This is a genomic window from Sulfitobacter sp. M368 (assembly GCF_025141875.1).
GTDB classification, from domain to species: Bacteria; Pseudomonadota; Alphaproteobacteria; order Rhodobacterales; family Rhodobacteraceae; genus Sulfitobacter; species Sulfitobacter mediterraneus_A.
In genome coordinates this window covers 3,198,530-3,255,253 of sequence record NZ_CP081113.1, presented here as the reverse complement: position 1 = coordinate 3,255,253, position 56,724 = coordinate 3,198,530, and the positions used below count along the sequence as shown (strand labels likewise).

Genomic DNA, 56,724 nt, shown 5'->3' with positions numbered 1-56,724 from the left:
GATAGATCCCGCAGACACCAGATGCCATGCCGCAACCCATTGCCCGTTGAGCGAATATAGACCCGCGGTGATCGGTTGTGTGTCCGCCCCTTGGGTCAGAACGGTTGCCCAGAAATAATCATTCCAGATGAACGTAAAGATCAGCACTGAAAGCGCGGCAATCGCGGGCTTCATCAGGGGCATGACAACATACCAGAAAATCTTGATCTCGCTCACGCCTTCAACCCGCGCGGCCTCAATCAGTGCAAAAGGCATCGCCTTGATGAAGTTGCGCATGAACAATGTGCAAAAGCCGGTTTGAAAGGCGATATGAAACAGCGCCAGCCCCATCGTTGTGTTGTAGATCCCAAGGTTCAGCGACAGATCGCGCACCGGCACCATCAGGATTTGAAAGGGTACAAAATTGCCTGCGACAAACATGAAAAACAAAGGCAGGTTGGATTTGAACCGGTACACGCCAAGGGCAAAACCGGTCATGCACGACAGGGCCACCGCGCCGATCACGGTCGGGATCGTCACCTTGAAACTGTTCAGGATGTATTTGCCAATCGGCGTGTTTTCAAAGATCGCCGTGTAATTCTCAAGCAGGTTAAAGGAGGTCGGCCAGCCCCAGTAATTGCCCGCCGTGATGTCCCCAGCGGATCGGATCGAGGTCAGCGCCACCGCCAGAAGCGGCAGCAGCCAAACGATCAGGGCAATCGGCAAGGCGATCTTGTACAGTGTCTGACTGGCGGTTGAGGTCTTTTCAATGGGTGTCGGAAACATCTCAAAGCCCCCTTTCGTCGCGGTACATTTTTACAAGGAAGGCGGTGATATAAACCATCATGATCAGGAACAGCACCACGGCAATCGCCGCGCCGTACCCCATGCGGAACCCATATTCCGAGAAGGCTTGCTCATACATGTAAAAGGCAAGCACCCGCGACGATCCCCACGGCCCGCCATCGGTCATGATCGAGATCAGATCAAAGGATCGTAGCGCCCCGATCACGGTGACAACCATGGCAATAAAGGTCGCAGGTTTCAGCTGCGGCAAGACGACATACCACAGCATCTTGAACCCCTTTGCATTGTCCAAACGCGCAGCTTCGATCTGCTCGGGATCAACAGCGTTAAGGCCCGTGAGATACAGGATCATGCAATAGGCCGTCTGCGGCCAGAGACCGGCAGCGATAATGCCGTAGGTGACCCAGTCCTCATCTGCCAGCACCGCGATGGGGTCAAACCCAACCGCCTGAAGCGCGATGTTCAATAGGCCAAAGTTGGGGTCGTAAAACCATGAGAAGACAAGGCCAACAACAACCTGCGAAATCACGAATGGAAAAAAGAACAAAGACTTGTAGATCCGGATGCCGCGGACCGTCTGGTTCAGGAACAAGGCCACAAACAGACCCGCCGGGATCGCCAGCATATAAAGCACCAGCCAGATCACGTTGTTCTTGAGAGAGGTATAGAACGCGTCGTCGTCCATCAGCTCTACATAGTTGGAGAGGCCGACGTATTCTTTCTCGCCCAGCCCGTCCCATGCATAAAGCGAGATGCTCATCGACTGAAAAATCGGGATGATGACGTAGATCGCGAACATCGCAATGCCCGGCGCGAGAAACAGCCAGGGTGCCAAACGCTGCTGGTTCTTTTTCCAGTAGGTTTTCATGTCATCCTCCCCCAGTGCCGCAGATGGTGCCTGCGCTGCCGCCCGTTCAGGCGGCAGCACGTTGTTTAGGCGGTGGTCTTACTTGTAGACTCGGCCCCGGACTTTTTCGAGCCGCTCAAGGATCGCGTCCAGACGCTCAGGCTTGACCATGAACTCCTGAAAACCTTCCATGCCCGCTTTGGCCATTTCGGCTGGCGCGTCGCGGTCAAAGAACTGTGCGATGCCGCCCGTGGTAGAGCTGAGCATCTTGTAACCGGCCTGCAGGAACTTGTCGTCGCCCACAGAGGAGTCCGCGTTGATCGGCAGCTGGCCCAGCGTGTCGTTGATCTGGGTCTGCACATCGGCGCGGGCCAGATACGCGAGGAATTTCTTGGCGTCCTCTTTGTTCTTGGCATTGGCTGGAATGTGGATCGTGTCGGTTGGCGCCTCTTCGGCCAGCGGCACATCGGGGTTGATCACGGGGAACTGGAAGAACCCGATTTGGTCATCCGTCAGGCCCGCTTCGCGCAGGGGCGCAACGGCAAAGTTACCCATGATATACATCGCGGCATCGCCCTGAACCATTGGCGCCAAGGCTTCCTGCCAGGAATAGGCCGCGTGGTTTTCAAGGAAGAAGTCAGCGTCGATCAGCTCTTTCCAGTTGGCCATTGTGGCGCGGACGCGGTCATCGGTCCAAGCGACTTCACCCTTGGTCAGTGCCATGTGGAAGTCATAGCCGTTGGTGCGCAGGTTCAGATAGTCGAAGACGCCGCCAGCGGTCCAAAGGTACTTGGTGCCGATGGTGATCGGTGTGATGCCCGCCGCGTTCAGGGTTGCGCCTGCCGCCTTGAATTCATCCCAGTTGGTGGGCACGGCGATGTTGTTCGCCTCAAACAGGTCTTTGCGATAGTAAACGCCCCACTGGTAATAGGTGTAAGGCACGCCCCAGATCTTGCCATCGATTGTCATCGACCCTTTGGCGGAGGCAAGGCTTTCGTTCAAACCGTGTTCGGCCCAAACGTCATCAACAGGCTCAAACAGACCCGCGTTGACGTATGGCAGCATTCGGTTGCCCGCATACCAGTTCGCCAGATCGGGCGCGTCGGCGGTCAGGAAGTTGCGGATCGAGGTCTTGTAGCCCTCGTGATCAAACAAATTCCACGTCACTTTGACGTCCGGATTTTCTGCTTCAAAGCCTGCGATCAACGCCTCAAACGCGGCCTTTGGCGCGGGGTCTGATGTGTCGGTGTTGATCACCAGCTCACCGGCAAAAAGCGATGAGGCAAGCAATGTCGAAGTTGCCACAGCGGCGGCAAGAGTTTTGGTGCGATGGAACATGGTTTCCTCCCTAAGGTCCCAGGTCTTTCCCTGTTGACGGTCGGTTCCAAATATTGAAACCTTAATCTCAACTATTGAAAACACTGCGCTGATCAGCTATCCATGTCAACAGTTTCATGGGGTCGCGCCCTTTGAAGCGGGAGGGGAATTTGACGTGAACAAGCCGGTTCAAAACGACGGAACAGTCGGAAAAGCTTTGGAAATACTGGATATGGTGGCAGAGATTGGCCGCCCTGTTCGGTTCTCTGAACTGCTGGCGCAAAGCGTTCATCCCAAGGCGACGCTCTATCGGTTCCTGCAAACGCTGACGAATCAACACATGCTGTCATATGACCCCGAAGACGGGACATATTCACTTGGCCTGCGTCTGATGCGGCTGGCCCATACGGCATGGAAGAACGCCTCGCTTGCCCCCATCGCGCGGCCTTTTGTCGAAGAGCTGGCGGCGCTGGCGGGTGAAACAGTTCACCTTGCGCAGATCGACAACGGTCAGGTTTTGTTCGTTGATAAGCTGGAGGCGACAGACCGTTTCGAAACCCTCGCCGAAGCGGGTAAGGTTGCGCCCGCCTATTGCACGGGTGTGGGCAAGGCGATGCTTGCCTTTATGGCTCCAAAAAGGTTGCAACTGGCGCTGCTGCAACAGGCCTATTTCCAATATACCCCCGCCACCCATTGCACCGCCGAAAGCCTCGCGATCGAGCTTGAAGCGATCCGCGAGGCGGGCATTGCCTTTGACCGACAGGAACACGAACAGGGCATCATCTCAATCGCCGCGCCGATATTGACCACGAATGGCCGTGTCATTGGGGCGCTGTCGATTGCCACATCCACCACACGTCATACGCTTGAAGGGTTGGACGCATTCCGTGCGCCACTTTTGCAAGCTGCTGAAAACATCGGGGCCGAGGCAACGTCCTGGCAATTCCCGTCCTAACAACCGCGAAGGAATACTGAAATGTCCGGTGTTACACTTTCCAAGACCGTCAAAAAATACGGTGATGTTCAGGTGATCCATGGCGTCGATCTTGAGATCAACGAAGGCGAGTTCTGCGTCTTTGTCGGCCCCTCGGGCTGCGGCAAATCCACCTTGCTGCGGATGATCGCAGGGCTGGAGGAAACCACGGGCGGCCAGATCCATATCGGCGGGCGCGACGTGACCCATGATGATCCCTCGGACAGGGGCATCGCGATGGTGTTCCAGACCTATGCTCTTTACCCGCATATGACGGTGAAAGAGAATATGGGCTTTGGCCTCAAAATGAACAACGTGCCCAAAGCCGAGATTGAAAAGAAAGTCGCCGAGGCGAGCCGCATTTTGCAACTGGACGATTATCTGGACCGCAAGCCGAAGGCTCTGTCCGGTGGACAACGCCAGCGCGTTGCCATCGGCCGCGCCATTGTGCGCGGGCCGGAGGTGTTTTTGTTCGACGAACCCCTGTCCAATCTTGATGCCGAGTTGCGCGTTGATATGCGCGTGGAGATCAGCCGCCTGCACAACAAGATCGGCGCGACGATGATTTATGTCACCCATGATCAGGTCGAAGCCATGACCCTTGCCGACAAGATCGTCGTGCTCAGGGCCGGGCGCATCGAACAGGTCGGCAGCCCGATGGAGCTGTATCAGAACCCGGACAATAAATTTGTCGCGGGGTTCATCGGATCGCCCAGTATGAATTTTGTGACCGGTGTGGTGGAGGGCGGCAAGGTGCGCATTCCGGCGCTGAATGATGCCGTGATCGCCGCATCGGTGGCCTTGCCAGCAGAGGGCAGCGACATCACCGTGGGCCTGCGCCCGCAGGACTTGACGATCAAGCCGGCGAGTTCCCCGATCACGGTGGATATTTCAGAACAATTGGGCGGGGTGGCCTATGACTATCTCAACACCCCAACATCAGAGCGGATCGTGGTCGAGACCAAGGGCGATGAATTGATCCGGTCAGGCACTGCAGTTGAAGTGGTCCTTGCGCCCGGCACCGCATATTTCTTTGACGCCAAAACCAATGCGCGGCTGCGTTAAGATCAGATTGCCGGATCCACCCGATCCATAAAGGCACGGAAGCTGTCCAGATGGTCGGGATGTTCCAGCTGGCTGGGCAATTGCGCAAAGATCACCCGCATATGACGAGCGCAAAGCGGGTCGGCATGGATATATTTCCACGGCACTCCAAAACTTGCCTCCAGAAGATCGCCAAATTCCAGTGCTTTGGTTTTCACGGGACCATCTTGCGCAGGGCGCAAGCCACCCTCGTGGTTGGCCGCGACCACACAGGCCGAATGCAACCAGTTGAGGCAATTGATAGCGGTGAACGGATCATTGACCCCCGGTGACATGGCGCGGGCAATCATCTCGACCAGTTGATCAACAATGAACATCAGGTTTTGACTTTCCGTCGGACTATGGCCAAGCGCGAAACAGGAGGTCAGTTCCTCCTTCCTTTCGTCTGGTACGTCTGGCCCCCAGATCCGCAGAACCACGGTGTCTTCCGTGACAAATTCGCCCACGGGCAGGGGAACATCGATGAACAGGTCATGATCCTGCGCCAGATCACGCAGTTGGTCCTTGTTCATGGTTTGAATGTAGCCGGATTGCCCCAGGGTGACGGTCATGGCGGGATCACCGGTGGGTTGCTGCGAGGCCCCGGCGGGATCACGATCTGACTGGGCATCAATCAGCGCCTTGATATCCCTGACCAGGCGTTTGCCCAGTCCGGCGGTGATATTGGACACATTGATTGTCTCAGGGATGTGGTGGACAAAATAGACAACCGTGAAGACCGACACGAAGGTCAGCCCAAGCGCGATGAGAATCGACAGATAAGGGACAAAAAGAGCGGTGGACAGATCTGCATCGGCGCCTGTCGGGCTTTGGATCGCGCGGGTGATAAGCAAGGCGTAAACGAAGGTGGCAACCAGAATGCCAAGGCTCCATTGGTTGCCCCGATCGCGCATGAAATTGCCAATCAGCCGTGGCCCGAAATTGCCTGAGGCAAAGGATACAGCCACAATCGTCATGGAGAACATCACCCCGGCAACCCCGAACACAGATTGCGAGATGATCGACATCAAAGACCGCGCCCCGTCCACTTGGGTGTCGCGCAAACCTTTGGGCAAATCGAATGGCAATAGATCGGGATGCTGATCCAGATACAGGGTGCCTTGCGCGAGAACGGCGGCAAGGCAAACCAATGAGCCCGGCAAGAACCAATAGCTGGCGCGGACATCCTGGATCAGCTTGGCGACAAGGGCGCGTTTGCTCATGTGAGGCCGCTACGGTGAATATATTCGGGCGCTATCATGGGGTCTTTCATATCTCAGCCTGAGCGAATTAACGCACGACTTGCCTTCGGGGTTCCATGGAATGTCACAAAATCGGCCGCGCGGGCAGTTTTTCGGTGTCAGTTTCGGCAATGCGTGCCAGCTCTTCGAGGTTGTTGATCTGCAACTCGCCGTCTGACCATGATGACAATTGCCGGTCACGCAGGACCGCCAGCGTCTTATTGGTGTGCACAAGCGAAAGCCCCAGTGCATCGGCCAGATCCTGTTGCCGGAAGGGCAAGGGCATCACACCGTTGCGTACCAATCCCAATGCCTGTCCCCGTTGGAACACCCGCACCTTTGCCCAAGCGATGGCTTGAATGGCGCTGCGCTGCCCGACGGAAGACAGCGCCTCGCCCAGGAAATGTTCCTCGCTGGCCGCAAGCCACGTCAGATCAAACGCGCGTTCGGGGTGAGATTTAAAAAGGTTCCAAATGCCTGATCGGTCAAACACACAAAGGGTCATTTGCGTTGTCGCCTCAACGGAATGACCCATTTCGCCCATGATGCCCGCCTGCATCCCGATAAAATCACCCGGAAACACAAAGCTCAGCACTTGCCGGCGGCCATTTGGCAATGTGTTGTACCGAAGTCCCATGCCGCTGAGCGCCGTGAAAAGCTGTGGACTGTTGGACCCCTCCATCAAGATTGGCGTGCCGGGATCTACGACGAGCTCGCCCACCTTGAATTTCTGCATAAAGCGAACTTCTTCTGCCGAGAGGTCTTGAAATAGGGGTTTTTGACGTAGTGGGCAATTTTCGCATTTTTGGGCCATTTAATGTCTGCTCCTATGTCATAGTTTAATGCGGTTTGTTTCCGTGGCGCTATATTGGTGTTTCACTTTGGGGAAACGCACATGCGAAGAAAAGTAGTCATCGTCTTGGATGACGTCGTCGTGGCGTTGGACCTTGCACAAACGTTGCAGGATTTGGACCCCGCGGCGCATATTGTCACCTATCGGTCTGCGGAGGACGCAAAAGAGGCGGCGAAAGGTCAGGACAAGGCGTCCTTGATCATTTGGCAACCCTTGTCAGAAACGCCTGAGGAAAACAGCGCCATCCTGGTCCAATGTGACCTCGCGGAGCGCAGTATTCTGCTGAGCGATTCAGCCGAAACAGTGTATGACGCCGCGGCCAATGTCGTGGTCCTGCCGCGACCTTTTTCAGCGGATATGGTTAAGAACGCAGTTTCTCGGGTCAGCGCCGATCACTAGAGGCGCCTGCCTGAAGACCAAATAAGAATGCCTGCAGTAACGGCGGCGCGTCGGAGGAGGCTGGCGCTGGCGTCGCCTCCGGCTCTGGCGCGGTGTCCTGATGTGGTTCATCCGATCCGGCCAATCCGACCAAGAGCAACCCGATGCCCGCGTAGGCCGCGCCGATGACCGACGCCGCAATCAACGTGTCGTAGGCGGTCGCCAGAAAAATCCAGCTGGCACAGGTCAGAAAACCAGCGCCTACAAGGACGCACAGGGCGCCCGCACTGACCATGCCGGCCTTGCGAGCGGCCCGTGCCGCGGAATGTTTGACCTTGCTCAGCATCTTAGCGGCGTGTGCTCATCAAGCCGACAAGAAATCCAACGCCAGCCGCGATACCAAGTGCGGTGGCAGGTTGCGATTTCACAAAATCATTGGCCTGACCTTGCACGTCGCGGGCGTGGCTGCCCAGCAGATCTGCGGTCTCAATGCCTTTTTGGCGGGCCGCTTCGACTTGTTGCGCGGCTGCGTCGGCAAGCTGCGCTTTCTTGGCTTTGCCCATGTCGGACATTGTGCTGGTCAGATCGCTCAAATCCTTGCGCAGGATTTCGATCTGATTGGTCAGGTCTTCAACAGAAACGTCTTTTGCGGAACCGTTGGTGCTGGCACGTGCCATGATATCACTCCTTTATTTTTGTTCGTGTGTCTCTGTCCACACAACAGATGGCTGCGCGAAAGGTTCCATAAAACATTGGCCAAGATTCTTTGGAACTTGTCCAAGGGGTAGTCCGTTGTTGTCTCAGATCAGCGTCACATCGAGACGCACCAACATTAACGAAAGGACCATGACATGCTTTCTTGGGCAGTTATCTTTTTTGTGGTCGCCATCATCGCGGCCATCTTTGGGTTTGGCGGCATCGCAAGCGCATCGGCAGGTATCGCACAGATCCTCTTCCTGATCTTTTTGGCACTTTTTGCCGCCACGTTGATCGCGCGCGCTGTCAAAGGACGGTCCGGATAAATCCGGCACCTGCTGCGACAGCCACCACCCAACGAAAAACCCCGCCTGAAGTGCAGGCGGGGTTTTCTTTTTGGATGCGCGTTCAAATCAACGTTTGAGTGTTTCGGTTGAGGCAAAGAACATCGCCTGGCTCACCGCAGATTGCACCTGATCTTCCTTGTACGGTTTGGCGATCAAGAACGCAGGTTCGGGGCGGTCCCCTGTCAGAAGCCGCTCTGGGAAGGCCGTGATGAAGATCACCGGAGTGTCCCCCAATTCCGTCAGCAGATCATTGACCGCATCAATGCCGGACGAGTTATCGGCCAGCTGAATATCAGCAAGGATGAGATCAGGCTTATCGCCTTTGCCCTTGGCAACGGCATCTGCGCGGGTCCGGCCCACGCCAGTGACGGTATGGCCAAGATCACTGACAATCGCACTGAGATCGGCGGCGATGATCGGTTCGTCCTCAATGATCAGGATGCGGCCAGAGACGCTGTTTTCCATGTCCGAACGCGCGGTCGAGATCAGATGCTGCGCCTCGTCCTCGCTGACAGACATGATTGCGGCGACTTGACCTATGGTGAATTCCTCAACGGTGGACAGCAACAATGCCTCGCGTGTGTTTGGCGCAAGGGACGCCAGATGTGCCTGGGCCTTGCCAAGCGCACCGGCACTGTCTTCGACCACCGGCGCGCCGGAACTGGACCAAATTGCGTGAAAACATTTGAACAGGCCAACCTTGGTTGTCATGTCGCCTTGAATAATGGAACGATCTTCCAGAATCGCCTCCAACGTGGCGATTGCGTAATTGTCCCCACTGGTCTGAGACCCGGTCAGTGCCCGCGCATAGCGGCGGAGGTACGGAAGTTCCCGTGCGATCTGATCAGAAAGGTCCACAGTGTCTTGTGTATCCGACATTCTTTTTTGCCTTTTTTTCAATTTGTTTCGGAACCAAACGCGGTGATCATGCGTTTGGTTCCGTTGGGTGATGAGTTTTTTCGAAAAAAAGAGACCGAGAAGCAATGACAGATAACAAATCAAAAGACGATGAGCGCATAGCAGACCTGATCGATCAGAACCTCAAGATGGTCTATTCCGACCTTGTGCAGGAGCAGCTCCCTGATCGGTTCAAGGATCTTCTTGATGTACTCAAAGCGCAGGATGCTGAGCAGAAGGGCAACAGTTAATGTCCGAAGATCCAAGAAATGAATTGGTCGAGCATTTGCCGGCCCTGCGTGCCTTTGCGCTGAGTTTGACACGCAACGGGGCGACCGCCGATGACATGGTGCAAGACACCGTTGTCAAAGCCTGGACCAACATTGATAAGTTCAAGCCCGGCACCAAGATGCGGGCTTGGTTGTTCACCATTCTGCGCAACACCTATTATTCCAGCCGCCGCAAACTGAACCGCGAGGTCGCTGATGTGGATGGCGTGTTCACGGCGACACTCTCGGTCAAGCCGGATCATGATGGGCGAATGCAGTTGAGCGACTTTAAGCAGGCGTTTGAGTTGCTGCCAGACGAACAGCGCGAGGCGCTGATCCTTGTTGGGGCATCCGGGTTTTCCTATGAGGAAGCTGCGGATATGTGCGGCGTGGCGGTTGGCACTGTCAAAAGCCGCGCAAACCGTGGCCGCGCCAAGCTTACGGAACTTTTGCATCTGGACGATGAAGGGCCGATGGAATTAACAGATTCGGCCACAATGGCAGTTATTTCGGGTGCAGGTACGGTTCCGCAGTGAAGCTGAGTGAAGATCAAACACCGCGCTGGTACAAAAGCCTGCGGTTTCGGATGGCGGTGATGATGTCATTGGCGATGCTGCCAATCGGCATGATTGCTGTCAGCCAGACGCGCAGCGTGACAGAACAGGCGCAGCAGAATTCGGAACTGGCCCTGCTGGGTTTGACCGAACAGGCTGCAGCAGAAGAGCGCATCGTCATCCAGCGGGCATTCGGTCTCGCCTCTGGTGTCGGTGCGTTTCTTCCGCAAATGCTGGAGAATCCGGCAGCATGTTCCAAACGACTGGCGAAGGTTCTGGAGAACGCCGGGATCTTCAATTTCATCGGTTATGTACCGGTTTCCGGACGGATGAACTGTTCTTCATCCGGGGTCGAGCTGGACTATTCCAACACCCCCGGCTTTGCCGAAGCCATCGAAACGGGGAGGCCGCGCATTGAGGTCAGTATAGACGGGCCCAACGGCGAAGGGTCGGTGATAAATATTTCCCATCCGGTGTTTGACGAGGATGATCTGACTGGATTTGTCACTGTGTCCGTTCCCCATTCCATCCTGGACGCTCTGGGCGATGACAGCGGCAATGAGGCGCTGCTGGATCTGCTGACCTTTAACGGAAACGGCGAAATCCTGAGTTCCCGCAACGGCGCAGAGGCTGCCGTTGCGAATTTGCCTTTGGGCATCAACCTTGCAGAGTTTTCCACCGTGAGTGCGCAAACCTTTTCCCGCCAGAGTGTCTATGGTGAGGATCGCATCTATGCAGTTGTGCCTATCGAGGCAGGAAAAATATTTGCCTTGGGCGTTTGGGACAAAGACAATGGTGTTTCTGGTCAGATCAGCAAGATCCTCCCCACCAGCCTGTTCCCAGCCCTGATGTGGATGATCAGCCTTGCCGTGGCGCTGTTTGCGGTGCACCGGTTGGTGTCTCGCCACATTCGAAGCGTTGGCGCACAGATGATGCGCTTTGCCGACAACCGTACCTTGCTGACGGACGAACGCACCCGCGAAATGCCAAGCGAACTGCAAAACATACAAAATTCCTTCCTCGCCATGGCCCATTCCATCCTGCGCGACGAGGCGGAGCTGGAAGATTCTGTGCGGCAGAAAAACGTCCTGCTCAAAGAGGTGCATCATCGGGTCAAGAACAACCTGCAACTGATCTCCTCGATCCTGAACATGCAAATCCGAGAAGCGCAGCATGACGATACAAAACGCATTCTGCGCCGGATGCAGGATCGCGTTCTCAGCCTCGCGACCATTCACCGCGACCTTTACCAGACCAGCAGCGGCGGGTTGGTCAATGTGGGCGAACTGGTTCGGGAAATCATCGAAAGGTCGGTTGAAATCGGGACAGACGCCGCCAAGGACATCGACGTCGAGCTACAGGTCGAAGATGTCATGCTCTATCCTGATCAGGCTGTGCCGATGTCCCTGCTGGCCTCGGAGGCGGCAACCAACGCGATGAAATATGTGGGCGCTGCAGGCGCTGGGCGCAGCAAAATATCTGTGAGTTTCACACGCGACGCGAATGACAAATGCCGTTTTGTTCTGGCCAACAGCCTCGGTGATAGACCTGCCCCCAAAAGCAGTGGCATGGGGTCAAAGCTGATCACCGCTTTCGCCATCCAATTGGGGGCAGAGATAGACGTTACGCACGATGACGACCAATATCAGATGACGGTGCGTTTTGACGCGGCAACCTTTGAGTTGGAGCCGGGCGACTTCTAGGTTCAGGATCCATTCATCCTGTGTCTCTGGCGCCAAAACCGTGCGAGTTTAGTGGCTTGAGACATGTAGCAACAAACGGGTTCATTAAAAACGACTCACGCCACTGAAATAAAAGGTTTTGCCGTCCTTCAGTTTTGGCAGATTTTCCCCGTGAGCTTCGTTGCAGCTGCTTGAAATTCAACCAGAGTCCCTGCGCAGCAGCGCCTTGTCACAGACAAAATCTGTCAAACCAGAGAAACAGGATGAATGGATCCTGAACCTAAGGTGCCGGGGCCATCGCGACGAAGATCGACCCACATGCGTTGGTTCTGAGCGACCCTCAGAGTTTGCTCTGATCGGGATCTGTACGGATCAGGTTCGGGATACCGTCCGCGATCGGCTGACCCAATGCGCGTTCGGTGATTGTGATCATCCAGATCAATAGCGGAATCGCGATCACGCCCCCAATCGGCCCCCAGAGCCAAAGCCAGAACACCAGCGACACAAACACCAACAGCGTGTTCACCGACATGCGTTTGCCGACCATAGCTGGGGTCACAAACTGGCCCTCTACAGCATTCATAGACAGATAGATCGCGGCGGGGGCAAAGCTGGCCGCGCCGTTGAACACGACCAAACCCGCCACCAGCAGCGTGGCCCCCAAGGCCAACGGACCCAGGTAGAGGATGTAATTGAGAAAGAACGCCGAAACACCCCAGAACACCGCGCCGGGCATGCCGATCAGCTGCATCACGATGGCAATGGCCACGCCAAACGATCCGTTGATCGCGGTGATGGTCAGGAAATAACGGGAGACCTGACGTTCTGCATGCAGAAAATCATCCCTGTTTAATGTAGGAACAGAGGCACCGACCCATCTGTAAATCTCTGTTCGGGTCAGCAAAAAGAAATATAAAACACCAACAAACATCATCAGTTGAGCCAGGAACTGTGGCGCATAAAACAAGGCATCCGTGATTGAAGGCACATCAATGCCTTCTGCCGGGGGCGGAGCCTTTTCGCCTTTTGGGTCAACCGCCGCTACGACGTCTTCTGCAATTTCATCCAAACCGAGGATCATCGCCCTGATCCCTTCGATCGTGGTTCGCAACTCAATCCATATGACGGGCGCGCGCGCGATGGCCTCTGCCACGTAGGGTTCCAGCAGAAGGACGAGGCACACCACGGCAATCATCGTGAACGCAACCGTGGCAAACGCGGACAATGACGGACGAAGGCCAATGCGTTCCCAAAACCGGACAAGCGGCGAAAGCACGATCCCAAGGATCAACGCAGACAGCACGGGGGCAAAGAAATCCTGGGCATATTCCAAAGTCGCAAATGCCGTCACAACCCCGATGCCCAGAATTGCGAGGCGGGTCATCAGCGTGCTGGTCATATTTTGGGCTTTCATCTTGGCGCTGCGCGGCGGACCTAAGGCAGCAGAGCCAGCGGCGTGGCAGGCGTTTTGGGTTTGAGACCCCAACTCGGCAATAGACTGGGCAATTCAGAAACGAGGTGCCGGGCCGGGGTCTCAGACAATAACGCGGGATGAAAGGTTCGGTTCCGGTCTGATGGAAATTTTTTGACGGCAAGCCAAGTTTGCCCGCCTTGACTACGAAAGCGTTTTGGCGCGGGGGCTTAGGCGATCCGTTGCCATCCTTCAGTTTGGTTGGCCACCTCAGCTTGCCAGCCCGTCATCTCGGAAAATTCCTGCGAGGTAATGCGTTGGCTGCGGCCCAATAGACCGCGCATATCGGAATGTAGCGCAAACCGGAGCAGGAAACGTGGCAGCTTGAACAAACCGCGGCGGCCAACGGCCGTGGCCAGCGCTTTGATCGCCTGATCTTGTGTGAAGGGTTCTGACTCGGCCACATCGAAAGTGCCGGATTGGCCATGATTGAGTGCGGCGATCACCGCTGACGCTGCATCGTCGATCCAGATCATTGACTTGTATGTGCCGCCGCTGGCCAAGGGCATCACGACACCTTTTCGCGCCATGGCGATCATTTCTTGGCTGTCTCGGGAACTGGGGCCGTAGAAACTGCCAAACCGCAAATTGATTCCCCGGTTTTGACTGCCGTGTGCGGCAAAACGGGCTACGTGGTTCTCTGCCGTTAAAGTGGATCGCAGCGGCGTTGGCGGATCGAGTTTTGCCGATCTTGCGCTCAGCCAAGTGTCGCGGCCATCCGCATACATGAAAAACACGCTCGGATAGATGAAGGTTTTGACACTGTCACTGGCCAGCGCGACATCCACAAGGTTGCGGGTGCCTTCATCCCGGATACGGTCATTGTCGGCCCAGGCCGTCGCGGATTTCATGTCTGATGTTTTGGGTATGCGCGTTGCAAGGTGCAGAACGGCATCGCAGCCTGCCATGCCGTCGCGCAGGCTTGAAGGATCAAAGAGGCTGGCACCGACCGGCTCCGCCCCGAGCGCGCGCAAGGCCTCCATTTTTGCGGGGTTGCGGGCCATTGCGATAATCGTGTGCCCACAACGGGCCAGCGCACGGATGACGGGACGGCCAAGCACGCCGGTGCCGCCGGTTACAAAAACCTTCATTATACAACATTCCTTATATTCTGGGTGGCCCAGGCTTGGCCCAGGACTGCAATGCGCGGGTCAACGGAAGCAGCGAAATCGGTTAAGAGATCGCTGATGGTTTCTGTCTGGAGAGCTTCGCGATAGGCCATTTCGGCGCGGAGCATCGCACGGTTGATGCCACACGGCTTGGGATAGGCTTTGGGGTCGTCGACGGCACATGGCCCACGCTGACGAATTTCTGAGCAGCGAAAAGCGGGGGTCGTCCCTTCGACGGCGTGAACAATGTCCAGCAATGAAATATCTTGTGGCGGTTTCGCCAGGCCATATCCTCCGGCCGGTCCGGGAAAGGATGCCAGAATACCGTTCTTGGCAAGCGCCTTCAGGTGTTTGAGCAGATAGCTCTCGGGCACACCGTGAAATTCGGCCAAAGCGCCTCCTGACAACCGGGCCTCTCCGGGCAAGGCCGCCAAAAGCAAAACGCAATGGGCCGCCCATTCAACGCCATCACTCAGTTTCATCGACATCTCCTTACGAATCAATCAAGACATTCTTTATCTAGGATAAGAAGTGTCGTCAATTGAGAGGCGGACTGATTGGTAACGGATCGATCCCGATCAGGCTATCAAGTGAAACTGCAATTGAGCGATATTCATGCCGCAACCATTCAGATGTCGGGCTGTCGTTATGAGAAGAAACGTGGCACAAGCAAATAGTTCAACCCGAGATTGCCAATTTGCGCGTGACACGGGTGCACGATTGAAATAGGCTTTCTTGCGATCAAAGATCAAAGGTGCTTTATGTCCTCCACACTGCCAGAGTTAAAAAGTTTCGAGGCAAAATCCAGCCTGCAGCACGTTTTTCAGGAACTCAAAGACGCTATCATGATGGGGGAGTTTGCTCCTGGGCAAAAATTCCGAATTGATGAGTTTGCGCAGGTCTTTAAGACCAGCCACATGCCCGTGCGCGAGGCGATCAATCAGCTGACAATCATCGGCGCATTGGAAAGTCATCCCCGCCGGTCCGCGTCAATCGTGGCTTTCTCACCGCAGCGTTTGGATGACCTGATGGATTTGCGCTTGGCGGTCGAGGGCCGTGCCATCGAATGTGCGGTGGAGAAAGTTACAGCCGAAGACATCGCCACGCTGACGGCGTTTCGGGCCCAGATGGATCAATTGCTGCAGAGCGAGGCATTGAACCTAAAGGCTTATCTGCGTCTCAATCAGCAGTTCCATTTCAGCATTTATGCGATTGCTGACAATCCGCAACTGATGGATGTGATCGAGCTGGCGTGGCTGAGGTATGGCCCGATGTTGAACATGCTCAACGGCGGATCTGCTCGGGATGCTTTGATGAGCGGCAATGACGATCATATGGAAATGATCGAAGGACTGCGCACCCGCGATGCACAACGTGCCAAAGATGCGCTGCGCTCTGATTTGTTGGATGCCGCAGCGACGATTTGTGCGCGAAATGACGAGCTGGAGGCGGGGTAGGGCGGTAACATCCTGTAACCGCCCGCAATTGAGATTTCCTTCGCCTTGATTAAAAATTGACCTGATCTTTGCCTTTCAGGGCCAGCATTTCGCGAGCTTCCGCAGGATTCGCCACGCGGCAACCCTGTGCAGCCAAAGTGCCTTTGGCCAATTCAATTTGTTCGGCGCTGGATGTCGCCAGCTTGCCCGGTGCCTTCCAGAGAGAATCTTCGAGGCCAACCCTCAGATTGCCGCCCATGGCAACAGAGCTGGCTGCAATCCTTTGTTGCGCTGCGCCCGCGCCAAGCACCGACCAGACATATTGATCGCCAAACAAGCGGTCCGCTGTGCGGCGCATCATCATCACATCCTCTGCATGGTTGCCGATGCCCCCAAGCAAGCCAAAGACGGATTGTACAAAAAGCGGCCCCGTCACCAGTCCACGGTCAAGGAAGTGCTTGAGCGTATAAAGATGGCTGATGTCGTAGCATTCAAATTCAAACCGCGTGCCGCGCGCACCGCAAGTTGTGAGAATATATTCGATCTCCTTGAAAGTGTTACGGAAAGCCAGATCGCGAGAATTTTCGAGATGCTCGCGTTCCCAGGCATGTTCGAATGTGTCGTAGCGGTCCAGCATCCCAAACAGACCAAAGTTCATGGATCCCATATTGAGAGAAGCCAGTTCCGGGCCATAATGCGCTACCGGCTGCACCCGTTCTTCCACAGGCATGAATGGCGAGCCGCCCGTGGTTACGTTGATCACGCAATCGGTCTGTGCCTTCAGCTTTGGTAGGATATCGGCAAAAGCGGCCACGCTTTGATCCGGCTTTCCGGTCTCTGGGTCGCGGGCATGCACATGAAGCACTGCCGCTCCGGCCTGCGCGGCGCGGATACCCTCAGCGACAATCTCTTCCGGAGTCACGGGCAGATACGGCGACATCGACGGGGTGTGAATCGCCCCGGTGAGGGCGGCCGTCACGATCACGGGGCGGCGCTTGTCCTGTCCTGCGATCTTGGGGGATGCAGGTGATTCTGTGCCCGTTCGCTCAGCTTTTGTCATTGTTTTCACACTCCTTGTTATTACGGACCGCCGTGATTGGGCTGTCATGCTAGGCCCATTTAATCCGATTATATATCTTTGATCAAAGATTTTATTGACGTGATCAGTTTATGTGGGTTAGCGTCGCTCCATGACAAGCGGTGCGCGGGAGGAATGCGCGGCGCACAGGTCATCAAACGGGAGGACACCAGAATGACACTTAAGAACGGAATGACCCGCCGCCGGTTCACCAAGGGCCTGCTTTACGGAACTTCGGCTGCGTTAGCATCGCCGTTGATCATGCCGCGCCGTGGCATCGCTCAAGAGGCTTTGGCAAACGGCAAGATCGGTGGGCCAACAGGCTTCGAGGGCGCCGAAGCCTATCAGTACGGGGCAGACACACCTGAAGGCCGCGCAATGGAGGCGTTGCGCGCAATGGCCGGCACCAACTCAGCACCGACCCGCATTCGTCTGGCGCTGTCAGAAGGATCCATTGGCCAGTTGACCCAAGCTTTCCCCGAGGGCGCACCATCCATCAAAGAACTGTTCGAAGCTGAAAGCGGTATCACGCTGGACATCATCGGGGTTCCGTCCGGGCAGGAATTTACCAAGGCGGTGCAAGATATCTCAACCAACGCCGGTGAATATGACATCTACACCACTGACTTTAACCGTCTCGGCGACATCGTCGAAACCGGCGGCGTCGCAAACCTTGACGAGTTTGTCGAAAAGCATCAGCCGGAATGGGCTGCTGAAAACGGCTATGTCGGCGGTGAGCAAGGCGTTAGCTTGCTCAACAAATATAGGGGCAGTTACTATGGTATCTCGCTCGATGGTGACTTCCTCACATGGATCTATCGCAAAGATCTGTTTGAGGATGACGCGATGCGCCAGGCCCACAAGGCCGCGACAGGCCGCGAGCTGACCTTGCCTTCCACCTATGCCGAACTTGATGAAACGGCGCTGTTCTTCACCAAACACACAAATGGTGAGATTCACGGCTGCACCGATCTGCGCAATCAGGGTTGGGGCTATATCAACTGGTACGGCCGCTACACCACGATGGGCAATCCAAACCAGTTCCTGTTTGCCGACGATGGCAGCATGCTGATCAACTCCGAAGCTGGCGCACGGGCCACGCAAGAATATGTCGATAGCCTTGCGCACCATGCCCCGGATGCGATCTCTTGGAGTTGGCCAGAGCAATACGGGTCTATGGCGAACGGCACCTCAGCAATGACGTGCGCATGGTCGAATATGCCCAAGTTCCTCGACAATCCGGCAAATGAAGGGTCCAAGGTTGTCGGGAAGCTGGGATCTTGGACGCCGCCAGGCCGCGAAGTCGATGGCGACCTGATCAGCCGTTCCCTTTTGTGGTTCTCGCTGGCCGCATCCGTATCCAATCAAGCGGACAATCCCGAAGCCTGCTATCTGTTCCTGCAGTGGCTGGGCGGGCCGCAAATCTCATCTTGGATGGTGGCAAACCCTGCGGGTTACTTCGACCCATGGCAGAACGCGCATCTGGATGATCCGTTGGTGCAGCGGACCTATCACGACTACCATGTGGACACGATCCGCAAGTCGATCCAACGTGCAGTGCCGTCGATTAACTATCCTGGCGCGACAGCATTCCACAACGCCCTGGACGAAAACCTCGTTGCGGCCCTCACCGGTGAAAAAACCGCCGAGCAGGCAATGGCGGACACCGAGCGCCAGTGGAAACGCATCACCCGCCGCGTGGGCGAAGACAAGTTGCTCGAAGCAATCCGCTTTAACAACGAGGCTTGGCCGACGATCACTGATCCGGTTACCTGATCCACAAACACAATCCTACAGGCCGGCCTTTGCGGGCTGGCCTGTGCTTTGATCCTGTCTCAAAGGGCTTTTTGCATGCAGTTGTCACTGTCCTTCCGCGTATTTCGATTTTTTGCCATCGGGCTGGCATTGGTCTTCACGCTCATTCCGGTTTTGTGGATGATGTCGATGGCGTTCAAACCTATTCCCGAATGGTCTGCCAGTGGCGACAACCTGACATGGTGGCCCAAAGACCCGACGCTGGACAACTTCCGCTATATCTTCGGCGCAAGCTCAAGCGAGTTGTTGTCGACATTGGAGCGCACCGCGGGGCGCCCCATTTTGGCCTCCCTGTTGGCAGCGACAATCGGCACCTTGATCGCGATGGTTGTCGGATCGAGCGCGGCCTATGGCGTATCGCGTTACGGGTCAGGTAAGAACCTGCCGCTGGCATTGATTCAGCTCCGGCTGTTCCCCCCCCTCGCGGTCATGATCCCGGTGATGGTGATGTGGACGTTCTTAGGACTTACCGACACGTGGTACGGGCTGAGCCTGGTCTACGGCATCGTCACACTGCCCTTCGCCTTCTGGCTCATGAAAACCTATTTTGACGATATGCCGATTGAGATCGAAGAGGCTGCATTGGTCGAAGGGTGTTCGCGCTTTCGTGTCCTTACCCGCGTGACCCTGCCAATGATGCGCGGCCCGCTGGCCTCATCCGCGTTGCTGGTCTTTATCCTGAACTGGTCCGACTACCTGATCGCATTGATGCTCACGACGCGCGATTGGGTCACGATCCCCGTGTACATGGCGTCACTTTCCTCTTCGATGACCGGACAGCTTTACGGTGCCAAGGCGGCGCTGGGTCTGATTGCAGCTGTGCCGCCTGTGATTATGGGCATCTTGATTCAAAAACACCTCGTGCGTGGCCTAACATTCGGAGCGTTGAAGCAATGACACATTCCTCGCCCCAAACCTCGAACGCTGCGAAAGACGCACCAAAATCCCGGCTTGGGCTTTGGTTGACCCTGCCGGCACAGCTTCTGATCCTCTTTGTCGCGGTTTTCCCGCTGCTGATGCAGCTCTACCTCAGCTTCTCCGACTGGACTCCGCTGGCCGGACGATCTTGGACCCGGGCGCATGAATTGTGGATCGGTTTTTGGAACTACTCAGACCTCTTTGCAGATCCGCGATTTTGGGGTGCCCTGTGGCGCACAATGATCGTGATCGGTATCGCAGTGCCGGTTGAATTCTTGTTGGGGCTGGGTCTCGCCACCCTGTTCATGCAAGATTTCCGCGGCAAGAAGGTGCTCTATTCCACGCTGCTGGTGCCGATGATGATCGTACCTGCGGTTGCCGGATATATGTTCTTTTTGCTGTTCCAATCGGATGGTCCAATCAATGGTTTGCTCTCTGCGCTGACCGGGCTTGATGTGAGTATCCGCTGGCTGACAGACCCTGACCTTGCGATCTTTGCGGTTATGATTGCAGACATCTGGCAGTGGACGCCGCTGATGTTCTTGATCCTTTTGGCAGGGCTTTTGGGCGTGCCGCGCGAACAACTGACGGCGGCGACCCTTCTGGGCGCATCCCCGTGGCAGCGGTTCCGCACCATTGTGTTGCCCAAGATCAAAGTCATTATCGTGATTGCGCTGGCGATCCGCGTGATCGAGGTTTTCAAGATTTTTGACACGCTGTTCATCATGACAGCTGGCGGTCCGGGCACAGCGACGGAAACGATTTCGGTGTTCTTTTATAAGATCATGACGCTGGAACTGGCCTGGAGCTATGTTGCGGCTGCAGGTCTGGTGATCCTGATTGCCCTGTCGATCCTCGCTGTTGCTGCGATGTATTTCCTTCCCAAATCCAAGGAGGCAGGCAAATGACCAGCATCCACCTTGATAATATCGTCAAGAAATTCGGAGATTTCACTGCGATCCAAACCATGAACCTGGAAGTGCGCGATGGTGAGTTTCTCGCGCTGCTCGGGCCATCGGGTTGCGGTAAATCCACCACGATGAATATCATCGCGGGGATGGAAACCCCGACCCACGGTACGGTCAAATTTGGCGAACGGGACATCACCCATGTGCCGATGCAAAAGCGCGGCGTTGGATTTGTATTCCAGAACTACGCGATCTTCACCCATATGTCGGTCTATGAAAACCTCGCTTATGGGCTGCGGATGAACGGCACCCCCAAGGCTGAACTGGATCGCAAAGTTCAGGAGATCGCGGAGTTTCTGGAGCTGACCGCGATCCTGCATAGACCGTCTGCGGGACTGTCAGTGAACATCTTGCAGCGTCTGGCCATCGGTCGTTCCGCTATTCTGGAGCCGTCAATATTCTTGTTGGATGAACCCTTGTCCAACGTCGACGCGGCGTTCCGCGCGGTGATGCGTCAAGAGCTCAAGCAGCTGCAGCGCAAATTCAAACAGACCATGGTTTACGTAACTCATGATCAGCTTGAGGCCATGACAATGGCGGACCGGATTGCGGTTATGGACCACGGCGTCCTGCAACAAGTCGGCACGCCGATTGATGTCTACAACAACCCTCGCAATCTGTTTGTCGCGCAGTTTTTGGGCTCGCCGGGGATGAACTTGCTGCCGGGCGCCTTGGCGGATCGGGGCGGTGACATGTTTGTCGATCTTGAGCTGGGCGGCAGCATCGCGCTCAAAGGTAGTGATGCACAGGCCGGTCGCGCCGCAAAAAGCCGCGATGTGGTCTGCGGCTTCCGCCCCGAGGCCGTGCAGTTTGATGATGCGGGTGTCTCCCTCTCTGTGACCTTTGTCGAACGGATCGGCGCGCGGACAATTGTCCACATGGGCAAGGGTGCCGCATCGGTAAAGGCGGTTTTTGATAACAAGGTTGCTGTGAACGTCGGGGATCAAACCCGCATTGCCCCCCAGGACAATGCAATCCGTCTTTTCGCAGCGCAAAGCGGCGAAAGCCTGCAGGTGGCATAATGGCTAGTATTTCCTTTCGCAATGTAACCAAACGCTTTGGCGACACCATGGCGTTGAACGATGTGTCCTTTGATATTGAGGATAACGAATTCTTCTGCTTCTTTGGGCCGCCTCTGTCAGGCAAATCAACCATCCTTCGGATTATTCTGGGCCTGGACACCCCGGACAGTGGTGAGGTGTTGATCGACGGCAAACCGGTAACCCACATCGGGCCGGCAGAACGAAACATCGCAATGGTGTTCCAGAACCTCGCCTTGTTTCCGCATATGACTGCACGGGAGAATGTGATCTTCCCGCTGGTCGAACGCAAAACCGCTCCTGCGGAGATCGAGGCCAAGCTGGGCGATGTGGCGGAAAAACTGCATATGTCGCACATCCTGCACAAACATCCGGCGCAATTGTCGGGGGGCGAACGACAGCGGGTCGCGATTGCCCGTGCGCTGGTTCGCGATCCAGTGGCCTATCTGATGGACGATCCGATCTCGGCCTTGGATGCACGTCTGCGTGAAGAGACCCGGATCGAGCTGAAACGCATTCAACGCGAGGTCGGACATACCCTGATCTATGTAACGCACGATCAGGAAGAGGCGATGTCGATCGCCGACCGTATGGCGATCCTGCGCGATGGGCAGGTGCAACAAATTGGCACTCCGATAGAAATCTACGATGCGCCTGCTAATACCTATGTTGCTTCTATGCTCGGTGCGCCTGCGATCAACCTGTTCGATGTGGATGCCATCAGCGGTGTTACCAAGAACGGCGCACTTGATCTCAATGGAGTAGATCTGGACGGGGTTGAGCGGGTCGGCCTGCGTCCTGAAGACGGCCGGCTGATTGGTGTCGACAGCGGTCTAAGATCAACGGTCTCAATGGTGGAGCCTTTGGGCGGGGCGACAATCGTGACGCTGGACCCACCCGAAGGTGGCACACCGATACGGTTGATGCTGCGCGGCCAGCCAACGATTGAGGTCGGCGCAGGAATAGCCATTGAATACACCCCAAGTGCATTGATGCGCTTTGACGCCAACAATGAGCGCATGGGAGACACAAAATGAAATTCGAGGGCAAAACTGCCATCATCACCGGGGCATCGCGGGGGATCGGGGCCGAGACCGCGCTGCACCTCTCGGATTTGGGGGCAAATGTGATCTTGCTGGCCCGATCCGGAGATGAGATCGGCGCGCTGGCAGATGACATCAAAGACCACGGCGGCGCTGCAGAGGCATTGACCTGCGACGTGGCCAATCCCACCGACGTGGCCAATGCCATTGCGGCCTGCAAGGACCGGTTTGGCGGCTTGAACATTCTGGTGAACAATGCCGGGTTGATTGACCCGATTGCCCGCCTCGAAGACAGCGATCCACAAGCATGGGCGCAAGTCATGAATGTGAACGTGTTGGGCGTCTACCACATGCTGCGCGAAGGCCTGCCCCTGATGGGGCAAAGCGGTGGCGGGACAGTGATCAACATCAGCTCCATCGCGGCGGTCAAAGCATTGGAAGGTTGGTCGCATTACTGCGCTTCCAAAGCCGCAGTGCTGTCCCTGACCCGCAGTGTGATGGCCGAATGGGGCGATAAGGGCGTGACAGCTGTAGGACTCAGCCCCGGCACAGTCGCGACAGGCATGCAAAAATCCATCGCGCAATCGGGCCTCAATCCCGTCAGCCAAACCCCGTGGGAGGCCCATATCCCGCCGCAATGGGTTGCCAAGGCGATCGCTTGGCTCGCGCAAGGCGGTGCGGTGGATTACGCGGGCCGCGATTTTTCAATCAAACACAAATACGGACGACGGGCGGTGGGTCTGCCCGAAGACGGCGCATTGGACGGCGAATAGGAGACATCACTCATGAGCAACGACAAAGACGGAAAAGACCGCGGGTTTTACGATGGTAACGGGTTTGACAATTTGACCGGGCCGGGCGCACAGCAGGCCTATGATTTCTGGGACCGCCTCGAAGAGATGCGCAAGGATGAACCGTTGAAAGGCAATCTGTACGATCCGCGGGTCTCTGCGGATTTCCCGCAAAACCCCTGCAATCTGCCGATCAACTTGATGTTGTGGCCAGAACGGATGATGGACTTTGTCATGCTGCGCGGCGAGCCGGGCGGGGAATTTCCGCCACATACCCACGGCTATGGCGATGAGATTTATCTCATCATTAACGGCGAAGGCATCGTGATTATTGACGGTGTCGAATACGAGGCCAAAAAGCACGATATTTTCTGGATCCCCGCAGGCACACCGCACACTTATCGCACACCAGCAGACAAAACAGAAAGTTTCGACATCTTTGCGGTCAATGTTCCGGGCGTCAAACACACGATGCGGTCCACCTATTGGGCAGGCCCGCCCAAAGGCAAAATGGCGGGCGACAATGCTTGATCCAGAAGACAAGAACCTCGGCAAGGCCGTGGTCGAGGCCCCCTTTGCCGCCGCATTGGAAGATCTGGCGCAATCCCGCGATGATCTGGTTGTGGTGACAGCGGATTTGTCCAAATGGACCGACGTTCTGCCTTTTGCCAGGGCGCACCCCGATCGGTTTGTACAGGTCGGCATGGCCGAGCAAAACCTCATGGGTGTGACTGCCGGTTTGGCCAAGTCTGGTCTTTTGCCTGTCGCGGTGACCTTTGGCGTTTTTGCAACACGTCGCGCCTATGACCAGATCGCGATGAGCCTTGCGACCCAGCCGTGCCACGCGATCATCGCTGGATTTTTGCCCGGTTTGGACAGCCGTTTCCGCGGTACGCATCAGGCTATCGACGATCTGGCGTTGATCCGCTCCCTGCCGGGTTTGACAGTGATTGACCCTGCCGATGCCACCGAGTTACAGGCCGCAGTCGTTGCCGCCGCTGACCACGAGGGCGTGATTTATATCCGTTGCAGCCGTGGCCGCGCCGAACAGCTATTCGACACTGGCACCGGATTTGAAATCGGGCCAGCACGGGAATTGCGCGAGGGCAGCGGCGATCTGGCGGTTGTGACCACTGGCGCCGCAACCCGCTGGGCCGTGGAAGCGATTGAAACGCTAGCCGATCAGGGCGGGGTGTCGCATTTGCATGTGCCGACGCTGAAACCCTTTCCCGATGCGCAAGTGGCTGCGTTTTGCGCCCGTAATGCACGGGTGATCACGGTGGAAAACCATCTGGTACATGGCGGCCTTGGTGCCAGCGTCAGTGCAGCCCTGGCGACACGCGGTATTGGTGTGCCCGTCCAGATCAAAGGGATCAACGACCGTTGGGGCGAATACGGAACACCCGAATTTTCTCGTAGCAAGCTTGGCCTTGGCTGCACAGACCTAGCTGCCGCGTTTGCGCAAAAACAACTGGAGGCATCATGAAACCCAATGCGCCCTCAACAGCAGAGCTTGCGCTGACTGCCGCGCGGATCCGCCGGATGGTGATCGAAATGTGCCGTCAACCCAAACAGGGCTATGCCGGACAAGGGCTTGAGCTGGCCGATATAATGACGGTGGTGTTTCACGACATCAAGCGCCCACAAGATCGTTTTCTGTTGTCGACAGGCCATGCCGCCATCGCGCTTTATGCCGCGCTTTGGTCCGTTGGTGAATATGAACAAGAAGAGCTGATGACCTACGGCTTTGACGGGACCGAAATTGAAGAAAGCCCATTGGATGATCTCAAGGGGTTTGAGATGACGGGCGGGTCATTGGGGCAGGGGCCAAGTCAGGCCGCTGGTTTGGCGCTGGGTCTTCGGATGCAGGGCAGCAACGCGCGGGTCATTTGTGAAGTCTCTGATGGTGAGCTGCAAGAAGGCGCCGCTTGGGAAGGCTTTATGTTTGCGGCAGCCCGCAGCCTGTCTAATTTGGTTTTTGTGATCAATGACAATGGCGAACAGGCCGATGGCGCCACTGCTGAGGTCTTGGACATCGGCCCGCTTGCGCCCAAATTTGAGGCGTTTGGCATCAAAGCAATCGACGTGGACGGCCATGATCTCACCGCGCTCCGCACCGCCTTTCGCGACGCAGAAACCGCCGTTGGACCGGTTGCGTTGATCTGCAAAACGATACCCGGCAAAGGTGTCAAAACCTTCGATCAATTTGCCCGCGTTCACTATGTGCGCACCACCGAAGAGATCTGGCAGGCCGCTGCCGATGAGTTGGATGCGCAGATCACTGAACTAGAAGGGGTGCCGGCATGAGGCTTGATGGACAGGTCGCCTTGATCACTGGCGCTGCGCAAGGCATTGGCCGTGCCTGCGCCGAAGTGATGGCGGCACATGGGGCAAAAGTGGCCGTGACGGATATCGTCAAGGACGGGGCCGACGAGGTTGCGCATGCTATCGGAGCCGAGGCCGGATCATGGCAGCTGAACACCTCAGATCGCGGCGCAGTGTTTGAAACAGTCGCGGCAATCACCGCAGATCTTGGTGCGCCAACGATTCTCGTGAACAACGCAGGCATCCAACGCATTGGCGCCACAGAGGACCTGGACCGCGCTCTTTGGGACGAAAGCATCGCGGTCAATTTAACAGGCGTGTTTGACTGCATCCAAGCCGTGGTGCCGGGCATGTTTGCGGCAGGCCACGGATCGATCGTCAACCTCGCCAGCGTGAATGCCGAACGCGGCATGCCGGGGCGTACGCCCTATTGCGCGACCAAGACCGGGATCGTCGGAATGACCCGTGCCATGGCGGTGGAATGGGCCTCACGTGGCGTGCGTGTCAACGCGATAGAGCCGGGCTACGTTTTGACCCCGATGGTGCAATCGGCCATCGACGAAGGCCTCCTGGACCTACCCCAATTGATCGATCGTATTCCGATGCGCGAACTGGCCGCTTGCGAAGATATCGCCAATGCCGCGCTTTTTCTATCGAGCCGCGAAGGCCGTTATATCACCGGTCAGGTTCTGCCGGTTGACGGTGGTTACCTCGCCTATGGCGCACCGCGCCCAACATCTGATCTTCCCACACGCACATACGAATTTGGAAAGGACCGTACATGAGCAAACGTGTCGTCATCATCACAGGGGCCGCCGGAGGCCTTGGCGCAGACATGGCTCATCACTTTTGCCAAAGCGGCCATGCGGTGGCTTGCGTCGGGCGTTCCTCGGAGCGCCTCCATGCGTTGGCCAAAGAGCTGACAGATGCGGGACATGATGCAATTGCAGTGGAATGTGACCTTGCTATTCCGGCCCAGATCGAAGCCATGGCCGAGACTGTCGCGCAGGCCTTTGGCGGGATAGATGTGTTGGTCAATAACGCCGCGACTTACAAGCTGCGCCCCTGGCTTGAGATCAGTGCTGAAGAATTTGACCATATCATTTCGGTCAATCAGCGTGGCTGTTTCCTGACCGCAAAGGCATGTTTCCCCTACCTTAAGAAAAGCGGCACTGGCCGGGTTGTGAACATTGTTTCGAACACACTCTTTATCGGTTGGGAGGGGTTGATGAGCTATGTCAGTTCCAAGGGCGGTATCATCGGTCTGACCCGAACATTGGCCCGAGAAATCGGCAAAGAAGGCGTGACCGTCAACGCGGTTGCACCCGGCGCTATCCCGACCAAAGCCGAAGAACATCATCCCGATCAAGATGAATTCAACAAGAAAATCCTTGATTTCCAATCCATGAAAGTGCGCGGAACACCTGGGGACATCTCCCGTGCGGTGGCCTATTTTGCAGATGAAGGATCAGGATTTGTCACCGGCCAGACCCTGATTGTTGATGGCGGCGGAGCGATGATCTGATGCAGATTTTCGGCAACACGCTAAACCGCAAAGACCTGATGCGCCGTGTCGGCAGTTTAGATCAGGTCGCGGGGGTGCGGTTGGTCGAATTGTCTGATGGCGCCGGGCGCGGGGTACGGATGCTTGAGTTCCGTTCTGGCGGCGGGCTTGAGTTTGAGGTGATCGTGGACCGGGCCTTTGATCTGGGCGCGGCGCGGATCGACGGGCGCCCGCTGAATTTTACTGCGCCGCTTGGTGTGCAGGCGCCATGGTATGGTGAAGCGCGGTGGCTGGAAAGCTGGCTGCGGTCCTTCGGCGGCGGTTTGATGGCGACAGGCGGGCTTGATCACACGATGTTCCCTACCGAGGATGACGCCAGCCATCTGAACTATCCGGCCAAACCAACGGAGACTTATCCGCTACATGGGCGGCTGACCAATATTCCAGCAAAGCTGACGGGTTATGGTACGCGGTGGGACGGCGATCAGCCAATTCTATGGGCCGAAGGTGAGGTGCGACAAGCCTGCCTTTTTGGCGAAAACCTCAGCCTGACGCGCCGCATCGAGGTGGTGGTTGGCAGCAACACCATGTCTTTGCACGACCGTGTGACCAATCACGCCCATACTGCCAATCCGCAGCTTTCCCTTTATCATGTAAACCTTGGCTTTCCCCTAATCGAAGAGGGCGCGCGGGTCATCGTTGACTATGAAAAAGCCGAGCCGCGCGGGACGTTTGACCCGGATGGCTGGCAGGTTTTTGGGCCTCCCCAAGCTGGATTTTCCGAAGAGGTGATGGAGATCTACCCGAAATCCATCGATGGCTGGGCCGAAGCATCGGTGGTGAATGCGCAAGAAGACTTGCTGTTTCACGAACGGTTCCGTTCGGACACCCTACCTTATCTCTTGCTTTGGCGGATGTTTGGGGAAGGCACCTATGTTGTGGGGCTTGAGCCATCAAGTGTAGACACCACGCCCCGTGAGGCGCTGCGTGAGCAAGGCCGGTTGCCAATGTTGGGCGCCGGAGAAAGCCGCGACTACCACATGGAATTCACCGCCCATTCGGGCCGCGATGCTGTGGCATCGTTTCTACAAAAAACGGAGGCGGATTGATGGATGAACGCACACAAAAGGTGATCGCCGCTGCAGGCGCGGAACGATCGCAATGGGCGTTGCTGACTGCGCCAGACAGCGTGGCCTATGCCGCCCGGCACGTGGCCGGTGTTGAAACCGGACCGTCGCCTTTTGACGGTGGTCCGACGGCAGCACTGATCAGTCCTGAAGGTGAGATCAGTGTTTTGTGCAATGAGTTAGAGGCCGCCGCGGCGCGATCTTCGGATGCAGATCATGTGTTCACCTATGAAAGCCTTGGTTTTGCCGATCTGCGCCATCTGACGCAAAAATATGCCGAAGGGCTGGGTCAAATGCTTGACCGGACGAACGTTAAGGGCGCAATCGCGGTCGAGGCGGCAAACTGTCCGGCTTCCGTTATGGCTGCCATTGGCGGGCGGGCGCGCATCAGATGGTTTGATGTGGAATTGGGCCGTGCCCGATCTATCAAAACCCCCCAAGAGATTGCCGCGCTGCGCCATTGCGCAGAGCTGACGGCCGCAGGGCAAGATGCCGTTGCCGCCGCTGTGACCGAAGGGAAAAGCGAACTGTTTGCATGGCGCGACATTCGGTTTGCAATGGAAGAGGCCGAGGGTACAAGGCTGCCCGTGGCGGGGGATTTCGTCAGTGGCGTGGCGCGCACCGCAGCAATCGGCGGGCCAGCGACGGGCCGTACTCTGGCGCACGGAGATCCAATCATCTCGGATCTGGCGCCACGTGCGCGGGGCTACTGGGGCGACAGCTGCCGTACTGCTTGCTTGGGTGAGGCGTCGCCCGCGCTGATGCAGGCTTACGACCTGGCTTATGAGTGCTACCAAATGGTGCGCGATACGCTGCGGCCGGGAATTACGGCACATGAATTTGACGCGCCGATACGCCAGCGCATCAAGGACGCGGGGTATTTCAATCCTGTACATATGGGGCATGGCATCGGCACCTCGGTGCATGAATGGCCGCGCCTTGTTCCGGGGGAACAGGCCTTGATCCAGCCCGGTATGGTGCTGATGGTTGAACCAGGTGTGTATCGCGAAGATATAGGCGGCGTGCGGTTGGAGCAGATGTTCTTGATCACGGAAACGGGGCACGAGGTGCTGTCGCCGTTTGATATTCCCGCGCAAATGCCGATCATCTGAGCGACGCGTTGCTCTGCCTCTGCTTGTTCAGAAGCCCTCGATGAAAAAAAGGCCCGGCTCCTTTCAGAGCCGGGCTTTGTGTTTCTATGATGATCGCATCAGGCGTCCATCAAGATGTCTTCTGTCTCACCTGTGTCCGGGTTGCGAACGATCAGGCGTTTGCGGCCATCTGGCAACAGTTCTGTCTTGAGGATGTCTTTGCCATCGTGCTGTTGTTTGTTGGGCGACAGATGCGGCGTTGTGCCATATCTCCAATCCAGCTCAACCGGTGCCCAGGCACGGGTTTCCAGGGACTTGTAGAACGCATCCAGAACCGCGGCGACGACATAGCCGTCATAGAAGGTTTCCTGCGGCTCACGGCCTTCTTCCAATGCGGCGAACTGATCGGTGAACATGTCGACATATCCAAGTGCCACGGCTTCGTCGCCTACTGGGAACAACCAGCCGCTGTCGGTTTCTGCCTTTTCGGCAACATATCCATCAGCGCCGCCTGAGCTGTACATCTCAAAGCCAGTGCGCAGGAAGTGATCCAACCGCACCATGCCTTGGGTGCCGCTGACCTCATCGCGCAGATCCATACCGCCACGGAATGTCCAGGAACATTCCATCTGCCCCACAGCACCACTTTCAAAGCGGATAAGGCCGATGGAATTGTCTTCGATCGGGATCGGGTGATACAGCGTGTCGGCCCATGCCATCACTTCGACGGGGCGGTTGCCCTTACCGACAAAGTTACGAATGATTTCAACGCAATGACAGCCCATATCGATGGTACAGCCGCCGCCAGCGCGGTTCTTATCCCAGAACCAGGCGGAATGCGGACCAGGGTGTGCCTCGCGGGAACGGACCCAGGTGATGTCACCCAACGCACCCTTTTTAACGGCCTCCAACGCCTTGAGGGTCTTGGGGGTATAGCAAAGGTCTTCGAGATAGCCAGCAAAGATACCAGCCTTTTCGACGAGCTCAAGCATCCGCTTGGCTTCTTCGGCATTCCGGGCCAGTGGTTTGGTACACAAGACCGCTTTGCCCGCTTCGGCGCAGAGGCGAATCGCCTCTTCATGCATTGAGTTGGGCAGGCCAACGACGACAACATCCGTTTCTGGATCGTTGATCGTTTCTTCCATGGATGTGGCATGGCGCGGAATGCCCCATTGCTCACAGAACGCCTGACCGCGTTCCTCGGTGCGTGAATAAACATTCATGACACGATCAGGATTTCGCTGCCCGTGCAGCACCTGTGTGTAGAAATTACATATCAGGCCTGTGCCTAACATGCTGATCTTATGCGGGGTCATTTGAGGTCTCCTCCCTTCGACTCTGTTCCTATCTTTGATTGTGCATCTTTGATCAAAGAATGCAACAGGTATGTTCCACGGTGGTGTTTTCGCGGAAAACGCCGTTTTTGACGCAATTTGGCGTCAGGTCTGCGATGGGTTTATCGGCCAGCAGCGATTTCAAAGGTTGATTTGGAGCATTGCGCCAGATCTGCGTTGGTTCGGATTGATCTGGAAATCCACCTGGCCACCAAGTGGAAACCCAAATCAATCAGCTGGCGCGCATGGCATTCTCTGAGGCCGTCCAGAGATCATCCGCTGCGGCTTCAGAAGACACAATGGCATCGGTCTGAGAAGAATTGACCCCGCCTTCGAACTTGAAATTCTCAATGAGTGCTTTCATCTGCTGGGCAGATTCCAGCAAAACTGCGGTCGCAGCTGAAGATTCCTCGCTCATCGCGGCGTTGGTCTGGGTCAATTGTTCCAGTTCAACAACAGTCCCTTCCATCTGCTTGATCTGATGCGCCTGATCTCCGGTGGAGACAGCAATGGCTTGCACCGCTTCGGCGGCTTTGGAAATGCGGGCGACCACCTCGTCCATTGCGCTGCCCAGTTCAGTGATCAATTTGCTGCCCTGTTCTACGCCGCGTTGGCTGTTGGCGATCAGTTGGCCGATTTCATGGGCCGATTCCGCCGACCTTTGAGCAAGGGAGCGCACTTCGGTTGCGACAACTGAGAACCCTTTGCCACTTTCTCCGGCACGGGCCGCCTCAACGCCGGCGTTCAACGCGAGCAGATTGGTCTGAAAGGCGATCTCATTGATCACATCGGTTGCGACGCTGATCTTGTTTGAATATTCCGCGATCTGCGCCATCGCTGTGACTGTTTTATCGACAACCTGTCCGCTTTGTTCGGCAGCGCTCTGGGCGCTGACAGCAAATTCGGTGGCTTTGTTGGCATGATCGGATGCGGACAAAGAAGCAGCGTTGATTTCGCGCATCATGTCATTGGCTGTGCTGAGACGGCTCGCAGCGCCTTCGGTGCGCTGGGACAGGTCTTTGGCCGCATTGGACAACTCAGAAGAGCTGTTGGTAACGATCTGCGCGTTCTGCGAAATGTGACCAAGAGCAGCGCCAAGCGATGAGATCCCCTTGTTCACATTCATTTTGAGTTTTGAAAATGCGCCTTGGAACTCACCTTCCATCTTGAGGGTGAGATCGCATTTTGCCAAAGCCTCAAGAACACGGGACGTTTCTTTGACACCAACCTCGACCGTCTCGACAAGCTGATTTACCGAGGCGCGGATGGCATCGTCGTCATCCTCTGACGCGGCGTTTTGCATTCTGCCGGTGAAATCCCCCGCCTGTGCCAATGCGATCACCCTCGCGAGTTCGGCTTGCATTGCTTCTGTTTTGCGCGATCGTTCCAAAGCGTCTTCTGCTTGTTGCCGTTCCAGATCGGCCTGTTCTTGCAAGGCTTGCAGACGCGCCGCTTCCGCTTCTCGGGCGGCGGCCTCCTTGGCTTTTTCTGCGTCTTGATGTTGGGCCTGTGCGATGGCCAAATCCCGTTTGGCCTGTTGGCCGTCGCGAAACACGACCAGGGCACCCGCCATCTGTCCCAATTCATCTTTTTGCCCGATATTGGGAATTTCGACATCATCCTGATCGGCGGCAATAGCGGTCATTGCATTGACCATCTTATGAATGCCACGTGACAGGCGGATGCTGACCGCAATAGAAATGAGCAGGCTCAGCGCAATTGTGGAAATGCCGACGGTGAGGATCACAAAAAGGGATCTGCTGATCGAGCTTTGCGCCCGCTTGATGGCATTCTCGGTCTCGGTCTTCGAATTTGTCAGGTTCTCTGATATGACGCCAAATATCTCACCATAGACAGAAAGCGCTCCGCGCAACCCGCCAAATGCGATCCTGGGGTTTCGTTCTGCCATGCCCAAAAGGCCGTTCAGTTTCTTCTTGAACTCGGTATAGCTTTCTACGGGGACAAGACCCGCCTCGGCAAAACGATCCAACTCGACGATCATCTGATCAATCTGACCGCGCATTTTCGCGGCATCTTCGGCTGGGCCGTTCATTTCAAGCCAAAGAAGGTACTGGTAAATCTTCTGGATCAATGTCGCGAGCGCCGCGCTTGCCTCGTTGTTTGCTTTCTCCTGCGGCGCTGCAATATCAGTCAAATATTGCATGGCGCCGGTGGCGTCATTCAAGCCGCGATAGGAAAACAGGGACACCACCGTCGCCCCGATAAAGGACAGCAAGGCGACAAAGATGATTTTCTGCTTGATAGAGGTCAGGAACACGGCTTGCGCCTTTCATTCGTGGCAGAGATCAGCCGTTGGCCCAACTGCACAAGATATTTTGCGCATCAGCCCGCACACAGGAGCCGACAGATGGCGTGAGATCACCGCTTTCCGGGTTCATGAATTTCAGCTGCACCTGATAGACTTCGCCGCTTTGCGGTGTGTTCGCAATGATGTCATGGCCAAACTCGAACCCGTCAAAGTCTGCCGCGGCGGTAAAATCTGTCCCGACAAATTCTGGCCAAACGTTATCGGCCCAGACGGTGCCATCTACGTTCATGGCAAACATATGTAGAAAATACTTTTCGGCGTACCAGTCTTCGGATTTGTGGTTGAAATCCTTTTCGGCCTGCTCACGTCCGACTTTCTGATAATGGGTGACGGCGCGGGCCACCATTTCTTTGGACATATCGCCCATTTCCTGAAGATCGGCGGCTGCCACGGCGGTGGCGGTACACATCAGGCATGCTGTGATAAGCGGCTTGTTCATATTTGGCTCCTGCATTCGGATCACGGGTTGCAGAGCGGGGTGTAAGCGCAGGTCGCTAACATTGGCTTAATGGCCAAAAGACCATCTCAGGATTGTCCGAAAGTGAGGATGCCCAAACAAGAACAGCCCCGCGAAACCGCGGGGCTGGATAACGTGGCTCAGGCCATTCAGATCAATAGCCCTGGATCAGGAGGCAACCGCAAATGGGTTGTTGGCTTTGATGTGTTTGAGGATGTTCTCAGGGCTGCTTTCGCCGTAAGGATCATCCGCGCAATTGTCCTCGATGCCCGGCTCTTCGAACCAGGCGACGATTTTGCCGTCATCTACAACAGCCGCATAGCGCCAGCTGCGCAGGCCGAACCCAAGGTTGTCCTTCTGAACCAACATCCCGATTTTACGCGTAAATTCTGCGGATCCATCGGGGATCACCTTGACGGTCTTGATGCCCTGATCTGCAGCCCATTTGTTCATCACAAAGGAATCGTTCACCGAGAGGCAGTAGATATCTTGCACGCCTTGTTCGGCAAATTCACCCGCCAGGGTTTCAAAGCCAGGCAGCTGATAGGTAGAACATGTCGGTGTAAATGCACCGGGCAGTGAGAACAGGATGGCACGGCGGCCGCCGAAGTAATCCTGCGTTGTCATGTCTTTCCAGGTGAAAGGGTTTGGCCCATCGATGCTGTCGTCGCGCACGCGGGTGCGGAATGTCACATCAGGCAATTTCATACCGATACGAGGCATAATAGTACTCCGAATTTTATTTGATTTAAGTCATCGCTGGAACGCAGAAATTGACCTTGTTTTGAACGACAACTTTACTGGACAAACCGGGTGAAGCCGCCCTTTTTACGGGCGTTTCGGACGGGCCATTCAGTGCCGCCTTCCTTGTGGGTGATGGGAGAATTGTCAACCCGATCTCGGGCTGATTCTCGCGATCCGGCCCGATCATTTCTGCGAGGCGCACTGAAAGGTGGGTGAACTTTGATAAGGCCTGCAGGGTATCTGCCCCTAAGCTTGCGCCTGACCAAAGAATAGTTCGAATTTGCCTGTCTCGCCATCGCGCTGCGCGGCGGTTTTAAGGGGCGGCTTGCGCGCTGTAATGACCGGCCAGATCTCTGCGTATAGCCGCGCATGTGCGACCCATTGGTCACTGTCTGGTTCGGCATCTGTTCGGATCGCGTCCGCCGGGCATTCAGGCTCGCAAACACCGCAATCAATGCATTCGTCGGGATGGATCACCAGCATGTTTTCCCCCTCGTAGAAGCAATCAACGGGGCAAACCTCAACGCAGTCGGTGTATTTGCAGGCGATACAATTATCGGTCACGACATAGGTCATGGCAAAGCTTTCTCATCTGTTTGGTAAAATAGCCGGGCGCGATCTTTCAGGCGATCATTCTGAAACGGTTAGGATCTCGCTTAGCGGTTTCTTGATCTTGGCGACACGCGGGATCGTGGCATCAGCCGCGGGATGGCCAACCGCAAGGATCATCACCGGCTTTTCCGATTGTGGCCGGCCAAGCATATCGTTGAGAAACTTCATCGGGTTGGGGGTATGTGTCAAGGATGTCAGCCCGGCATGGTGCAGCGCCGCAAGCAAAAATCCTGTGGCGATGCCAACGCTTTCAGGAACGTAGTAATTTTTGTAGCGCGTACCGTCGTCAAAATGGCCCCATCGCTGGGCAAAAATCACAATCAACCAGGGCGCATCCTCAAGATGGGGTTTGTTGTCATTGGTCCCGATCGGCTCAAGCGCCTTGAGCCATTCATCGCCTGCACCGCCCTCATAGAATCTGCGTTCTTCTTCTTCCGAGGCATCGCGGATGCGTTTTTTGAACATAGGATCGGAGATGGCCACAAAATGCCATGGCTGGTGATTGGCACCCGATGGCGCGGTCCCGGCGGTTCGGATGCATTCCTCGATCACGGCGCGGTCAACGGGGCGGTCGCTAAAATCGCGCACCGTGTGCCGCTTGAGCATTTTACCGTGAAAAGATTGCGCCTGTGCCAGTATTTCGGCGTCTGTCAAATCTGCGCGGTCGGGCAGGGCAATCGGATCGAATGTGATGTTTTCGCGGGCAAACATGAGGGATCTCCTTTGGCAGTTCGTCTCGGCACAGCAGTGGCAGCGGCCGGGTTTGGCAAAGTCGTAGCCTGTGAAATGAACCAAGGCATTCCTCATTGATGAGGAACTGTGCCGCGACTACTTTAGGGCACAACCTAGGGCCAGAATGCGCTCCCTTTCGCCAAAGGAAATTGTTTTGAATCGGTCAAATCCACCAGAGGACACAGAACTCAGCCTGACAGCGACCCAATGTGTTGGGCTGGTGGAATGCATCGGATCAACCCAGTGCGTGCCAGCACTGCTTGAGCTTGCGCATGAGGTTTGCGGTGCCGATTTTGTGTCGGTCTTCTGCCAGGGAGATCGTGATCTGCCGCTTTTGGTTGGCACCGACGGCCGCAAAGGCAAACAACGGGCCGAACGGGCGGCGCAGGGCTACACCCGCCACATGGATGAAGACCCAAACACCGTTCTGCTGTCCGGTCGCAAGGGAGAGGGGGATTTCCTGACAAGCCAGAACGCGGCTGACATCAAATCCTTCACTTACCGTCGGGATTGCTATGATCTGCCCGGCATCGCGGGGCGAATTTCCCTAGTGCGGCGCACGTCCACCTATGGCCTTTGTGTCAGTCTTTATAGCGCCGAAGAGAGTGGTGTTTTTGACCCTCCCAGCCACAAAAGGGCGGCGGCAGTATTGCCGTTCCTCTTGGCTGCGGTGGAGCGGCATGTGGCTTTTTCCCTGAAAGGCTCCGTTTGGATGGAGCAGGACATTCAAGCACGTCTCGCGCTCAGCTATCCAGGCCTCACGCACCGCGAACGGGAGGTTGCCGCCATGGCCATCAAGGGACGTACTGCCGCGCAGACGGCTGAGATATTGGGGCTGGCAGAAACCACCATCATCACCCATCGGAAGAATGCCTATAAGCGCATGAACGTCGGATCACTGCGCCAGCTGGTCGCCAAATTCTAAGTTTGGCCAAGGCACATCCCGCCATGTGCGGTGAATGTGTGCTTGCCAATCGGTTTATAGGATGAACCAAATGCCATGTGGCAGTCGCGGCTCGGTATTTGCCTCGCCGCTCGAAGGAGGACGCATGCCGGTTCGGGCTTTGAAACAGAACAAACTACACGACCAGATCGCGGAATTGCTGATCGAACTCATTCTGGCGGGCGATTTTCCCCTGGAGACCGGTTGCCGTCCGAGCGCGACCTTGCGGAACAGTTGAAGGTCAGTCGCGGATCACTGCGGCAGGCTCTTGTTGTGCTTGAACTCAGTGGTGTTCTGGAAATTCGCACCTCCAGCGGGATCTTTGTTGCGGAGAATGCGCTGTCCAATGCCAACCGTTTGCCGTCACTGGATGTCAGCGGCAGACGGCCTCTGGATATTATTCAAGCCCGCCGTGCAGTCGAAGGAGAAACCGCGTTTCTAGCGGCCAAGCTGGGAACTGAAGCGGATATTGAGCGGACCAAAGCCGCTGCAAATGCGCTGGAAGAAGGCGAGCGGCGCTATGATCTGCGCCACCCGTCGGACCGCCAATTCCACCGCGAAATTGCCCGTGCAAGTCAGAATACTGTGCTGGGCGATATGGTGCGCGATCTGTAGAACATGCAGCGCGGCAAGTATTACCAGCGCCTCGAAGATCACTTTTCGACCGCCGAAATGTGGGACTATGCGATTCGAGACCACCGGAAAATTCTGGCTGCGATCACGGCTGGTGATCCGGATCTGGCCCGCCGGATGATGCATCGCCACATGGACCGGATCTACAATAACTTGGCCACCAGCGTGTTGGAGCTGCCAAAAAGTTGAAAACGGGAGGGGCGGTTGACAGATCCTGTTTTGGCTCTATGGTCCATTCAATGTACCAATTTGCGATGAGGTGGATTTGATCCATTTTTCGCGCTTCTGCCGGTCCGACAATCGGGACGGCGTACGGTGTTCAGGGAGGACCCAAATGAAGTCAATTATCAAATCAACCCTCGCGGCTATTGCGCTATCGGCGGCGGCTGTAACAGGCGCCTATGCGGCGGATGTGTCGGATCAGAAATACGTTATGGTTGTTCCGATCTCGGGCCATCCGTTCTGGGTGCCGATCCGGCAGGGTGCACAAGATGCGGCTGATCAACTGGGCGTGCAGTTTGAATTCACCGGCCCCGTGGAGTTTGACAACATCGCAACGCAAAACCAGATGGAGCAGATCGCGCTGACCCAACCGTCCGCCTTCCTCACCGGCGCATTTGACCCGTCCATGTCCGAAACCATCAAGCGCGTGACCGAAATGGGTGTGCCCGTGGCCACGTTCGACAGCGACGCACCGGACAGCCCGCGCATCACCTTTGTTGGGCCAGATCACTACAATGTCGGCTTTCAGTACGGCAAAAAGATCGTTGAGTTGCTGCAAGGGCAAGGCAAAGAAGAGGGCCAGATCGGCCTGCTGACAGCCATCAACCAAACCAACCTGCAAGTGCGTATCCAAGGCCTGAAAGACTACCTGTCTGCCAATGCTCCCGCATATGAGGTTGTCGCGATCGAAGACAACCAAGGCGATGATCAGATCACTGCCGAACGTACCAAGACAATGTTGCTTGGCAATCCCGATATCGACGGTCTGGTTGTGATCAACGCAACCGGCACCGGCGTGGCAACAGCGCTGACCGAACTGGGCCGCAAAGGCGAAGTGATGGTTGTGGCGTCGGATGTCTTTGATCCCATCGTCTGCGGCATCAAGGATGGCGCGATTCAGACAACCTCGGCGGTCAACACCTATCTCGAAGGGTTTCTCGCGCTGAAGCTGGCCTATGAATATGTCAACAACAACCTCGACGGCACGCCCGGCGCGGATGTGGGTGTCTCTGTTCTGCCACCAAAAATTGATCCCGGCATGTTCTTCATCACCAAAGAGAACGCCGATTCATTCCTCGTCGGGAGCTGTTCATAAGCAGCCTCGCGTCCGGCTGGCAGATTGCTGGCCGGACATTACTGTCCTTTCTCATGAAGTGGTCCCATGACCTTGTCCCAGACAAACACTGATCGGCTAGGCGATGCAGGAGGGTTTGACGTCAAACGCCTGCTGTTGAGCCGCGAGATTATCGTCGGCGTGATGATCCTGATCACCGCCATCGCCGCGACAATGCTGTCGCCCTATTTCCTGACTGCCGCCAACATCAAGAATGTGGTGATTGGTATGTCAATCGAGATGATCGTCGCCATCGGCCTGACGATTGTTCTGCTGAGCGGTGGGATCGATCTTTCGGTTGGCTCTGTCGTCGCGCTAAGCGCGGTTGTCATTGCGCTGGCCTTTAATGCCGGCCTGTCCATTCCTGTGGCCATCGCCGCGGGTCTTTGTGCCGGTGTCGTTGTGGGCTTGGTGAACGGATATCTGATCGCCTATGTCGGGCTCAATCCGCTGATCACGACGCTTGGCACCATGACGATTTTCCGCAGCGCGGTGTACATCCTGTCCGGAGGATACGCGATGTCTTCGATCCCCGGCAGTTTCAAGGCTCTGGCCAACGGCGACGTTGTCTTTGGGCTGCCCAATCTGGTGGTACTGGTTGTGGTGCTGGTTGTGCTTTTTCACATGGCGATGTGGCAGAACGTCTGGTTCCGCAAATTCTCCTTTCTAGGCGGGTCCGAAATGGCAGCCCTGCGCGCAGGGATCAACGTCAAGCGTCTCAAGCTGATGGGCTATGTAATCTGTTCGGTTCTTGCGGCCCTGGGGGGTGTTGTTGTTGTGGCGCGGCTTGGCTCCGCATTTCCAAACACTGCGACGGGGATGGAACTGCGCGTGATCACCGCGGTGATCGTTGGCGGCTGTTCGATCTATGGCGGGCGCGGCACGGTTCTGGGCGCGGCACTTGGTGTTTTGTTCCTGGCGCTGGTCAATAACATCCTCGTTTTGAATGCTGTGTCTGTCTATTGGCAGGGGGTCGCATCGGGCTGTGTTCTGATCCTCGCTGTTCTGTCGGACGCCATTATCAACCGGGGGAAACGGTCATGACCGCACCAAACAAAGTGGTCGAAATGACCGGTATCGAAAAACGGTTTGGCCCTGTTGAAGTGTTGCGCGGTGTGGATTTCGAGCTCTATGAGAACGAGGTTCTTGCACTGCTGGGCGACAACGGCGCGGGCAAATCGACGCTGATCAAGACCTTGTCGGGCTACTACCAACCTGACGCGGGGCAAATCCGTATCGGTGGGCAGCCGGTATCCTTTGGCACGCCGCACGAAGCCCGCGATCACGGGATTGAAACGATTTATCAGGATCTCGCGCTTTTTGACAATTTGGACGTGGCCGCCAATGTGTTTGCGGGCAAGGAAAAGGTCGGCGGCGGCTGGCGCAAGATGCTGGGATTTGTGGACCGCAAAGCGATGCGCAACGAGGCCCGCGAAGCGGTCAGCCAAATGGCAATCAATATCCCCCGCATCGACCAGGAGGTCAGCGCCTTTTCAGGTGGTCAGCGGCAATGTGTGGCCATCGCCAAATCGGTGATGTGGGGCCGAAAAGTGGTGATCATGGATGAACCGACAGCGGCCCTTGGGGTGCGCGAGACCGGAAAAGTGCTGGATCTGATACGTACGCTCAAGTCGCACAATCTGTCGGTGATCGTCATCATGCACAATATCGAACACGTCATGGAAGTGGCCGAGCGCGCCATCGTCATGCGCTCTGGCACGCGGCGCGGCACGGTCAATTTGAATGGGCCGGATGACCGCGAGAGCCATGACGCAATCATCAAAATGTTGATGTGAACGCAACCCGTTCCACAATGAATAACAAGGATAATATTATGAACGCGCAAATCTTTTCAGGGCGCAAGGCGATCATCACGGGTGGGGCACGCGGCATGGGGGCGGCAGCAGCCCGCGCCATGCTGGAGCGGGGCGCAAAGGTCTGTCTTTGGGATGCCAACGCCGATGTCCTGACCCAGAAGGCGCAGGAACTTGCCCCGCTTGGCCCTGTCATGCACCGGGTTGTGGATGTCAGCGATTATTCCGATGTGGCCGCTGCCGCACAAGAGGCAAATGATCAGATGGGCGGGCTGGATATCCTTGTGAACTCCGCGGGAATCGCAGGACCAAACGCCATGGTCGAGGTCTTTCCGCCCGAAGACTGGGCCCGCGTGATGCAGGTGAACCTGAACGGGGTGTTTCATTGCGCCCGCGCAGTGGTGCCCTTCATGAAAAAGCAGGACTATGGCCGCATCATCAATGTGGCCTCTGTCGCGGGCAAAGAGGGCAATCCCAACGCCTCGGCCTATTCGGCATCCAAGGCGGGTGTGATCAGCCTGACCAAATCCTTGGGCAAGGAACTGGCGCAAACCGGCATCCGGGTGAATGCGATCACCCCAGCGGTGATCAAGACCGAGATGCTGGATGATGTGACTGAAGAACAGATTTCCTACATGCTTTCGAAGATACCGATGGGCCGTATGGGCACTGTGGATGAGGTGGCCGAAATGGTGATGTTCCTGTCCTCAGAGGCGTGTTCCTATTCCACAGCTGCCGTGTTCGACATGTCCGGCGGCCGTGCGACCTACTGACCCAATGACAGAAGATTCTCGTCCACGCTCATTGGGGGTTCTGCCGGATCGCCAGACTGTCTGGCAAATCCCGATTGCGGGGCAGGGGTTGCGCGCCAATGTCCTAAGCTATGGCGCAACCTTGCAGAGCCTCTACATCGCCGGTCATCCAAAATCCTTGGTCCTAGGGCTGGATGATCTTGAGGGCTATCTGAACCAAGCCATCTATCTGGGCGCGACGGTCGGTCGCTGCGCCAACCGGATCGCAGAAGGGCGTTTTTCGATCGATGGAACTGACCATCAGACAGACCAGAACTTTCTCAATCGACACACGCTGCACGGCGGCGCGTGCGGCACCTCGCGGCTGAACTGGCAAGTTTTGGATCACCATCCTGATCGGGTGACGCTCGGGATGGATTTGGCGGATGGGCAAATGGGCTTTCCGGGGGCGATGGAGGTCAGGCTGACCTTTAGCATCACCGCCGGACCCGCATTGAGCCTGGAGATCACCGCGCAGGCGGACAAACCGACCCTGTGCAACTTTGCCCATCATGGGTATTTCAACCTGGGCCTGACCGAAGATGTCACAGACCATCTGTTGCATATCCCGGCGGGGTCATATCAACGCCCGGACGATACGCTGATCCCAGAAAACGATCCGGTGCCATTGGCGGGAACGGCTCTCGACTTTCGGGTGGCCAAACGATTGCGCGCGGCATTGCGGGACGGCGGGATTGATCACAACTTTTGTTTTGAGCATCAGCAGGGACAGGCCCTTTTGGCGCAGCTTTCCGCGCCGGACAGCGGGGTTCGCATGGCCATACACAGCACCGAACCGGGATTGCAGGTCTATGATGGCGAATTGACCGATCTGGTGAGGGAAGGGACGCGCAACTGGAACAGCTATGCCGGTATCGCGCTTGAGCCGCAGAACTGGCCCAATGCCATCAACAACCCAAAGGCGCCATCGCCGATACTGCGGCCCGGTGAGGTCTATCGGCAGCGCACGTCGTTTGTGTTCTCAACGCGGCGATGAATGCCACTGTCAAAGATGGACCTGATGTTCCTCTTGGCCCCTGACAGCCGTCTGGGTGACATAGGTTTTGCCGTGAGCCGGTGCGTCTTGAGGCAACCCGTCTGCCGCAGAAGTCGCGAACAAGCGGTCCAAACCTGAGCCGCCAAAAGCCGGGCAGCTGATTTGCGACGCAGGAAAGACAACCGCAGTTTGAAATCTGCCGTCAGGGGTATAGCGGGCAACCCTTGATGCGCCCCATTGCGCGTTCCACAGATGGCCATCGTCATCGACGACTGCGCCATCCGGAAACACCCCGTCTTCCCGCAGATCCGCAAAAACCTGCGCCGGCCCTTGCGGCCAGCCGTGATCGTCCAATGCCTGTTTGTGGATGATCTGGGTCAGCGTATCTGTGTAATAGGCCCAGGCGCCATCGGGCGAAAAGCAAATGGCATTCGGGATCGTCAGATCCGCGAAGATCTGGCGCAGAGTGCCATCGTGATACCGGTAGATCGCCCCTGCGCCATTTTCGGCTTTTTTGCCCATTGTGCCAATCCAGAACCCACCATAGGGGTCAGCCCGCCCGTCATTGGACCGCGTGACCGGATTGTCGGCTTCGAGCGGCACGACATCGCGCCGCGCACCGGAATCCGGATCAAAGGTGAATAAACGGCTCTCGCTGGCGATCAGGAGCGTATCATGGTCGATCCATCCGGCGGCAGAAACATGTTCGTCGAACATCCAAGTGATCGGTTTGCCGTTCCGCTTGCTGTGCATCTTGCGCCCGAGAATGTCGAACCAGAACAACTGCTGTCGCAGTGGATGCCAGAACACGCCTTCGCCCAGCCTGCAAATCCGGTGGTCAAACACCTCAACCGACGGATCGGAGAGGCCGGAAATCATTGTGCCACCACGCGCCACGGTCACGTCCAACCACCATCGACGGTAAATTCCTGACCGGTGCACAAGGCGCTGTCATCCGCTGATAGGAAAAGCGCCATCGCTGCGGTGTCTTCAGGGGTTATCCGACCCGCAAGCGGTTGATTGGCCCGCAAGAACTGTTCGCCCTCTGCATCCAGATGCAGTGCTATCTGGCGCTCGGTCATCACCCATCCAGGCAGTACCGTGTTGATCCGCACCCCGGCCGCGCCCAATGGTTTGACAAAGGATCTGGTCAACCCATGCACGGCGGCTTTGGCCGTGGTGTAGGCTGGCATGCTGTCAACTTTGGCCTTCCAGGAGATCGAGCCGAAGTTGATGATGCTGCCCCGCTTGCGGGCGATCATCTGTTCGGCCACCGCTTGAATGGCGAAAAACGCAGGGCGCAGGTTCACGTCAAACGATTGGTTCCAGACGTCAGGGGTCACATCCTGCATCTCATGACGGCTATCATTGGCCACGTTGTTGACCAGAACATCAATCGGGCCTTCGGCCTTCGCAAAATCCGCAATCGCGGCCTGCATCGCGGCAATATCTGTGACGTTCACCTTGCGAAACCACGCCGCGCCCCCCGCATCGGTAATTGATCGGCAAAGCTGACGCCCCTCGGTTTCAGCGATGTCGATAAAGCCGACATGCACACCTTGATCTGCATAGGCCCGTACCATCGCCGCGCCGATACCGGTGGCGCCGCCCGTCACAAAGGCGCGTTTGCCTGACAGGCTTGGGTAAATCGCGTAGCTAAGACCGGGTGATGCGATGCTGGTATCAATGGTTGTCACGAGGCACCTGTCTTTTCTGGGCAATGGCGCGGTACTTGACCGTTGGTTTCAACACCATGCCGCGATCGAGCTGATCGACCATGCCGCGCTGGATCTCTTGCCAAGGGGTTTGATGGGCGGGGTATTGATAGCCGCCCGCTTTTGCCAAATCCTCCTTGCGCCGCGCCAACTCGGCATCGGGGATCAGCACATTCACCTTCCGGAGCGCCAGATCGACCCGGATGCGATCACCTGTCTGCAGCAAAGCCAATCCGCCACCTGCCGCCGCTTCGGGGCTGGCATTGAGAATGGACGGACTTCCGGATGTGCCCGATTGACGGCCATCGCCAAGGGTTGGCAGCTCTGAAATTCCGGCGCGGATCAGGGCGGCAGGCGGCTGCATGTTCACCACCTCGGCCCCACCGGGATATCCGATGGGCCCCGCGCCGCGGATCACCAGAATGCAATCTGCGTCGATCTGCAATGCGGGGTCATCAATCCGGTCGTGATAATCCTCTGGACCATCAAACACGATGGCGCGGCCCTCAAAGGCGTCGGGGTCTTCGGGGTCAGACAGGTATCTCTTGCGAAAGTCGGGCGAGATCACGGATGTTTTCATGATCGCACTGTCAAACAGATTGCCCGACAAATGCAGAAAACCCGCCGCCTCTTTCAGCGGATCAGCAACGGTGCGGATCACGTCCCGCTCTGACACCTTTGCATCGGCATAGATCTCGGCAATTGACTTGCCCGTGATCGTCATGGCGTCCGGATGCGGCAACACCCCGGCGATCAGCAGTTCTTTGACAACCGCGGGCACTCCGCCGGCACGATAGAAATCCTCTCCCAGATAGTCACCGGCAGGCTGCACGTTACACAGCAGCGGAATGTGATGGCCCAAACTGTGCCAGTCATCATTGCTGAGAGGTACACCCAGTTGGGCGGCGACGGCATTCAGGTGGATCGGGGCATTGGTGCTGCCTCCAAGGGCGGAATTAACCACAATGGCATTTTCAAAGGCCGCGCGGGTCATCACGTCCGAGGGTTTGAGATCCTCATGCACCATGTCCACAATCCGCTGGCCGGTGTGATAGGCCATCTGCCCGCGTTCGCGGTAGGGCGCGGGAATGGTTGCCGCGCCGGGCAATTGCATGCCCAATGCCTCTGCCAGACTGTTCATCGTAGTGGCCGTGCCCATGGTGTTGCAAAACCCCACGGAAGGGGTGGATGCCGTGGCCATTTTCATGAACTCGGCATCATCGATCTCGCCCGCCGCCAGCATCTTGCGGGCCAGCCAAATAGATTGCCCTGTGCCCGATCGTTTTCCTTCGTGCCAGCCGTTCAACATGGGCCCAACCGAAAGCGCGACAGCGGGGATATCAACCGTGGCTGCCGCCATCAGCAGCGCCGGAGTGGTCTTGTCGCAACCAATAGTCAGCACCACACCGTCCAGCGGATAACCATAAAGGCTTTCAACCAGTCCCAGATAGGCAAGATTCCGGTCAAGCGCCGCCGTCGGGCGCTTGCCGGTTTCCTGAATCGGATGCACGGGGAACTCAAGGCAGATACCACCCGCAGCCGTAATCCCGTCGCGCACCCGCTTTGCCAGCTCAATATGATGCCGGTTGCACGGGCTCAGATCGCTGCCGGTCTGGGCGATGCCGATGATCGGCTTGCCTGATTGCAGTTCTTCGAGTGTGAGCCCGTAGTTGAGGTAATGACCCAAATAAAGCGCGGTCATAGACGGGTTGTCTGGATTGTCGAACCACTGCTGTGACCGTAGCTTTTTCATCGGATGGCTGTCCTACAGTGCAACAACTGTCTGGGATTGTTCACCCAAACCATCAATGCCCAGCCGAACCACATCACCGGGGTTGAGCCAGACCTGCGGTTTCATGCCCGCGCCCACACCCGGAGGGGTGCCGGTGCAGATCAGATCACCCGGTTCAAGGCGCAGAAACTCGCTGAGGTAGCTGACGATGGTTTCACAATCAAAGATCATGGTGTCAGTGTTGCCGGTCTGCATCCGCTGGCCGTTCACATCCAGCCACATCGGCAGGGCGGCCGCATCGCCAACCTCGTCACCTGTCACAATCATCGGGCCGGTCGGACAGAAATTGGGGAAGGATTTACCCTTGGACCATTGGCCAGAGCGTTCCTGCTGCCACGCCCGTTCGGACACATCGTTGACCAGCGTATAGCCCAGAATGTGGTCCTTGGCCTCTGCCTTGGTGATGTTCAGCGCCGACTTGCCAATCACAATGCCCAGCTCGACCTCCCAATCCAGTTTGGTCATCTTGGGGCTGTGCAGGATCGGATCATTGGGCGCGCAGAACGTGCCAGAGGATTTGGTGAACAGGATCGGTTCGTCCGGAATGGGCAGGCCCGCCTCGGCGGCGTGATCGGAATAGTTCAACCCAATGCAATAAATGTTGCGCGGCTGCGCCATCGGGCTGCCGACCCGCGTCCCGTCTGCCGCGACCTCTGGCAAGGCTGCAAGATCGGTATTGACGAGTTTTGCCTGCAAGCCCTCAATCGTATCCGGCCCAATGTCGGCTGCAACACTGCGGATATCGCGGGCAACCCCGTTTTGATCCAACACGCATGGCACTTCCTGCCCAGCATCACCCAATCGAAGAAATTTCATAATCTGTTCCTTAGTTCCTTTGTTTGCCCCACCAGGTCTGCGCCAGCGGCGCCCCCTGAACAAAGCTGTCTTTGCCCAGATCGCGCTGGATCCGCAGGCACTCATTCCATTTTACCATCCGTTCGGAGCGGGTAAACGAGCCGACCTTAAGCTGGCCGCATCCCAAACCTGTGGACAGATGGCTGATCGAGACATCTTCTGTCTCGCCCGACCGCGCAGACACAATCGCGCCCCAGCTTTCTTTCACAGCGGCATCAAAACACGCAATGGATTCGCTCACGGTTCCGGCCTGGTTCACCTTGATCAGTGCCGCATTGCACGCCCCCTGCGAGATCGCCTCGCGCACCAGATCGGCGTTTGTGACCAGATAATCATCGCCAATGATTTGAACACGACCCCCAAACCGGCGCGTGAACTCGGCCATGCCTTCTGGATCGTCTTCGCCCAGCGGATCTTCGATCGATGCAATGGGGTATGTGTCCAGCCAACGCCCCAGCATGTCGATCATGCCGCTGCTGTCCAACTCGCGGTCTTCGAGGGACAGCCGGTATTGTCCCGCCGTGCCAAACTCGGACGCGGCGATGTCGAGTGAGATCACAACACGGTCCCCCGGCTTTTCGCCGGCCTTCTCGATGGCTGCGACCAAGGTTTCCAGCGCCTCTTCGTTGCTGTCAAACTGCGGCCACCAGCCGCCTTCGTCTGCCACACCTGCCAGCTTGCCGCGCTGGGCCATGATATCGCCGGCGGCAAAGTAGACCTCGTTGGTAATTTCCATCACTTCGTCAAAGCTGGTCGCGCCAGGCACCATGATCATGAAATCCTGAATGTCGACGCGCCCGCCGGCGTGTGCGCCGCCGCCAAAGATCTGGATTTCTGGCAAGGGCAACTTGGGGGTGCGGTCATAACTGTCCGCGACATGACGCCAAAGCGGTTTGCCTGCATGATCGGCAGCGGCGTGCAGCACGGCCAACGAAGTGGCGACCATGGCATTGCCGCCAAGATTTTTCTTCAGTGTAGAGGCATCGGCGTTGATAAGTGCAGCGTCAACCGCAGCCTGGTCCAACCCATCCATCCCGCGGAGCCGGGGCGCGATGTGTCGTTCGATCCCGGCAAGCGCCTTCTGCACCCCCATGCCGCGCAGGGCTGTGCCGCCATCGCGCAGATCGACCGCCTCGCGCGTGCCCCGTGATGCCCCGGCCGGGGCAATCGCCCGACCTGTTGATCCATCTGCAAGGGTGACCTCGACCTCGATTGTCGGATTGCCACGCGAGTCCCAGACCCGCATGCCGTTGATGGATGCAATTTCACTCACGATTGGGCGTCCCTTATTGTTTTGTGGATGGTGGCGAATACCTCGGCCAATGTTGCTGGCGGCGCCATAATCAACGATCGTGCCAGATCGCGTGTCAGGCTTTGTGAGGCGGTGTTCAAGTATTCAACCGGCGATTTTCCATCGACCCGCCCCAGCATCAGCGCAGGAAGCAACCGGCAAATTCGCTGTTCCAGCGCGGCTTCGTCTTCCCAGGTGACATGGGCGCGGTAACTGTTCCAGAATGCAACGGCCTCTTGCAGATAGGCCTTGGCCATTCGCGGCAGATGGATGGATTTCAGCACCAGATGATTGAGACAGAAAGAGGGGTCAAAACTGGCATCGCCAAGGGTCGCACATTCGGCATCCAGCACCACGGGGCGACCGCCGCGCAACAGAATGTTTTTAGGGCTCACATCGCCATGCACCAGCACGCGATCAGCCGAATAGAGCATATCCGCAAGCGCATCGAGGTTGTCGCGGCAATCGGGGTGCCGCCCTGCGGTAAACGTCAAATAGGGTTCGATGCGCAGGGCGCGAAAATCGTCAGCATTGTGGAATGGCGCGGCATCGAAACCCGCTTGGGTCGATGCGGCATGAATGCGTCCGAGCAGATCACCAACCACTGTGGCTTCGCCCTGCGGAGCATGCCCCGCCAACAGCGCATCTTTCCAAAGATAAACGTCCGGCCCCTCCAAAAACTCCATGGCAAAACCATTCAGCGTGTCAGACCGCCCAAACAGCTTTACCGCGCCGTCCGGCGCAATGGCCGACGCCACGCGCAGCCACTCATATTCGGCACGATTGCGATGGACCGGCGCGAACCAGTCTTCGGCGACTTTCAGCTTGGCCAAGGCGAACTTGGCACAGACTTTGCGGCCCTCAAACTCCACCATGGCGATGTCGGAGGCCACACCGCCGGTCAAAGGCGTTGCGGTGCAGCCTTGCCCCTCTTTGATCAAGCCAAGCTCGACCAGTAGATCTGCGCATCTTTTCTCAATTCCGCTCGCCAAGGGCTTGGCCTCTCCGCATCGTGTTCACGTGAACATATGCTGTAACGCAAACATAATTGTCAACACATCCAAACAAGAAATGCTAACGTCCGGCCAAACAAGTAGGATTCTTTCTTGAGCAATCGCGTCACCATCAAATCCATCGCCAGGGATCTGGGAATTTCCCATATGACGGTGTCACGGGCGCTTTCGGATCATCCGAATGTGCGCCCCGACACCCGAAAGGCGGTGCAAGACCATGCCCGCAAAGTTGGCTACGTCAGGAATGCCGCAGCCAAGGCAATGCGCGGCGACGGGACCAAGATTGTTGGTCTGTTGCTCCCCAATATCGTCAATGAATTTTACGCCCGCTTTGCCAATACGCTGGCGCAGTCTTGCGAAGACCATTCGTTGCATTTGATCATCCACTTGACCAATGATGACCCCGACACCGAATTGCGCGCCTTTGAGCGGCTGCACGAAGTGCAGGCGATGTCGGTGATCCATGTTCCAGCTCCGGGCGCGGGGCAAGATGTGGCCGCCCACCTAGGTGGAGTAAATGTGATCCAGCTGATCCGGGAGCAGGATGTGGGCCAGCCTGTGTCGTCCATTCTTGTCGAAGATCACAGCGCCATTGGCGCCGCCGTGCAGCATTTGGCGGAGCTGGGCCATCGGGCCATCGGCTATGTCGGGGCGGACGGACGTTTGTCCTCGGGCCGGGTGCGGCGCGCGGCGTTTGAGGCCGGTCTGGCGTCTGCAGGTCTTGCCCTTGACGCCAGTCGGATCGCGCTGGGCGCTCCGGATTTTATCACTGGCCAGGAAAATGCGGCCCGAATGCTGGCGGCAGGCGACGTGACGGCGATTGTCTGTGGCGGTTTCGAAATCTCGAACGGGGTGCTCAGCGTTTTGTTGGAGGCGGACCAAGAGGTGGTGCAGGGTATAGGATTTGTCGGATATGGCGATCCGTCCTACTACGCCTGGCTGGGCGGAGGCGTTTCCACCATTGCGATGCAGGTAAACGAACTCGCGCAAGAGGCCGCCCGCCTTGCCGCTTGCCTGCCCGCAGAGCAGCACATCAACAGACGGGTCTTTGACGCCTCATTTGTTATGCGAAACACCCATCTTGCGCTGGCACATCGCCGCGCCTGATTCTCACGCAGGGCGCTGATTGCCCTGCCATGTCATGGGTTGCCATGCGCCGTGACCGGGCAGGCTGTGTAATGCGCGGTCGCGGACTATCACTTGCCCCCGCGAAAGGACGGTCACCGGCATGCCTGTGACGGTGGTTCCTTCAAAGGGGTTGTAGCCAACATTGTCTTTGAGATCATTGGCGCCATAGGTGTAGCTCAATTCAGGGTTCCAAATGGCGATATCTGCATCGAACCCCGGCGCGATTGCGCCCTTGTTGATCAGGCCGAATGCCTGTGCAGGGGCCGTTGCGGTGACGCGTGCAAAGGCATCCAGCCCGCCGCGCCCTTCGCTTACCATTGCGTTGAACATCAGCGGTAGGCGTGTCTCAAGCCCCGGCATTCCGTTGGCAATCTTGTTGAACGGGGCATCACGGCCGTTGGCGAACTTGCCGCTTGCATCCATCCGATAGGGGGCGTGATCGGATGTAACCAATGACAAGGTGCCATCGGCAATTGCCTCCCATAGCGCCTGCTGATCTTCGTGCGTGCGTTGCGGAGGAGAGCACATGAACCGCGCCGGATTGTCCTGCTCCAGAATATCCACCGTCATGAACAGGTAATGCGGACAGGTCTCGGCCTGAACATTCACCCCTTTCGCGCGCGCCTTGCGCACAATATCCGCCCCCTCGCGGGTGGATACGTGAAAGATCATGATCCGTGCCCCGGTGAATTTGGCAAAGCGGCACATGCGGTCAATCGCTTCAATTTCTGCTTCTCGCGGGTGTGACGCCGCGTGGTATTTTGGTGCTGTTTTGCCCTCGGCCAGCAATTTGTCGGTCATGTTGCGGATCAAGCCGTCATTCTCGGCGTGGAAACACACCAATGCACCGTCGCGGGCTGCGAGATCCAGAATGTCGAGAATGGATTTGTCGTCTTGCCGCACCTTGTCATAGGTGGTGAAAATCTTGATCGACCTGTGGTTCTGCGCGATCAGGGCGGGCAGATCTTCGGTTAGGTTGCCATTACCCGTATCGGCGACGATCATGTGGAAGGCGTGATCAATCATCGCGCCCTTTTGGGCGAGCGCGGCGTAATCCGCCACGACCTGTTTGATCTTCTGGCCCGGATGCTGCGCGGCAAAAGACACGACACAGGTTGTGCCGCCAAAGACCGCTGAACGGGTGGCGGTTTCAAAGGTATCTGCATTCATCAGACCTGCGCCCGAGATCTGTTCAATATGGCAATGGGTATCCACACCGCCGGGCACGACCAGATGGCCGCCGGCGTCAATCACCTCGCCAGCATCGCCGGGCAGGTTTGGTGCAACGGCAGTGATCCGCCCGCCTGCCACGCCCACGTCAGACCTCTGTGTCCCTTGGGGCGTCACCACCGTTCCGCCGCGAATGATGAGATCGAAAGTAGTGCTGTTCATGCCCGGTCCAACGCCAAATTTTGCATATTGAAATACTCAGTGTATACCATTTCTCACATCTTTAAAGATGCCTCGGATATAAATATGACATAGTCGAGCAAGCCACGAAGGAGAAACCATGGCCGATCCCGTTCAAACCTTGGGGAATTCTGCGTTTGAGCGGATGAAGGCGATGATTCTCGATGGCACGCTGGAGCCGGGCACCTTGCTGCGCGAAAAGAAGTTTGCCGACCGTCTTGGTGTGTCACGAACCCCGGTCCGAGAGGCGATTGGCCAGCTGATCAGCGAAGGCCTGGCGACCCGGTCTGCCGGCGGCACCCCCATGGTCAGCAGTGTGTCCCTAAGCGATATCATGGAGATCCTGCACGCCCGCAGCCTTCTCGAGTGCGAAGCCGCTAAAAAGGCCGCTCTTTCAAAGGGTTCATACGAGGGCTTATTGGCTTTGAGGGCGCAGATTGTAGGGTTTATCGAAGGGGAGCGGCCAGATGCGCGCACCCATTCAAAGCTTGACCGGGACCTGCATCTTGAAATCGCGCGTTTGGCCGGATCCAAAATACTGGTTGAGTTGATAGAAGGGCTTAAGAACAAGACCCGGATGTTCGACCAGGGGTCGATTCCCGACCGGCTTCTGCCCGGTTGTCATGAGCATTTGGCGATCATTGACGCCATCACCGCGCAAGCGCCAGATGCGGCCTCGGCTGCGATGAAGCTGCACCTGAGCAACGTGCGCGAAGCCATTATTTCACACATCTACCACCCGTTCTAACGCAGGCTCTTGCAGGTCTTTAGCGGATTCTGAGAGGAGCTATTGACTCGGTGTTCAGATGGTATACCGTCCGGATACCAAATTGACCCAGAGTGAGAAACCAGATGACTTTGACACAGGTAAAACGCCCAGATGACGGGATCGTGCTGGCCATCACCTTTCAGTATTATCGCGACCTTCCCGCGGCGATGGCCTTTTACGAGACTGTGCTGGGGTTCGATCTGGCCATCGATCAGGGCTGGTCAAAAATTTACCGGATCGACGGGCAAGCCCATGTCGGCCTCGTGGATGAAGCGCGCGGCATGCAAAACTGGGCCGAGGACAAAACCGTTCAACTGTGTCTGCGGGTGCCGGATGTCGATGCGTGGCACGCATGGGCCGCGTCCCAAAACGTCGAGGGATTAACCGCGCCGCGCGACAGTGCGGAGCTGGGCATTCGGGCATTCGTGATGAACGATCCAGAGGGATACCAGATCGAGGTGCAGACCGCGAAACCGGGGCACTGATCAGCGCAAACCCAATTCAATCAAACCAAAACAAGGGCGGCAAACCGTCCGGTTCTACCTTTCGCAAACGCGACCAACCAGAGGAGTTTCCATGAAATATCTGTCTCAAACCGCCCTGCGCGCCGGAGCTGTCGGAGTGGCTGTCCTAGCCGCGGCGGCCAGCATGGCCCAGGCCGATGGCAAGTCCGTGACCATCGGTCTGACATCCGATCCAAGCCACCTTTACCCCCTCGCGGGCGAAGAGCTGTCGTCCAATATCATGTATTACCACCTCTATGATCCGCTGGTGAAGCGAGCGGGGGATCTGTCCTTTGGGCCTGGTCTTGCAGAAAGCTGGGAGAACGTGGATGAGACCACATGGCGCTTCAAGCTGCGCGATGGTGTGACATTCCACAACGGCAATGCATTTACCGCGTCGGATGTTGTTTTCACCGTTGAAAAGGCCCGCGAGTCCATTCGGCCTGATCTGGTGGCAAACATCGCCTCCATCACCGCGGTGAATGACACGACGGTCGAGATCAAAACGCCCAAGCCCTATGCGGTCTTGCCCAATGATCTGGCCGAGCTGTTGATCCTTGATGAAGAATATACCACCGCCACCGGGGACACCGATATGGACCTCAAGCCTATGGGCACCGGGCCCTATATGCTGGATCAATGGATCAAAGAGGAAAAGCTGGTTCTGAAAGCCTTTGATGGGTATTGGGCCGGGGCTCCAAAGATCAAAGAGGTCACCTTCCGCCCGATCACCAATCCAGCCACCCGCACGGCGGCATTGCTGACCGGCGAAGTGGACGTGATCCAGGATCTTGCCGTGCGTGATGTGGACCGCGTGAAGAAAGAGGGCGGGTTCAGCGTTATCACCCGGCCAAGTCTCTTGAATGTCGTTCTGGCCATGGACATGCGCGAAAACTCCCCGACCATCGAGGGCAAGAACCCAATGACGGATCAGCGTGTGCGTGCGGCAATTGCGCAGGCAATTGACGTGGACGCGATCAACAAGATCGTGATGAACGGGCTGGCGACACCTTCGGATCAATATGTACCAGCGTCCCACATTGGACATGTCGACGGGTTGAACTTCCGTGAGATGTATCCGCTGGATATCGAGGGGGCCAAGGCTTTGATGGCCGAGGCAGGCTATGCTGATGGCTTCACCATGACGCTGGATGCCACCAACAACCGATATGTGAACGATGCCCAGATTGCACAGGCGTTGGCGTCGATGCTGGCCAAGATCAACATTGATCTGCAACTGAACATCATGCCCAAGTCCAACTTCTGGGGCTACATCCGCGTGCCGACCGAGAACTCCAGCTTTATCATGAGTGGCTGGGACGTGCCGTCGGGCGATGCCGGATCCATGTATGGTGCGCTTTTTTACACGCGAGGCAAGAAGGATGGCTATGGTCAGGTGAACCGTGGTTCCTATTCCAACGCTGAAATGGACGCACTGGTTGATAAGGCCGATTCCACCCCCAAGATCGAAGAGCGTGACGCCCTTCTTCAAGAAGCGACCAAGATCCTGATGGCGGATGTGCCGATGATCCCCCTGCATTACGAGCAGGACATCTATGCCGCCCGTGATGGCGTGATGCTTGAGCCGCGCGTGGACAAGTTCCTGTGGGCCTACGACATGGACGTTAACTGACCCCGTAACTGGCCCCAGCGCGCGATGCGCGTTGGGGTCATTTTTTTCCTATCAAACAAGGCTGATCGGCGCTGATGTTCGGATACCTGCTCAAACGATTGATCCAGATGACCCTCGTTCTTTGGGTGGTTTCGGTGATTGTCTTCCTGATGATGAGTTTCACTGGCGATCCAGTGTTCATGGTTGTCCCGATTGACGCCACCGACGCCGAGATCGCACAGGCCCGCCGTTTGTTGGGGCTCGATCAGTCGTTGCTGGTCCAATACGGCAAGTTTTTGACCAGTCTGGTGCAGGGTGATTTTGGCAATTCATACGTGTTCCGCCAACCTGCCATGACCCTCATTCTTGAACGGATGCCAGCCACGGTCGAAATGGTTCTGGTGGCGATGACGCTCGCCATTGCCGTGGCAATCCCCTTGGGCGTCTATGCAGGGGCCAACCCCAACAGCCGGATCAGCCGGGTTATCATGGCCGGGTCTCTCTTGGGGATCTCCCTGCCGGGTTTTTGGGTCGGGATGGTGTTGATCTACCTCTTCGCAGTTCATTGGGGGGTCTTTCCCTCTTCCGGCCGCGGCGACACGGCAGAGCTTTTTGGTCTGCGGATCAGCTTGCTGACTTGGGATGGCTGGCATCACATCATGTTGCCCGCGATCACCCTGTCCCTTGGAACCATGGCCATTTTGCTGCGCATGACCCGTGCCGGCATGATGGAAGTGGGGCGTCAGGACTTTATGAAATTTGCCCGCGCCAAAGGGGCGACGCGTCGCGATGTGCTGTATAAACACGGGCTGAAAAACGCGCTGATCCCGGTGGTGACAATCTTTGGTCTGCAATTGGGGGATCTGATTGCCTTTGCGACAATCACCGAAACGATCTTTTCCTGGCCCGGTATGGGGAAGCTTTTGATCGACAGCATCTACCGCGCCGATCGCCCGGTGATTGTGGTCTACCTGATGCTGGTGGCGCTGATCTTTGTGGTCATCAACTTTATCGTCGATATCGTCTACACGATGATCGACCCGCGCATCACGCTGAAATGAGCATATGATGACTGGCTTCTTCCGTTCCGAGTTTTTCCACAACTACAAGCGCAGCACCTCTGCTATCATTGGCAGTGCGCTTATGGCCTTTTTTGCCTTTGCGGTGCTGGCTGGCCCGTTTCTGGTGGCGCAGGATCCCTATGATATTGCCGCGCTGAACCTGATGGACAGCTACAAACCACCCATGTGGCTGGAGGGCGGCGATCCACGCTTTCCGCTTGGCACAGACGGGCAGGGGCGGGATGTCTGGGCTTCGATCCTCTATGGCGCACGGATCTCGGTGTTTATCGGGCTGGTGGCGATGATTGCTTCTTGTACGCTGGGCACTCTGCTGGGTCTGGTTGCCGGGTTTTATGGTGGCATCGCCGATGCGATCATCATGCGCATTGCGGACATTCAGCTGTCCTTTCCGTCCATTCTGATTGCCCTGTTCCTGATGTCCGCGGTGGGCACCGGCATCGACAAGGTTCTGATTGCGCTGACCGCCGTGGGTTGGGTCGTCTATGCCAGAACGGTGCGGGGCTCGACCCTGTCGGAGATCGAAAAGGAATACGTGCAGGCGGCCAAGGTGGCCGGATTGTCCAACCGCAAGATCATTCGCAAACATGTCCTGCCCAATGTTCTGACCCCCTTGATCGTAATCGCCACGATTCAGGTCGGCACCTTCGTATTGATCGAAGCTTCACTGAGCTTTCTGGGGGTGGGTGTGCCGATCACCCAGCCGTCGCTGGGCCTGCTGATCAAAAACGGTTTTGACGTGCTGTTCAGCGGCCTGTGGTGGACTTCGGTTTTCCCCGGTGTGGCGATCATGACCTTGGTTTTTGGCATCAACCTGTTTGGCGATTTCCTGCGCGACGAACTTAATCCGAGGCTCAAATGACCACGCAAACCAAGTCAAAGCCGTTGCTGGCGGTGCAGGATCTGCACACCCATTTCCACACCTTTGCCGGAACGGTCAAAGCGGTCAACGGTGTCAGCTTCGAAATCGGCGCAGGTGAGGTGATGGGCCTTGTCGGTGAAAGCGGTGGCGGCAAATCGGTTGTCGGGTTTTCCATTCTCGGCCTGATCGACAGCCCCGGAAAGATCGAGGGCGGGCAGATCCTGCTGGACGGGCAAGACCTTGTAACCGCAGGCGAGGACCGTCTGAGACAGGTGCGCGGCCGCGAGATATCGATGGTCTTTCAAGATCCGATGACCTCGCTCAATCCGTTGCA

General features: G+C 56.8%; 60 protein-coding genes and 1 pseudogene (2 of these 61 only partly in view). 36 read left to right on the top strand and 25 right to left on the bottom strand.

Annotated elements, in window-relative coordinates:
• The 3 genes from K3754_RS16095 to K3754_RS16085 form a co-directional block, all read right to left on the bottom strand.
• Positions 1-765: the 5' portion of a carbohydrate ABC transporter permease gene (locus K3754_RS16095; protein WP_203210131.1), read on the bottom strand. It extends 84 nt beyond the left edge of the window; only the first 765 of its 849 coding nucleotides appear in the window; it begins with the start codon at positions 763-765; its stop codon lies beyond the left edge, outside the window.
• 1 nt (position 766) lies between these two features.
• Positions 767-1,654, bottom strand: coding sequence for a carbohydrate ABC transporter permease (locus tag K3754_RS16090; RefSeq protein WP_203210132.1), 888 nt, complete (start codon positions 1,652-1,654; stop codon positions 767-769).
• A 78-nt stretch (positions 1,655-1,732) separates the two neighbouring features.
• Positions 1,733-2,971, bottom strand: a complete 1,239-nt coding sequence (locus tag K3754_RS16085; RefSeq protein WP_259938557.1) for an ABC transporter substrate-binding protein — start codon at positions 2,969-2,971, stop codon at positions 1,733-1,735.
• Between the two features lie 154 nt (positions 2,972-3,125).
• Here K3754_RS16085 and K3754_RS16080 point away from each other — a divergent pair, with 154 nt between their 5' ends.
• Both K3754_RS16080 and K3754_RS16075 read left to right on the top strand, forming a co-directional pair.
• Complete coding sequence (locus K3754_RS16080) at positions 3,126-3,905, top strand: IclR family transcriptional regulator (protein WP_259938556.1); 780 nt, start codon at positions 3,126-3,128, stop codon at positions 3,903-3,905.
• 21 nt (positions 3,906-3,926) lie between these two features.
• A complete protein-coding gene (locus tag K3754_RS16075) occupies positions 3,927-4,988 on the top strand; it encodes an ABC transporter ATP-binding protein (RefSeq protein WP_259938555.1) in 1,062 nt (353 codons plus the stop codon).
• A gap of 2 nt (positions 4,989-4,990) precedes the next feature.
• Here K3754_RS16075 and K3754_RS16070 read toward each other — a convergent pair whose 3' ends face one another.
• The gene (locus tag K3754_RS16070; RefSeq protein WP_259938554.1) at positions 4,991-6,229 is read right to left on the bottom strand and encodes a DUF2254 domain-containing protein; all 1,239 of its coding nucleotides are present in this window, start codon (positions 6,227-6,229) and stop codon (positions 4,991-4,993) included.
• A 103-nt stretch (positions 6,230-6,332) separates the two neighbouring features.
• Positions 6,333-7,061: a Crp/Fnr family transcriptional regulator gene (locus K3754_RS16065; protein WP_203210137.1), complete on the bottom strand. Its 729-nt coding sequence runs from the start codon at positions 7,059-7,061 to the stop codon at positions 6,333-6,335.
• An 81-nt stretch (positions 7,062-7,142) separates the two neighbouring features.
• On the opposite strand from K3754_RS16065, the gene K3754_RS16060 reads away from it, so the two are divergent.
• Entirely contained in the window at positions 7,143-7,499 is a 357-nt protein-coding gene (locus K3754_RS16060) for a hypothetical protein (protein ID WP_259938551.1), read from the top strand.
• Here K3754_RS16060 and K3754_RS16055 read toward each other — a convergent pair.
• Positions 7,483-7,824 carry a phage holin family protein gene (locus K3754_RS16055; RefSeq protein ID WP_259938549.1) on the bottom strand — a complete coding sequence of 114 codons (342 nt, stop codon included), beginning with the start codon at positions 7,822-7,824 and terminating at the stop codon, positions 7,483-7,485. The two genes, K3754_RS16060 and K3754_RS16055, sit on opposite strands and share 17 nt — an antisense overlap.
• 1 nt (position 7,825) lies before the next feature.
• The gene (locus tag K3754_RS16050; RefSeq protein WP_259938547.1) at positions 7,826-8,155 is read right to left on the bottom strand and encodes a YqjD family protein; all 330 of its coding nucleotides are present in this window, start codon (positions 8,153-8,155) and stop codon (positions 7,826-7,828) included.
• Between the two features lie 174 nt (positions 8,156-8,329).
• Between K3754_RS16050 and K3754_RS16045 the strand changes: the two genes are divergently transcribed.
• The gene (locus K3754_RS16045) at positions 8,330-8,500 is read left to right on the top strand and encodes a DUF1328 domain-containing protein (protein ID WP_259938545.1); all 171 of its coding nucleotides are present in this window, start codon (positions 8,330-8,332) and stop codon (positions 8,498-8,500) included.
• A gap of 87 nt (positions 8,501-8,587) precedes the next feature.
• On the opposite strand, the gene K3754_RS16040 is transcribed toward K3754_RS16045, so the two are convergent.
• Entirely contained in the window at positions 8,588-9,400 is an 813-nt protein-coding gene (locus tag K3754_RS16040; protein WP_259938543.1) for a response regulator, read from the bottom strand.
• A gap of 104 nt (positions 9,401-9,504) precedes the next feature.
• Here K3754_RS16040 and K3754_RS16035 point away from each other — a divergent pair, with 104 nt between their 5' ends.
• Genes K3754_RS16035 through K3754_RS16025 form a run of 3 tightly spaced genes read left to right on the top strand, consistent with a single transcriptional unit; the run spans position 9,505 to position 11,944 of the window.
• Complete coding sequence (locus K3754_RS16035; protein ID WP_160168848.1) at positions 9,505-9,669, top strand: NepR family anti-sigma factor; 165 nt, start codon at positions 9,505-9,507, stop codon at positions 9,667-9,669.
• Entirely contained in the window at positions 9,669-10,223 is a 555-nt protein-coding gene (locus K3754_RS16030) for an RNA polymerase sigma factor (RefSeq protein ID WP_203210143.1), read from the top strand. The genes K3754_RS16035 and K3754_RS16030 overlap by 1 nt, the downstream gene beginning before the upstream one ends.
• Positions 10,220-11,944, top strand: coding sequence for a sensor histidine kinase (locus tag K3754_RS16025; protein ID WP_259938539.1), 1,725 nt, complete (start codon positions 10,220-10,222; stop codon positions 11,942-11,944). The genes K3754_RS16030 and K3754_RS16025 overlap by 4 nt, the downstream gene beginning before the upstream one ends.
• Before the next feature lie 319 nt (positions 11,945-12,263).
• On the opposite strand, the gene K3754_RS16020 is transcribed toward K3754_RS16025, so the two are convergent.
• From K3754_RS16020 to K3754_RS16010, 3 genes are all read right to left on the bottom strand, one after another.
• Complete coding sequence (locus K3754_RS16020) at positions 12,264-13,337, bottom strand: AI-2E family transporter (RefSeq protein WP_259938538.1); 1,074 nt, start codon at positions 13,335-13,337, stop codon at positions 12,264-12,266.
• 227 nt (positions 13,338-13,564) lie between these two features.
• On the bottom strand, positions 13,565-14,485 hold the full coding sequence (locus K3754_RS16015; protein ID WP_259938537.1) for an NAD(P)-dependent oxidoreductase: 921 nt from the start codon (positions 14,483-14,485) through the stop codon (positions 13,565-13,567).
• The gene (locus K3754_RS16010; RefSeq protein ID WP_203210147.1) at positions 14,485-14,985 is read right to left on the bottom strand and encodes an Rrf2 family transcriptional regulator; all 501 of its coding nucleotides are present in this window, start codon (positions 14,983-14,985) and stop codon (positions 14,485-14,487) included. Before K3754_RS16010 ends, K3754_RS16015 begins: the two co-directional genes overlap by 1 nt.
• 279 nt (positions 14,986-15,264) lie before the next feature.
• Between K3754_RS16010 and K3754_RS16005 the strand changes: the two genes are divergently transcribed.
• Positions 15,265-15,960 (top strand): GntR family transcriptional regulator, encoded by a 696-nt coding sequence (locus tag K3754_RS16005; RefSeq protein ID WP_259938535.1) that lies wholly within the window; start codon positions 15,265-15,267, stop codon positions 15,958-15,960.
• 49 nt (positions 15,961-16,009) lie between these two features.
• Here the strand turns inward: K3754_RS16005 and K3754_RS16000 are convergent, their stop codons facing one another.
• A complete protein-coding gene (locus K3754_RS16000) occupies positions 16,010-16,999 on the bottom strand; it encodes a 3-keto-5-aminohexanoate cleavage protein (RefSeq protein ID WP_259938533.1) in 990 nt (329 codons plus the stop codon).
• A 192-nt stretch (positions 17,000-17,191) separates the two neighbouring features.
• Here K3754_RS16000 and K3754_RS15995 point away from each other — a divergent pair, with 192 nt between their 5' ends.
• The 13 genes from K3754_RS15995 (at position 17,192) to K3754_RS15935 (ending at position 29,660) form a co-directional block, all read left to right on the top strand.
• Positions 17,192-18,793, top strand: a complete 1,602-nt coding sequence (locus K3754_RS15995) for an extracellular solute-binding protein (protein WP_203210150.1) — start codon at positions 17,192-17,194, stop codon at positions 18,791-18,793.
• A 75-nt stretch (positions 18,794-18,868) separates the two neighbouring features.
• Positions 18,869-19,729 carry a carbohydrate ABC transporter permease gene (locus tag K3754_RS15990; RefSeq protein WP_203210151.1) on the top strand — a complete coding sequence of 287 codons (861 nt, stop codon included), beginning with the start codon at positions 18,869-18,871 and terminating at the stop codon, positions 19,727-19,729.
• Positions 19,726-20,658, top strand: a complete 933-nt coding sequence (locus tag K3754_RS15985; RefSeq protein ID WP_203210152.1) for a carbohydrate ABC transporter permease — start codon at positions 19,726-19,728, stop codon at positions 20,656-20,658. Before K3754_RS15990 ends, K3754_RS15985 begins: the two co-directional genes overlap by 4 nt.
• Positions 20,655-21,740: an ABC transporter ATP-binding protein gene (locus tag K3754_RS15980; protein ID WP_259938528.1), complete on the top strand. Its 1,086-nt coding sequence runs from the start codon at positions 20,655-20,657 to the stop codon at positions 21,738-21,740. Before K3754_RS15985 ends, K3754_RS15980 begins: the two co-directional genes overlap by 4 nt.
• The gene (locus tag K3754_RS15975; protein WP_203210154.1) at positions 21,740-22,795 is read left to right on the top strand and encodes an ABC transporter ATP-binding protein; all 1,056 of its coding nucleotides are present in this window, start codon (positions 21,740-21,742) and stop codon (positions 22,793-22,795) included. The genes K3754_RS15980 and K3754_RS15975 overlap by 1 nt, the downstream gene beginning before the upstream one ends.
• Positions 22,792-23,574, top strand: coding sequence for an SDR family oxidoreductase (locus K3754_RS15970; RefSeq protein WP_259938526.1), 783 nt, complete (start codon positions 22,792-22,794; stop codon positions 23,572-23,574). Before K3754_RS15975 ends, K3754_RS15970 begins: the two co-directional genes overlap by 4 nt.
• 12 nt (positions 23,575-23,586) lie before the next feature.
• Positions 23,587-24,123 (top strand): cupin domain-containing protein, encoded by a 537-nt coding sequence (locus K3754_RS15965; protein ID WP_259938524.1) that lies wholly within the window; start codon positions 23,587-23,589, stop codon positions 24,121-24,123.
• A complete protein-coding gene (locus K3754_RS15960) occupies positions 24,116-25,078 on the top strand; it encodes a transketolase family protein (RefSeq protein ID WP_259938523.1) in 963 nt (320 codons plus the stop codon). Before K3754_RS15965 ends, K3754_RS15960 begins: the two co-directional genes overlap by 8 nt.
• Positions 25,075-25,899, top strand: coding sequence for a transketolase (locus tag K3754_RS15955; RefSeq protein ID WP_259938522.1), 825 nt, complete (start codon positions 25,075-25,077; stop codon positions 25,897-25,899). Before K3754_RS15960 ends, K3754_RS15955 begins: the two co-directional genes overlap by 4 nt.
• A complete protein-coding gene (locus tag K3754_RS15950) occupies positions 25,896-26,702 on the top strand; it encodes an SDR family NAD(P)-dependent oxidoreductase (RefSeq protein WP_259938521.1) in 807 nt (268 codons plus the stop codon). The genes K3754_RS15955 and K3754_RS15950 overlap by 4 nt, the downstream gene beginning before the upstream one ends.
• On the top strand, positions 26,699-27,442 hold the full coding sequence (locus tag K3754_RS15945) for an SDR family NAD(P)-dependent oxidoreductase (RefSeq protein WP_203210160.1): 744 nt from the start codon (positions 26,699-26,701) through the stop codon (positions 27,440-27,442). The genes K3754_RS15950 and K3754_RS15945 overlap by 4 nt, the downstream gene beginning before the upstream one ends.
• Positions 27,442-28,530, top strand: a complete 1,089-nt coding sequence (locus tag K3754_RS15940) for an aldose 1-epimerase family protein (RefSeq protein ID WP_259938520.1) — start codon at positions 27,442-27,444, stop codon at positions 28,528-28,530. The genes K3754_RS15945 and K3754_RS15940 overlap by 1 nt, the downstream gene beginning before the upstream one ends.
• The gene (locus K3754_RS15935; protein WP_203210162.1) at positions 28,530-29,660 is read left to right on the top strand and encodes a Xaa-Pro peptidase family protein; all 1,131 of its coding nucleotides are present in this window, start codon (positions 28,530-28,532) and stop codon (positions 29,658-29,660) included. The genes K3754_RS15940 and K3754_RS15935 overlap by 1 nt, the downstream gene beginning before the upstream one ends.
• Before the next feature lie 98 nt (positions 29,661-29,758).
• Here K3754_RS15935 and K3754_RS15930 read toward each other — a convergent pair whose 3' ends face one another.
• The 6 genes from K3754_RS15930 to K3754_RS15905 all read right to left on the bottom strand — a co-directional run bounded on the left by K3754_RS15930 (position 29,759) and on the right by K3754_RS15905 (position 35,826).
• Positions 29,759-30,955, bottom strand: a complete 1,197-nt coding sequence (locus K3754_RS15930) for a Gfo/Idh/MocA family protein (protein WP_203210163.1) — start codon at positions 30,953-30,955, stop codon at positions 29,759-29,761.
• 250 nt (positions 30,956-31,205) lie between these two features.
• A complete protein-coding gene (locus K3754_RS15925; protein WP_259938519.1) occupies positions 31,206-33,251 on the bottom strand; it encodes a methyl-accepting chemotaxis protein in 2,046 nt (681 codons plus the stop codon).
• A gap of 28 nt (positions 33,252-33,279) precedes the next feature.
• The gene (locus K3754_RS15920) at positions 33,280-33,741 is read right to left on the bottom strand and encodes a hypothetical protein (RefSeq protein WP_203210165.1); all 462 of its coding nucleotides are present in this window, start codon (positions 33,739-33,741) and stop codon (positions 33,280-33,282) included.
• 186 nt (positions 33,742-33,927) lie between these two features.
• On the bottom strand, positions 33,928-34,467 hold the full coding sequence (locus tag K3754_RS15915; protein ID WP_238937784.1) for a peroxiredoxin: 540 nt from the start codon (positions 34,465-34,467) through the stop codon (positions 33,928-33,930).
• Positions 34,468-34,749: 282 nt separating this feature from the next.
• Entirely contained in the window at positions 34,750-35,079 is a 330-nt protein-coding gene (gene fdxA, locus K3754_RS15910; RefSeq protein WP_259938517.1) for a ferredoxin FdxA, read from the bottom strand.
• 54 nt (positions 35,080-35,133) lie between these two features.
• Positions 35,134-35,826, bottom strand: coding sequence for a nitroreductase family protein (locus K3754_RS15905; protein WP_259938514.1), 693 nt, complete (start codon positions 35,824-35,826; stop codon positions 35,134-35,136).
• Between the two features lie 175 nt (positions 35,827-36,001).
• Here K3754_RS15905 and K3754_RS15900 point away from each other — a divergent pair, with 175 nt between their 5' ends.
• From K3754_RS15900 to K3754_RS15865, 8 genes and pseudogenes are all read left to right on the top strand, one after another.
• On the top strand, positions 36,002-36,772 hold the full coding sequence (locus K3754_RS15900; protein WP_259938513.1) for a helix-turn-helix transcriptional regulator: 771 nt from the start codon (positions 36,002-36,004) through the stop codon (positions 36,770-36,772).
• Between the two features lie 124 nt (positions 36,773-36,896).
• Positions 36,897-37,028: a hypothetical protein gene (locus tag K3754_RS15895; protein ID WP_259938512.1), complete on the top strand. Its 132-nt coding sequence runs from the start codon at positions 36,897-36,899 to the stop codon at positions 37,026-37,028.
• A pseudogene (locus tag K3754_RS15890) lies at positions 36,995-37,612 on the top strand (FadR/GntR family transcriptional regulator). The gene K3754_RS15895 and the pseudogene K3754_RS15890 overlap by 34 nt, the downstream one beginning before the upstream one ends.
• Positions 37,613-37,757: 145 nt before the next feature.
• Entirely contained in the window at positions 37,758-38,741 is a 984-nt protein-coding gene (locus K3754_RS15885; RefSeq protein WP_037905972.1) for a substrate-binding domain-containing protein, read from the top strand.
• A 66-nt stretch (positions 38,742-38,807) separates the two neighbouring features.
• Complete coding sequence (locus K3754_RS15880; RefSeq protein WP_259938505.1) at positions 38,808-39,803, top strand: ABC transporter permease; 996 nt, start codon at positions 38,808-38,810, stop codon at positions 39,801-39,803.
• Entirely contained in the window at positions 39,800-40,555 is a 756-nt protein-coding gene (locus K3754_RS15875) for an ATP-binding cassette domain-containing protein (protein ID WP_203210172.1), read from the top strand. The genes K3754_RS15880 and K3754_RS15875 overlap by 4 nt, the downstream gene beginning before the upstream one ends.
• 38 nt (positions 40,556-40,593) lie before the next feature.
• On the top strand, positions 40,594-41,346 hold the full coding sequence (locus K3754_RS15870; protein WP_203210173.1) for an SDR family NAD(P)-dependent oxidoreductase: 753 nt from the start codon (positions 40,594-40,596) through the stop codon (positions 41,344-41,346).
• Positions 41,347-41,350: 4 nt separating this feature from the next.
• Positions 41,351-42,361 carry an aldose epimerase family protein gene (locus K3754_RS15865; RefSeq protein ID WP_259938504.1) on the top strand — a complete coding sequence of 337 codons (1,011 nt, stop codon included), beginning with the start codon at positions 41,351-41,353 and terminating at the stop codon, positions 42,359-42,361.
• A 9-nt stretch (positions 42,362-42,370) separates the two neighbouring features.
• Here the strand turns inward: K3754_RS15865 and K3754_RS15860 are convergent, their stop codons facing one another.
• The 6 genes from K3754_RS15860 to K3754_RS15835 are packed head-to-tail and all read right to left on the bottom strand — an operon-like array spanning position 42,371 to position 49,006.
• Positions 42,371-43,264 carry an SMP-30/gluconolactonase/LRE family protein gene (locus K3754_RS15860; RefSeq protein ID WP_311201435.1) on the bottom strand — a complete coding sequence of 298 codons (894 nt, stop codon included), beginning with the start codon at positions 43,262-43,264 and terminating at the stop codon, positions 42,371-42,373.
• Entirely contained in the window at positions 43,261-44,058 is a 798-nt protein-coding gene (locus tag K3754_RS15855) for an SDR family NAD(P)-dependent oxidoreductase (RefSeq protein WP_259938503.1), read from the bottom strand. The genes K3754_RS15860 and K3754_RS15855 overlap by 4 nt, the downstream gene beginning before the upstream one ends.
• Complete coding sequence (locus K3754_RS15850; protein ID WP_259938502.1) at positions 44,045-45,829, bottom strand: IlvD/Edd family dehydratase; 1,785 nt, start codon at positions 45,827-45,829, stop codon at positions 44,045-44,047. Before K3754_RS15850 ends, K3754_RS15855 begins: the two co-directional genes overlap by 14 nt.
• A 12-nt stretch (positions 45,830-45,841) precedes the next feature.
• Positions 45,842-46,684 (bottom strand): fumarylacetoacetate hydrolase family protein, encoded by an 843-nt coding sequence (locus K3754_RS15845; protein ID WP_259938501.1) that lies wholly within the window; start codon positions 46,682-46,684, stop codon positions 45,842-45,844.
• Between the two features lie 10 nt (positions 46,685-46,694).
• Positions 46,695-47,996: a phosphopyruvate hydratase gene (eno, locus tag K3754_RS15840; RefSeq protein ID WP_259938500.1), complete on the bottom strand. Its 1,302-nt coding sequence runs from the start codon at positions 47,994-47,996 to the stop codon at positions 46,695-46,697.
• Positions 47,993-49,006 carry a phosphotransferase family protein gene (locus tag K3754_RS15835; RefSeq protein WP_259938499.1) on the bottom strand — a complete coding sequence of 338 codons (1,014 nt, stop codon included), beginning with the start codon at positions 49,004-49,006 and terminating at the stop codon, positions 47,993-47,995. Before K3754_RS15835 ends, eno begins: the two co-directional genes overlap by 4 nt.
• Positions 49,007-49,120: 114 nt before the next feature.
• On the opposite strand from K3754_RS15835, the gene K3754_RS15830 reads away from it, so the two are divergent.
• Positions 49,121-50,134, top strand: coding sequence for a LacI family DNA-binding transcriptional regulator (locus K3754_RS15830; RefSeq protein WP_259938497.1), 1,014 nt, complete (start codon positions 49,121-49,123; stop codon positions 50,132-50,134).
• Between the two features lie 3 nt (positions 50,135-50,137).
• On the opposite strand, the gene hydA is transcribed toward K3754_RS15830, so the two are convergent.
• Positions 50,138-51,547: a dihydropyrimidinase gene (gene hydA, locus K3754_RS15825; RefSeq protein WP_259938495.1), complete on the bottom strand. Its 1,410-nt coding sequence runs from the start codon at positions 51,545-51,547 to the stop codon at positions 50,138-50,140.
• 118 nt (positions 51,548-51,665) lie between these two features.
• Here hydA and K3754_RS15820 point away from each other — a divergent pair, with 118 nt between their 5' ends.
• The 6 genes from K3754_RS15820 to K3754_RS15795 all read left to right on the top strand — a co-directional run.
• Entirely contained in the window at positions 51,666-52,313 is a 648-nt protein-coding gene (locus K3754_RS15820; RefSeq protein ID WP_203210181.1) for a GntR family transcriptional regulator, read from the top strand.
• Positions 52,314-52,417: 104 nt separating this feature from the next.
• On the top strand, positions 52,418-52,819 hold the full coding sequence (locus K3754_RS15815) for a VOC family protein (RefSeq protein WP_259938494.1): 402 nt from the start codon (positions 52,418-52,420) through the stop codon (positions 52,817-52,819).
• A 91-nt stretch (positions 52,820-52,910) separates the two neighbouring features.
• Positions 52,911-54,470: an ABC transporter substrate-binding protein gene (locus tag K3754_RS15810; RefSeq protein WP_259938493.1), complete on the top strand. Its 1,560-nt coding sequence runs from the start codon at positions 52,911-52,913 to the stop codon at positions 54,468-54,470.
• Positions 54,471-54,544: 74 nt separating this feature from the next.
• Positions 54,545-55,510: an ABC transporter permease gene (locus K3754_RS15805; protein ID WP_259938492.1), complete on the top strand. Its 966-nt coding sequence runs from the start codon at positions 54,545-54,547 to the stop codon at positions 55,508-55,510.
• Between the two features lie 7 nt (positions 55,511-55,517).
• The gene (locus tag K3754_RS15800; protein WP_203210185.1) at positions 55,518-56,390 is read left to right on the top strand and encodes an ABC transporter permease; all 873 of its coding nucleotides are present in this window, start codon (positions 55,518-55,520) and stop codon (positions 56,388-56,390) included.
• On the top strand, positions 56,387-56,724 hold the 5' end (the start) of the coding sequence (locus K3754_RS15795) for an ABC transporter ATP-binding protein (protein ID WP_203210186.1). 661 nt of this gene lie beyond the right edge of the window; the window shows 338 of its 999 coding nt (coding positions 1-338); it begins with the start codon at positions 56,387-56,389; the stop codon falls past the right edge of the window. Before K3754_RS15800 ends, K3754_RS15795 begins: the two co-directional genes overlap by 4 nt.

Coding starts and splice junctions, on each gene's coding strand:
- K3754_RS16090 (WP_203210132.1), bottom strand. CDS start 1,654: ATGAAAACCTACTGGAAAAAGAACCAGCAGCGTTTGGCACCCTGGCTG.
- K3754_RS16085 (WP_259938557.1), bottom strand. CDS start 2,971: ATGTTCCATCGCACCAAAACTCTTGCCGCCGCTGTGGCAACTTCGACA.
- K3754_RS16075 (WP_259938555.1), top strand. CDS start 3,927: ATGTCCGGTGTTACACTTTCCAAGACCGTCAAAAAATACGGTGATGTT.
- K3754_RS16070 (WP_259938554.1), bottom strand. CDS start 6,229: ATGAGCAAACGCGCCCTTGTCGCCAAGCTGATCCAGGATGTCCGCGCC.
- K3754_RS16065 (WP_203210137.1), bottom strand. CDS start 7,061: ATGGCCCAAAAATGCGAAAATTGCCCACTACGTCAAAAACCCCTATTT.
- K3754_RS16060 (WP_259938551.1), top strand. CDS start 7,143: ATGCGAAGAAAAGTAGTCATCGTCTTGGATGACGTCGTCGTGGCGTTG.
- K3754_RS16055 (WP_259938549.1), bottom strand. CDS start 7,824: ATGCTGAGCAAGGTCAAACATTCCGCGGCACGGGCCGCTCGCAAGGCC.
- K3754_RS16050 (WP_259938547.1), bottom strand. CDS start 8,155: ATGGCACGTGCCAGCACCAACGGTTCCGCAAAAGACGTTTCTGTTGAA.
- K3754_RS16045 (WP_259938545.1), top strand. CDS start 8,330: ATGCTTTCTTGGGCAGTTATCTTTTTTGTGGTCGCCATCATCGCGGCC.
- K3754_RS16040 (WP_259938543.1), bottom strand. CDS start 9,400: ATGTCGGATACACAAGACACTGTGGACCTTTCTGATCAGATCGCACGG.
- K3754_RS16035 (WP_160168848.1), top strand. CDS start 9,505: ATGACAGATAACAAATCAAAAGACGATGAGCGCATAGCAGACCTGATC.
- K3754_RS16030 (WP_203210143.1), top strand. CDS start 9,669: ATGTCCGAAGATCCAAGAAATGAATTGGTCGAGCATTTGCCGGCCCTG.
- K3754_RS16020 (WP_259938538.1), bottom strand. CDS start 13,337: ATGAAAGCCCAAAATATGACCAGCACGCTGATGACCCGCCTCGCAATT.
- K3754_RS16015 (WP_259938537.1), bottom strand. CDS start 14,485: ATGAAGGTTTTTGTAACCGGCGGCACCGGCGTGCTTGGCCGTCCCGTC.
- K3754_RS16010 (WP_203210147.1), bottom strand. CDS start 14,985: ATGAAACTGAGTGATGGCGTTGAATGGGCGGCCCATTGCGTTTTGCTT.
- K3754_RS16005 (WP_259938535.1), top strand. CDS start 15,265: ATGTCCTCCACACTGCCAGAGTTAAAAAGTTTCGAGGCAAAATCCAGC.
- K3754_RS16000 (WP_259938533.1), bottom strand. CDS start 16,999: ATGACAAAAGCTGAGCGAACGGGCACAGAATCACCTGCATCCCCCAAG.
- K3754_RS15995 (WP_203210150.1), top strand. CDS start 17,192: ATGACACTTAAGAACGGAATGACCCGCCGCCGGTTCACCAAGGGCCTG.
- K3754_RS15990 (WP_203210151.1), top strand. CDS start 18,869: ATGCAGTTGTCACTGTCCTTCCGCGTATTTCGATTTTTTGCCATCGGG.
- K3754_RS15985 (WP_203210152.1), top strand. CDS start 19,726: ATGACACATTCCTCGCCCCAAACCTCGAACGCTGCGAAAGACGCACCA.
- K3754_RS15980 (WP_259938528.1), top strand. CDS start 20,655: ATGACCAGCATCCACCTTGATAATATCGTCAAGAAATTCGGAGATTTC.
- K3754_RS15975 (WP_203210154.1), top strand. CDS start 21,740: ATGGCTAGTATTTCCTTTCGCAATGTAACCAAACGCTTTGGCGACACC.
- K3754_RS15970 (WP_259938526.1), top strand. CDS start 22,792: ATGAAATTCGAGGGCAAAACTGCCATCATCACCGGGGCATCGCGGGGG.
- K3754_RS15965 (WP_259938524.1), top strand. CDS start 23,587: ATGAGCAACGACAAAGACGGAAAAGACCGCGGGTTTTACGATGGTAAC.
- K3754_RS15960 (WP_259938523.1), top strand. CDS start 24,116: ATGCTTGATCCAGAAGACAAGAACCTCGGCAAGGCCGTGGTCGAGGCC.
- K3754_RS15955 (WP_259938522.1), top strand. CDS start 25,075: ATGAAACCCAATGCGCCCTCAACAGCAGAGCTTGCGCTGACTGCCGCG.
- K3754_RS15950 (WP_259938521.1), top strand. CDS start 25,896: ATGAGGCTTGATGGACAGGTCGCCTTGATCACTGGCGCTGCGCAAGGC.
- K3754_RS15945 (WP_203210160.1), top strand. CDS start 26,699: ATGAGCAAACGTGTCGTCATCATCACAGGGGCCGCCGGAGGCCTTGGC.
- K3754_RS15940 (WP_259938520.1), top strand. CDS start 27,442: ATGCAGATTTTCGGCAACACGCTAAACCGCAAAGACCTGATGCGCCGT.
- K3754_RS15935 (WP_203210162.1), top strand. CDS start 28,530: ATGGATGAACGCACACAAAAGGTGATCGCCGCTGCAGGCGCGGAACGA.
- K3754_RS15930 (WP_203210163.1), bottom strand. CDS start 30,955: ATGACCCCGCATAAGATCAGCATGTTAGGCACAGGCCTGATATGTAAT.
- K3754_RS15920 (WP_203210165.1), bottom strand. CDS start 33,741: ATGAACAAGCCGCTTATCACAGCATGCCTGATGTGTACCGCCACCGCC.
- K3754_RS15915 (WP_238937784.1), bottom strand. CDS start 34,467: ATGAAATTGCCTGATGTGACATTCCGCACCCGCGTGCGCGACGACAGC.
- fdxA (WP_259938517.1), bottom strand. CDS start 35,079: ATGACCTATGTCGTGACCGATAATTGTATCGCCTGCAAATACACCGAC.
- K3754_RS15905 (WP_259938514.1), bottom strand. CDS start 35,826: ATGTTTGCCCGCGAAAACATCACATTCGATCCGATTGCCCTGCCCGAC.
- K3754_RS15895 (WP_259938512.1), top strand. CDS start 36,897: ATGCCGGTTCGGGCTTTGAAACAGAACAAACTACACGACCAGATCGCG.
- K3754_RS15885 (WP_037905972.1), top strand. CDS start 37,758: ATGAAGTCAATTATCAAATCAACCCTCGCGGCTATTGCGCTATCGGCG.
- K3754_RS15880 (WP_259938505.1), top strand. CDS start 38,808: ATGACCTTGTCCCAGACAAACACTGATCGGCTAGGCGATGCAGGAGGG.
- K3754_RS15875 (WP_203210172.1), top strand. CDS start 39,800: ATGACCGCACCAAACAAAGTGGTCGAAATGACCGGTATCGAAAAACGG.
- K3754_RS15870 (WP_203210173.1), top strand. CDS start 40,594: ATGAACGCGCAAATCTTTTCAGGGCGCAAGGCGATCATCACGGGTGGG.
- K3754_RS15865 (WP_259938504.1), top strand. CDS start 41,351: ATGACAGAAGATTCTCGTCCACGCTCATTGGGGGTTCTGCCGGATCGC.
- K3754_RS15850 (WP_259938502.1), bottom strand. CDS start 45,829: ATGAAAAAGCTACGGTCACAGCAGTGGTTCGACAATCCAGACAACCCG.
- K3754_RS15845 (WP_259938501.1), bottom strand. CDS start 46,684: ATGAAATTTCTTCGATTGGGTGATGCTGGGCAGGAAGTGCCATGCGTG.
- hydA (WP_259938495.1), bottom strand. CDS start 51,547: ATGAACAGCACTACTTTCGATCTCATCATTCGCGGCGGAACGGTGGTG.
- K3754_RS15820 (WP_203210181.1), top strand. CDS start 51,666: ATGGCCGATCCCGTTCAAACCTTGGGGAATTCTGCGTTTGAGCGGATG.
- K3754_RS15815 (WP_259938494.1), top strand. CDS start 52,418: ATGACTTTGACACAGGTAAAACGCCCAGATGACGGGATCGTGCTGGCC.
- K3754_RS15810 (WP_259938493.1), top strand. CDS start 52,911: ATGAAATATCTGTCTCAAACCGCCCTGCGCGCCGGAGCTGTCGGAGTG.
- K3754_RS15805 (WP_259938492.1), top strand. CDS start 54,545: ATGTTCGGATACCTGCTCAAACGATTGATCCAGATGACCCTCGTTCTT.
- K3754_RS15800 (WP_203210185.1), top strand. CDS start 55,518: ATGACTGGCTTCTTCCGTTCCGAGTTTTTCCACAACTACAAGCGCAGC.